At 70.2% G+C, this 56512-nt stretch carries 53 protein-coding genes, 1 pseudogene and 2 riboswitches (2 of these 56 cut by a window edge); of the genes and pseudogenes, 28 read left to right on the forward strand and 26 right to left on the reverse strand.

The genetic code is table 11. From position 1 onward, the window contains the following. Positions 1-859, reverse strand: a pseudogene (locus ABD235_RS20620) (aminoglycoside phosphotransferase family protein); it reaches 26 nt to the left of the window's first position. A 3-nt stretch (positions 860-862) separates the two neighbouring features. Further along, positions 863-2293 carry an MFS transporter gene (locus ABD235_RS20625; RefSeq protein ID WP_344176384.1) on the reverse strand — a complete coding sequence of 477 codons (1431 nt, stop codon included), beginning with the start codon at positions 2291-2293 and terminating at the stop codon, positions 863-865. An 83-nt stretch (positions 2294-2376) separates the two neighbouring features. Between ABD235_RS20625 and ABD235_RS20630 the strand changes: the two genes are divergently transcribed. Together ABD235_RS20630 and ABD235_RS20635 are read left to right on the forward strand one after the other, a co-directional pair. Further along, entirely contained in the window at positions 2377-3036 is a 660-nt protein-coding gene (locus ABD235_RS20630) for a TetR/AcrR family transcriptional regulator (protein WP_344176387.1), read from the forward strand. Continuing rightward, on the forward strand, positions 3033-3605 hold the full coding sequence (locus ABD235_RS20635) for a GNAT family N-acetyltransferase (protein WP_344176389.1): 573 nt from the start codon (positions 3033-3035) through the stop codon (positions 3603-3605). Before ABD235_RS20630 ends, ABD235_RS20635 begins: the two co-directional genes overlap by 4 nt. Here the strand turns inward: ABD235_RS20635 and ABD235_RS20640 are convergent. Beyond that, positions 3583-4242 (reverse strand): VOC family protein, encoded by a 660-nt coding sequence (locus tag ABD235_RS20640; RefSeq protein WP_344176391.1) that lies wholly within the window; start codon positions 4240-4242, stop codon positions 3583-3585. The genes ABD235_RS20635 and ABD235_RS20640 overlap by 23 nt on opposite strands. A gap of 118 nt (positions 4243-4360) precedes the next feature. On the opposite strand from ABD235_RS20640, the gene ABD235_RS20645 reads away from it, so the two are divergent. After that, on the forward strand, positions 4361-4543 hold the full coding sequence (locus tag ABD235_RS20645; RefSeq protein WP_344176393.1) for a YegP family protein: 183 nt from the start codon (positions 4361-4363) through the stop codon (positions 4541-4543). A 69-nt stretch (positions 4544-4612) separates the two neighbouring features. Here ABD235_RS20645 and ABD235_RS20650 read toward each other — a convergent pair whose 3' ends face one another. After that, a complete protein-coding gene (locus ABD235_RS20650) occupies positions 4613-4975 on the reverse strand; it encodes a YciI family protein (RefSeq protein WP_344176395.1) in 363 nt (120 codons plus the stop codon). 200 nt (positions 4976-5175) lie between these two features. On the opposite strand from ABD235_RS20650, the gene ABD235_RS20655 reads away from it, so the two are divergent. Next, entirely contained in the window at positions 5176-6144 is a 969-nt protein-coding gene (locus ABD235_RS20655; protein WP_344176397.1) for a pyridoxal-phosphate dependent enzyme, read from the forward strand. Between the two features lie 241 nt (positions 6145-6385). Next, positions 6386-6574: riboswitch (cyclic di-AMP (ydaO/yuaA leader) on the forward strand. Continuing rightward, on the forward strand, positions 6574-7419 hold the full coding sequence (locus ABD235_RS20660) for a C40 family peptidase (protein ID WP_344176399.1): 846 nt from the start codon (positions 6574-6576) through the stop codon (positions 7417-7419). (Overlaps the previous riboswitch by 1 nt.) A gap of 141 nt (positions 7420-7560) precedes the next feature. Here the strand turns inward: ABD235_RS20660 and ABD235_RS20665 are convergent, their stop codons facing one another. Together ABD235_RS20665 and ABD235_RS20670 are read right to left on the reverse strand one after the other, a co-directional pair. Continuing rightward, positions 7561-8217: a response regulator gene (locus tag ABD235_RS20665; protein WP_344176402.1), complete on the reverse strand. Its 657-nt coding sequence runs from the start codon at positions 8215-8217 to the stop codon at positions 7561-7563. Beyond that, positions 8214-9404, reverse strand: a complete 1191-nt coding sequence (locus tag ABD235_RS20670) for a sensor histidine kinase (RefSeq protein WP_344176403.1) — start codon at positions 9402-9404, stop codon at positions 8214-8216. Before ABD235_RS20670 ends, ABD235_RS20665 begins: the two co-directional genes overlap by 4 nt. Before the next feature lie 143 nt (positions 9405-9547). Between ABD235_RS20670 and ABD235_RS20675 the strand changes: the two genes are divergently transcribed. The 3 genes from ABD235_RS20675 to ABD235_RS20685 all read left to right on the forward strand — a co-directional run bounded on the left by ABD235_RS20675 (position 9548) and on the right by ABD235_RS20685 (position 11690). After that, positions 9548-10435, forward strand: a complete 888-nt coding sequence (locus tag ABD235_RS20675) for an ABC transporter ATP-binding protein (protein WP_344176405.1) — start codon at positions 9548-9550, stop codon at positions 10433-10435. A 27-nt stretch (positions 10436-10462) separates the two neighbouring features. Then, the gene (locus ABD235_RS20680) at positions 10463-11278 is read left to right on the forward strand and encodes an ABC transporter permease (protein ID WP_344176407.1); all 816 of its coding nucleotides are present in this window, start codon (positions 10463-10465) and stop codon (positions 11276-11278) included. A 217-nt stretch (positions 11279-11495) separates the two neighbouring features. Beyond that, positions 11496-11690 (forward strand): DUF3073 domain-containing protein, encoded by a 195-nt coding sequence (locus tag ABD235_RS20685; protein ID WP_344176409.1) that lies wholly within the window; start codon positions 11496-11498, stop codon positions 11688-11690. Between the two features lie 243 nt (positions 11691-11933). Here ABD235_RS20685 and purM read toward each other — a convergent pair whose 3' ends face one another. Beyond that, positions 11934-13004 (reverse strand): phosphoribosylformylglycinamidine cyclo-ligase, encoded by a 1071-nt coding sequence (gene purM / locus ABD235_RS20690; RefSeq protein ID WP_344176411.1) that lies wholly within the window; start codon positions 13002-13004, stop codon positions 11934-11936. A 114-nt stretch (positions 13005-13118) separates the two neighbouring features. Beyond that, positions 13119-14678: an amidophosphoribosyltransferase gene (gene purF / locus ABD235_RS20695; RefSeq protein ID WP_344176413.1), complete on the reverse strand. Its 1560-nt coding sequence runs from the start codon at positions 14676-14678 to the stop codon at positions 13119-13121. Positions 14679-14969: 291 nt separating this feature from the next. Here purF and ABD235_RS20700 point away from each other — a divergent pair, with 291 nt between their 5' ends. Then, positions 14970-15953 (forward strand): helix-turn-helix transcriptional regulator, encoded by a 984-nt coding sequence (locus ABD235_RS20700; RefSeq protein WP_344176415.1) that lies wholly within the window; start codon positions 14970-14972, stop codon positions 15951-15953. A gap of 430 nt (positions 15954-16383) precedes the next feature. Here ABD235_RS20700 and ABD235_RS20705 read toward each other — a convergent pair whose 3' ends face one another. Then, the gene (locus tag ABD235_RS20705) at positions 16384-18501 is read right to left on the reverse strand and encodes a beta-galactosidase (protein WP_344176418.1); all 2118 of its coding nucleotides are present in this window, start codon (positions 18499-18501) and stop codon (positions 16384-16386) included. 124 nt (positions 18502-18625) lie between these two features. On the opposite strand from ABD235_RS20705, the gene ABD235_RS20710 reads away from it, so the two are divergent. From ABD235_RS20710 to ABD235_RS20735, 6 genes are read left to right on the forward strand one after another with little or no spacing between them, the layout of a single operon-like run. Continuing rightward, a complete protein-coding gene (locus ABD235_RS20710) occupies positions 18626-19618 on the forward strand; it encodes a LacI family DNA-binding transcriptional regulator (RefSeq protein WP_344176421.1) in 993 nt (330 codons plus the stop codon). Positions 19619-19661: 43 nt separating this feature from the next. After that, positions 19662-21341, forward strand: coding sequence for an ABC transporter substrate-binding protein (locus ABD235_RS20715; RefSeq protein ID WP_344176423.1), 1680 nt, complete (start codon positions 19662-19664; stop codon positions 21339-21341). 1 nt (position 21342) lies between these two features. Continuing rightward, positions 21343-22338: an ABC transporter permease gene (locus ABD235_RS20720; protein WP_344176424.1), complete on the forward strand. Its 996-nt coding sequence runs from the start codon at positions 21343-21345 to the stop codon at positions 22336-22338. After that, on the forward strand, positions 22335-23219 hold the full coding sequence (locus tag ABD235_RS20725) for an ABC transporter permease (RefSeq protein ID WP_344176426.1): 885 nt from the start codon (positions 22335-22337) through the stop codon (positions 23217-23219). Before ABD235_RS20720 ends, ABD235_RS20725 begins: the two co-directional genes overlap by 4 nt. A 1-nt stretch (position 23220) precedes the next feature. Beyond that, entirely contained in the window at positions 23221-25011 is a 1791-nt protein-coding gene (locus ABD235_RS20730; RefSeq protein ID WP_344176428.1) for an ABC transporter ATP-binding protein, read from the forward strand. Beyond that, the gene (locus ABD235_RS20735; protein WP_344176431.1) at positions 24993-25433 is read left to right on the forward strand and encodes an SRPBCC family protein; all 441 of its coding nucleotides are present in this window, start codon (positions 24993-24995) and stop codon (positions 25431-25433) included. The genes ABD235_RS20730 and ABD235_RS20735 overlap by 19 nt, the downstream gene beginning before the upstream one ends. Here ABD235_RS20735 and ABD235_RS20740 read toward each other — a convergent pair. Genes ABD235_RS20740 through ABD235_RS20755 form a run of 4 tightly spaced genes read right to left on the reverse strand, consistent with a single transcriptional unit; the run spans position 25430 to position 29601 of the window. Next, positions 25430-26800: an NAD(P)(+) transhydrogenase (Re/Si-specific) subunit beta gene (locus ABD235_RS20740; protein ID WP_344176433.1), complete on the reverse strand. Its 1371-nt coding sequence runs from the start codon at positions 26798-26800 to the stop codon at positions 25430-25432. The genes ABD235_RS20735 and ABD235_RS20740 overlap by 4 nt on opposite strands. Next, positions 26797-27102, reverse strand: a complete 306-nt coding sequence (locus ABD235_RS20745; RefSeq protein ID WP_344176435.1) for an NAD(P) transhydrogenase subunit alpha part 2 — start codon at positions 27100-27102, stop codon at positions 26797-26799. Before ABD235_RS20745 ends, ABD235_RS20740 begins: the two co-directional genes overlap by 4 nt. Further along, the gene (locus ABD235_RS20750; RefSeq protein WP_344176437.1) at positions 27102-28223 is read right to left on the reverse strand and encodes an NAD(P) transhydrogenase subunit alpha; all 1122 of its coding nucleotides are present in this window, start codon (positions 28221-28223) and stop codon (positions 27102-27104) included. Before ABD235_RS20750 ends, ABD235_RS20745 begins: the two co-directional genes overlap by 1 nt. 49 nt (positions 28224-28272) lie before the next feature. Next, positions 28273-29601 carry a dipeptidase gene (locus ABD235_RS20755; RefSeq protein WP_344176438.1) on the reverse strand — a complete coding sequence of 443 codons (1329 nt, stop codon included), beginning with the start codon at positions 29599-29601 and terminating at the stop codon, positions 28273-28275. Positions 29602-29685: 84 nt separating this feature from the next. Here ABD235_RS20755 and ABD235_RS20760 point away from each other — a divergent pair, with 84 nt between their 5' ends. Then, positions 29686-30633 (forward strand): hypothetical protein, encoded by a 948-nt coding sequence (locus ABD235_RS20760; protein ID WP_344176440.1) that lies wholly within the window; start codon positions 29686-29688, stop codon positions 30631-30633. Here the strand turns inward: ABD235_RS20760 and ABD235_RS20765 are convergent. Next, positions 30630-32096: a serine/threonine-protein kinase gene (locus ABD235_RS20765; protein ID WP_344176443.1), complete on the reverse strand. Its 1467-nt coding sequence runs from the start codon at positions 32094-32096 to the stop codon at positions 30630-30632. The genes ABD235_RS20760 and ABD235_RS20765 overlap by 4 nt on opposite strands. 170 nt (positions 32097-32266) lie before the next feature. On the opposite strand from ABD235_RS20765, the gene ABD235_RS20770 reads away from it, so the two are divergent. From ABD235_RS20770 to ABD235_RS20810, 9 genes are all read left to right on the forward strand, one after another. Beyond that, a complete protein-coding gene (locus ABD235_RS20770; protein ID WP_344176444.1) occupies positions 32267-33442 on the forward strand; it encodes a hypothetical protein in 1176 nt (391 codons plus the stop codon). Then, entirely contained in the window at positions 33442-34566 is a 1125-nt protein-coding gene (locus ABD235_RS20775; protein ID WP_344176446.1) for a hypothetical protein, read from the forward strand. The genes ABD235_RS20770 and ABD235_RS20775 overlap by 1 nt, the downstream gene beginning before the upstream one ends. Before the next feature lie 57 nt (positions 34567-34623). After that, on the forward strand, positions 34624-35358 hold the full coding sequence (locus tag ABD235_RS20780; RefSeq protein ID WP_344176448.1) for a metallophosphoesterase family protein: 735 nt from the start codon (positions 34624-34626) through the stop codon (positions 35356-35358). A 17-nt stretch (positions 35359-35375) separates the two neighbouring features. Next, the gene (locus ABD235_RS20785; RefSeq protein ID WP_344176450.1) at positions 35376-36506 is read left to right on the forward strand and encodes a histidine kinase; all 1131 of its coding nucleotides are present in this window, start codon (positions 35376-35378) and stop codon (positions 36504-36506) included. 9 nt (positions 36507-36515) lie between these two features. Then, positions 36516-37262: a LytR/AlgR family response regulator transcription factor gene (locus ABD235_RS20790; RefSeq protein WP_344176452.1), complete on the forward strand. Its 747-nt coding sequence runs from the start codon at positions 36516-36518 to the stop codon at positions 37260-37262. Position 37263: 1 nt separating this feature from the next. Continuing rightward, complete coding sequence (locus ABD235_RS20795) at positions 37264-37644, forward strand: hypothetical protein (RefSeq protein WP_344176454.1); 381 nt, start codon at positions 37264-37266, stop codon at positions 37642-37644. A 12-nt stretch (positions 37645-37656) separates the two neighbouring features. After that, on the forward strand, positions 37657-39192 hold the full coding sequence (locus tag ABD235_RS20800) for a sodium/solute symporter (protein WP_344176455.1): 1536 nt from the start codon (positions 37657-37659) through the stop codon (positions 39190-39192). 184 nt (positions 39193-39376) lie between these two features. Then, positions 39377-39718: a DUF485 domain-containing protein gene (locus ABD235_RS20805; protein ID WP_344176457.1), complete on the forward strand. Its 342-nt coding sequence runs from the start codon at positions 39377-39379 to the stop codon at positions 39716-39718. Next, positions 39715-41358 (forward strand): solute symporter family protein, encoded by a 1644-nt coding sequence (locus ABD235_RS20810; protein WP_344176458.1) that lies wholly within the window; start codon positions 39715-39717, stop codon positions 41356-41358. The genes ABD235_RS20805 and ABD235_RS20810 overlap by 4 nt, the downstream gene beginning before the upstream one ends. A gap of 181 nt (positions 41359-41539) precedes the next feature. On the opposite strand, the gene ABD235_RS20815 is transcribed toward ABD235_RS20810, so the two are convergent. Further along, positions 41540-42004 (reverse strand): MarR family winged helix-turn-helix transcriptional regulator, encoded by a 465-nt coding sequence (locus ABD235_RS20815; protein WP_344176460.1) that lies wholly within the window; start codon positions 42002-42004, stop codon positions 41540-41542. 75 nt (positions 42005-42079) lie between these two features. Between ABD235_RS20815 and ABD235_RS20820 the strand changes: the two genes are divergently transcribed. Continuing rightward, positions 42080-42430, forward strand: a complete 351-nt coding sequence (locus ABD235_RS20820) for a cupin domain-containing protein (protein ID WP_344176462.1) — start codon at positions 42080-42082, stop codon at positions 42428-42430. On the opposite strand, the gene ABD235_RS20825 is transcribed toward ABD235_RS20820, so the two are convergent. From ABD235_RS20825 to ABD235_RS20835, 3 genes are read right to left on the reverse strand one after another with little or no spacing between them, the layout of a single operon-like run. Next, complete coding sequence (locus ABD235_RS20825; RefSeq protein ID WP_344176464.1) at positions 42423-43910, reverse strand: CYTH and CHAD domain-containing protein; 1488 nt, start codon at positions 43908-43910, stop codon at positions 42423-42425. The two genes, ABD235_RS20820 and ABD235_RS20825, sit on opposite strands and share 8 nt — an antisense overlap. A gap of 9 nt (positions 43911-43919) precedes the next feature. After that, on the reverse strand, positions 43920-44093 hold the full coding sequence (locus ABD235_RS20830; RefSeq protein ID WP_344176465.1) for a hypothetical protein: 174 nt from the start codon (positions 44091-44093) through the stop codon (positions 43920-43922). Then, the gene (locus ABD235_RS20835; protein ID WP_344176468.1) at positions 44090-44890 is read right to left on the reverse strand and encodes an L-histidine N(alpha)-methyltransferase; all 801 of its coding nucleotides are present in this window, start codon (positions 44888-44890) and stop codon (positions 44090-44092) included. The genes ABD235_RS20830 and ABD235_RS20835 overlap by 4 nt, the downstream gene beginning before the upstream one ends. Before the next feature lie 29 nt (positions 44891-44919). On the opposite strand from ABD235_RS20835, the gene pdxR reads away from it, so the two are divergent. Beyond that, positions 44920-46488: a MocR-like pyridoxine biosynthesis transcription factor PdxR gene (gene pdxR, locus ABD235_RS20840; RefSeq protein ID WP_344176469.1), complete on the forward strand. Its 1569-nt coding sequence runs from the start codon at positions 44920-44922 to the stop codon at positions 46486-46488. On the opposite strand, the gene ABD235_RS20845 is transcribed toward pdxR, so the two are convergent. Then, positions 46406-48589 carry an MMPL family transporter gene (locus tag ABD235_RS20845; protein WP_344176471.1) on the reverse strand — a complete coding sequence of 728 codons (2184 nt, stop codon included), beginning with the start codon at positions 48587-48589 and terminating at the stop codon, positions 46406-46408. The two genes, pdxR and ABD235_RS20845, sit on opposite strands and share 83 nt — an antisense overlap. A 120-nt stretch (positions 48590-48709) precedes the next feature. Between ABD235_RS20845 and ABD235_RS20850 the strand changes: the two genes are divergently transcribed. Then, positions 48710-49312: a TetR/AcrR family transcriptional regulator gene (locus ABD235_RS20850; RefSeq protein ID WP_344176473.1), complete on the forward strand. Its 603-nt coding sequence runs from the start codon at positions 48710-48712 to the stop codon at positions 49310-49312. Position 49313: 1 nt separating this feature from the next. Here the strand turns inward: ABD235_RS20850 and ABD235_RS20855 are convergent, their stop codons facing one another. The 7 genes from ABD235_RS20855 to ABD235_RS20885 form a co-directional block, all read right to left on the reverse strand. Further along, entirely contained in the window at positions 49314-50108 is a 795-nt protein-coding gene (locus ABD235_RS20855) for an ABC transporter ATP-binding protein (protein ID WP_344176475.1), read from the reverse strand. A 2-nt stretch (positions 50109-50110) separates the two neighbouring features. After that, positions 50111-51130: a FecCD family ABC transporter permease gene (locus ABD235_RS20860; protein ID WP_344176477.1), complete on the reverse strand. Its 1020-nt coding sequence runs from the start codon at positions 51128-51130 to the stop codon at positions 50111-50113. 8 nt (positions 51131-51138) lie between these two features. Continuing rightward, the gene (locus ABD235_RS20865; RefSeq protein ID WP_344176479.1) at positions 51139-52242 is read right to left on the reverse strand and encodes a FecCD family ABC transporter permease; all 1104 of its coding nucleotides are present in this window, start codon (positions 52240-52242) and stop codon (positions 51139-51141) included. Beyond that, a complete protein-coding gene (locus ABD235_RS20870; RefSeq protein ID WP_344176481.1) occupies positions 52239-53267 on the reverse strand; it encodes an ABC transporter substrate-binding protein in 1029 nt (342 codons plus the stop codon). Before ABD235_RS20870 ends, ABD235_RS20865 begins: the two co-directional genes overlap by 4 nt. 24 nt (positions 53268-53291) lie before the next feature. Further along, positions 53292-53480: riboswitch (cobalamin riboswitch) on the reverse strand. 61 nt (positions 53481-53541) lie between these two features. After that, positions 53542-54522 (reverse strand): hypothetical protein, encoded by a 981-nt coding sequence (locus ABD235_RS20875; RefSeq protein ID WP_344176482.1) that lies wholly within the window; start codon positions 54520-54522, stop codon positions 53542-53544. A gap of 68 nt (positions 54523-54590) precedes the next feature. Then, positions 54591-55955, reverse strand: coding sequence for an aldehyde dehydrogenase family protein (locus ABD235_RS20880; RefSeq protein ID WP_344176484.1), 1365 nt, complete (start codon positions 55953-55955; stop codon positions 54591-54593). 60 nt (positions 55956-56015) lie between these two features. Further along, positions 56016-56512, reverse strand: the final stretch of a protein-coding gene (locus ABD235_RS20885; protein ID WP_344176486.1) for an MFS transporter. It continues 799 nt past the right edge of the window; 497 of the gene's 1296 nt are visible here — the last part of the coding sequence; the start codon falls outside the window, past its right edge; its stop codon occupies positions 56016-56018.

Here is a 56512-nt window from a genome sequence, read left to right on the forward strand (position 1 = left end):
CGGCCAGGTCGATGCCCAAACGCGGCTGGCGGTGGAGGCGTTCCCACAAAGCCGAGCTGACGGCTCGGGCCTGGGTCGCGCGGCGGGACAGGTCGAGGTCGACCTCGGCGGCTTCGCTGTACGTCGCGAGGCGGCGGAGCACGCCGCCGGACAGATCGTCGGCGATCTCGTCGATCCGGTCGCGAACGATCGTCGCCGCGTCGAAGGCGGCGCTGCCGGCCAGGCCCTTGGGGTCGATGACGAGCCAGGGTTCACGCTCGGCGCGCAGAATGTTGGCGAAGTGCAGGTCGCCGTGCAGCATCGTGTCGGTCGTGTCATCCCCAAAGGCCACAATCGTCTCCAGCGCGGCGTCGATCAGGCGAGCCGGCAGCGGATGGCCCAGGTGCTTGCTCTAGGCAAGCAGTTGCCGCGACCAACCAGGCAGCGTGGAGGTCAGGCGCGGGATCCCGGCAGGAGCCGGTACGGCGAGCCGCCGCGCCAACCCACCCGCGACCGTCCACGGATCTTCGGTTGCCGAGGACAACGTCTGGCCGGAGACCCGTTCCAGCAGCAGGGCGAAGTCCGCATCGTCCCGCTCGAGCAAACGAACCGCCCCAACACCTGACCAGACGCACAGGGCTGTCGATTCGAAGCGGTTGCCCGGATGCGGGAACGAGAGCTTCAGGACGACAGCCTCACCGTCCCGTACGGCGGGCACGATCAGCGCCACCTGACCGTGCACCGCCGGGCCGGTCGGCGTACAGCGCCATCGCCCGAGGTGGTGCTCGGTGAGGCCGGGGAGCTGTTCGATCCAGGTCCGGCCGGGAGCACCCTCTCGGGCGATGGTCTGCTCGGCGAAAGCGGCGGGAATCACCCGCACAACCTATGCGGCGGCCGCGGCCTCCGTCAGTTGCTCGGCGGTGGGCTGGATCTGCGGGGTGACCATCGTGACGAGCACGTTCGCGACCGCGAAGAAGGCGGCGATCAGCATCCCGCGCTGGAAACCCTCGACGAGCGCCTGCTGCTGGGCGACACCGGTGGCCAGAGCGTCCGTCGTACGGGTGATGGACAGCGTGGTGACGATGGCCAGCCCGAGCGCGCCACCCACCTGGTACATCGTGGTGACCGCACCGGAGGCCGCGCCGGCTTCGTGGTGCTCGACCTCGGAGACCGCCGCGATCTGCGCCGGTACTCCGACGCCGATGATGCCGAGCCCGAAGAGGATGAAGCCGGGCAGCAGCTCAGCGGCGTACGAGCCGCCGGCGTCCGCACGGGACAGCAGGACCAGCGCGGCCAGGCTAAGTACCGAACCACCGAGCTGGACGGTCCGGGTGCCGACCTTCTGGACCAGCTGCGACGCGGCGACCGCTCCGAGTACGGCGGCGAAGCCCATCGGGAGGAAGTGCACGCCCGCCTGCAAAGCAGAGTCGCCGAGGACCTGCTGCAGGTAGATCGCCGTCAGGAAGAACATCGACAGGAAGCCCGCGCCGTTCAGCGCCAGCGAAACGCTGGAGACGCTCAGCGCCCGCGACCGGAACAACCGCAGCGGCACCAGCGGCGCCTTCGAGCGGGACTCGACCAGGACGAAGGCGCCCAGGAGCAGCACCCCGCCGATGAGGAATCCGAGGACCTCGAAGGATCCCCAACCGCGGGGCTCGGCCCGGACCACGGCGTACACGATCGCCAGCAGACCACCCGTGCCCAGTACGGCGCCCGCGGTGTCGAAGCCGCGCGGCCGGTCCTCGTTGTGACGCATGTCCGGCACGAAGATCGGGATCAGCGCGACCAGCGCCAGCACGATCGGCACGTTGACGAAGAACACCCACTGCCAGCTGAGCGAGTCGACCAGTACGCCGCCGGCCACGACGCCGAGCGTCCCGCCGAGTCCGGCCAGGCCGCCCCAGACGCCCATCGCGATGTTGCGTTCGCGACCGTGCGCGAAGGTCATGGTGAGGATCGCCAGCGCGGCCGGCGAGAGCAGCGCGCCGCCGAGTCCTTGGATCGCGCGGGCCCCGATCAGGAACTCCGGCGTCGTGGCCAGCCCACCGATCAGCGAGGTGACGCCGAACAGCAGCAGCCCGGCGATGAAAACCCGTCGGGGACCGAGCAGGTCGGCCATCCGGCCGCCGAGCAGCAGGAAGCCACCGAAGAGCAGGGTGTACGCGCTGATCACCCACTGCAGCGTCTCGGCCGAGAAGCCGAGGTCGGCCTGGATGTCGGGCAGCGCGACATTCACGATCGTCACGTCCAGCACCACGATGAACTGCGCCAGGGCCAGCACCGCCAGGGTGGCCCAGGGACTGCGTTGCTTCACAACTACCTCGCAAGGTCTACGTCGTAGGTATACGCTGTAAGCTGACGTCGTACACGCTAGGTCTACGGTGTAAACTTGTCAACATGCCCACCCTCACGAAGCGCCTCGACCCCACTCAGGTCGTCGACAGCGCGCTGGAGCTCGCCGACACCGAGGGCCTGGACGCGGTCACCCTGCGGCGGCTCGCGCAGCTGCACGAGGTGACGCCGATGGCGCTCTACCGGCACTTCGCCGACAAGAACGACCTGCTCAACGCGCTCGGCGACCGGCTGCTGGCCGACATCGAACTGCCGGCGCCGTCGGACCAGCCGTGGGACCGACGGTTGCACCAGATGCTGACCGCGTTCGTCGACGCACTGCGGCCGCACCCGCGGGTGGCCGGGCTGACGCTGACGCGGATCCTGGTCGCCGAGCCCGGTCTGGAGATGGCCGAGCGGACGATGGAGCTGCTGGTCGAGGGTGGCTTCGACACCGACTACGCCGCCGAGGTCGGCCGGCAGTCGATCTGCTCGCTGATCACCCTGGTCACCACCGAGCCCGGCGCCGGCGAGAACCCCGAGCCGGCCGCCCGCGAGCAGGGCCTGCGGCTCAAGCGCGCCGCCCTCGGCGCTCTCGACCCGAAGCGCTACCCGCTGATCACCAGCGCCGCGGACACGCTGATCTGCCCGACCTCCACCGACCAGTACTACGCCCTCGGCGTCGACCTGGTCGTCGCCGGCATCCGAGGCGTCCGCGACGCATGACCACCAGCATCCTGACGTACCTCGAGCAGACCAGCCCGTACGACGTCCGCCCGGCCAAGGACAGCACGGCCGAGATCCGTCGTGTGGAAGAGGTCTCCCCCGAGTTCGCCCGCTACTTCTACAGCTCGGTCGGCGGCGACTGGCACTGGACCGAGAAGCTCAAGTGGGACTGGGCCCGCTGGATCGGGCACCTGACCAGACCGGCCTTCGAGACCTGGGTCGCGTACGCCGGCGGCGTACCGGCCGGCTACATCGCCCTGAAGGGCGAGGGCACCGAGGTCGAGGTGGAGAACTTCGGGCTCCTCCCCAGCTTCATCGGCCGGGGCATCGGCGGGCACCTGCTCACCGTGGGGCTGCAGCAGGCGTGGACCTTTCCGGAGCGGCACCCGGAGCTCAGCGAGGTCACCCGCGTCTGGCTGCACACCAACACGCTCGACGGCCCCCACGCACTCGCCAACTACAAAGCCCGCGGCCTGCGCCCCTATAAGACAGAGCAGGAAGAGCGCCCGGACGCCGATGGGCCGCCGCCCGGGCCTTGGCCCGGGGCTAATCGCTCAGCTGCTCTTTGAGCTCCGCCGTCTGGTCGGCGAACCCGGCTGCCTCAAGCTGTTCGAGTACGGCGGCCGCCGGGCCGCCGGTGCGGATCAGCAGCTCGGCCAGGTAGAGCAGCACCGGCAGGCGCTCCTCGTCCGTGGCGTCGGCATGCCGGTGAAGCGCCGTCTCGAGGATGCGGATCCCCGCCGCCTCCTCGCCGCGCGTGTCGGCCTGGCGTGCGGCGTTCAGCAGCGCGCGCTCGAACCGGTCGCCGGTCTCGGCCTCCTCGGTGACCGCGCTGATCCGCAACCAGTTCCCGGCCGGGTCGATGACGGAGAAGCCCGCACCCGCGCCCTGCTTGCGGCGTGGCCGGGTGATCCGCGGCAGCCCGGCGATCGGCAGCTTCCCGTACGCCGTACGCAGGCCGGCCGCGAACTCGTCGTACAGGGCCTGGGTGTCGGGGACGGCGACGATCACGCTGAACAGAGAGTTCTCCACGTCGTACCCGGGCAGGCCGAAGAACTGCAGGTCGAAGCCGTCGTCGCGGGTCACGCCCAGGCACGGGTACGGGCGGTCCTGGCGGTAGGTCAGCCGGAAGTCGAGTGCCTCGTAGAACGGCAGCACGTCGTCGAGGTCGCGGCAGGGCAGGAGCGGAATCGTCCGGACACTCATGTCGCACACCGTACCGTACAGTGTACGGCTTGACGAGTCCCCGGCCGGTCGGGCGACACCGAGTGGGCCGGGGGCCTACGCTCCGAAGAGTCGTCAGACCACTACACGGAGGTTCCTTATGGCGGGCAAGTTCGAGCTGTACGAGGACAAGTCGGGTGGCTTCCGGTTCCGGCTGAAGGCCGGCAACGGCGAGGTGATCGCCAGCAGCGAGAGCTACAAGACCAAGGCCGGCGCCCTGAACGGGATCGAGTCGATCAAGAGCAACGCCCCGGGCGCGGACGTCGACGACCAGACGTCCTGACCGCAGCCGGTCGCAGCCGACGGCAGGGCACCCGCGAGGGGCCCTGCCGTCGGCGCGTTCTGCCCCGGGTCAGAGACCAACCTCGTGGACGACCTCGCGGACCTCGACCCCCAGGCCTTCGATCCCGGCGTCCGGGATCATCGCGGCCAGCTCCTCGGCCCGCTCGCGCGACGCGCAGTCCAGCAGGTAGTAGCCGGCCAGGAACTCCTTCGCCTCCACGAACGGCCCGTCCGTCACCGCCGGGACGCCGTCGCGCACCTTGACCACCGACGACTTGGCCGGCTCGGCCAGCGCGACCGTGCTGTGGAACTCCCCCGACTCCTGCACCGTGGTCAGGAACTTCTCGTGCCCACTGAAGACCGCCTGCTGCTCGGCCTCGGTCAGCGCGCTCAGGACGTCGGGGTTGATGTTCAGGACTACCAGGTACTTCACGAGTGTCTCCTCCGGTTCCGGCTCCCGGAGTGGGAACCGCTCGACATCAGTACGGAGCCGTCCTGCCCGTCTTGACATCGCGATGCTACGAACTCCGGCGGCCACCCGGTGAGCTTGCCGGACGGCGGGCCGGGCAAGGACTTCTCTCCGGCCATCGAGGACACGCTGATTTCCCTGCTGAACAAGGTAGTTTCAGCCTCATGCTGACCTTCGAGGACGTCCAGGCCGCCGCCGATCGGATCGCGGGAGCGGCACACCGTACGCCGGTCCTGACGTCGCGCACGCTGAACGAGCGGGTCGGTGCGGAGGTGTTCCTCAAGGCCGAGAACTTCCAGCGGATCGGGGCGTTCAAGTTCCGGGGCGCCTTCAACGCGGTCAGCCGGCTGACCGCGGAGGAACGCGCCCGCGGCGTCGCGGCGTACTCGTCGGGCAACCACGCCCAGGCGGTCGCGCTGGCGGCGCGGCTGGCCGGGACCCGCGCGGTGATCCTGATGCCGGCCGACGCGCCGCCGACGAAGGTCGCGGCCACTCGCGGGTACGGCGCGGAGGTCGTCACCTACGACCGCTACACCGAGGACCGGGCGGCCCTGGCGACGAAGCTGTCGGAGGATCGCGGGCTGACGCTGATTCCGCCGTACGACCACTACGACGTGATGGCCGGGCAGGGCACGGTCGCGCTCGAGCTGATCGAGGAGACCGGGCCGCTCGGCGCCCTGCTCGTCCCGGTCGGAGGCGGCGGGCTGATCGCCGGCTGCGCGACCGCGGCGACGGTCATGTCCCCCGGAATCCGGGTGATCGGTGTCGAGCCGGCCGCCGGCGACGACCACGCCCGGTCGCTGGCGGCCGGGCACCGGATCGAAATCGAGGTGCCGCGGACGATCGCCGACGGCCAGGCGGTCTCGATGCCGGGCGAGCTGACCTTCGTGGTGAACCAGCGGCTGGTCGAGGCGTTCGCGCTGGTCACCGACGACGAGATCCGGGCCGCGATGGCGTTCGCGTTCGAGCGGCTGAAGGTCGTCCTCGAGCCGAGCGGCGCGAGTGCGTTGGCCGCGCTGCTGGCGGGCCGGGTGCAGGACCTCCCGGAGCGGGTCGGAGTGGTGCTTTCAGGCGGGAACGTGGGCCTGGAGAGGTTCCGCGAGCTGCTCGGCGAAGGGCAGCCTGAGCACTGACTGTGCCCGTTGTCACACAGCGCGACTTTCGACTGTGACCCAGGTCACGAAAACTGGCTGTGCGGCCGCCTGAACGCCGCTCAGACACGCTCAGGACACCAGATGTTCAGCCACAGTCGTTGACCCGTCAGAGAGGCGCTCAGGGCCTTTTGGGAGGGTCCCTGTGGATCTGAGGGTTTGCGTCGTGACCGTTCTGTTATACAGTCGTCGGCGGTTCGACAAATTAGACGAACTGCATGTGTGTCAACGCCGAGCTCTGCCAGGCACACATGTTCCCCTCGAACAACCATGGCAGAGGTGGGGGACCCAGGATGTTGGGTCCCGGCCGTGAGTGGCCGGGTCCCTGGGGTGAAGTCCGCGGGAGCGGACCGGGCGATCGACTTCCAGCCCGAACCCGACAGCTAACTCCGCAGGCGTCGGGAGACAACCATGCCCGTCACTGCCCGACGGACAGCGCTTCTGCGCGCCGTCACCACGAGCGAATCCAGTACCCGGCCGACCGGACGGACGCTGGCCAAGCACCGCAAGACCAGCAAGTCCTCGGCTCCCCGGGCCGCGGCCGCCGTCCTCTCGGTCGGCCTGGCCGTCTCCGGTGGAGCGGCGCTCAGCGTCGTCGCCCCGGCCGACACCGCCCACGCGGGAACCTCGAAGACCTCCTCGGCCGCCTGGGCCCGGGGCAACAAGGCGATCAGCACCAAGCCGCTGCTGCGCTACGGCGACGCCGGTTCGGCCGTTCGCTACGTCCAGCGCTCCCTCGACGTCCCGGCCGGCGGCTGGTACGGCTCGGCCACCCGCACCGCGGTGGCGAACTTCCAGCGTCGCGTGGGCCTGCCCCGCAGCGGCTCGATGACCGTGAACACCTGGCGCTCGCTGTTCTACGCGGCCAGCCACGGTCTGCTGCACGGCGGCTCCGGCAAGGCGACGACCTTCCAGGCCAAGGTGCTGAAGGAAGCCGCGAAGCTCAAGGGCACGCCGTACCGCTACGGCGGCACGACGACCAAGGGCTTCGACTGCTCGGGCTACACCGGCTACGTCTACAAGAAGGCCGGCAAGAAGCTGCCCCGCACCTCGCGTCAGCAGTACAGCGCGACCAAGCACATCAGCCGCAAGGCGGCCAAGCCGGGCGACCTGGTGTTCTTCAAGAGCGGCGGTGGCAGCGTGTACCACGTCGGCATCTACGCCGGTGGCAACACGTTGTGGCACGCCTCGAAGCCGGGCAAGCCGGTCGCGAAGGCGAAGATCTGGAGCTCGAACGTGGCCTTCGGCCGCAAGTGAGGCTCCGGGCCGGGGTGACCCGGTCCATGCCGTCAGCGAGACCGGATCCCCCCTCCGGTCGCTGACCTGAAACCGGCCGTGCGTCGCCGCCCCACCCCTCCGGCGGCGCACGGTCGGTTTCCTTTGTCCGACACCGCCTCTTTACTCGTCCAGGAGCCCCGCGTCGTGGGCCAGGATCGCGACCTGCACCCGGTTGGTGGCGTTCAGCTTCACCAGCACCCGGGAGACGTGCGCCTTCACCGTCGCCTCGCTCATGAACAGCGTCCTGCCGATGTCGGCGTTCGACAGCCCCTTCGCGACCGCCGCGAGCACCTCACGCTCCCGGTCGGTGAGCGCGGTCAGCCGCGCCCGCGCGTCCCGCTGCCGGTCCGTCCGCGGATCCGCCGCGAAGTGCCCGATCAGTCGCCGGGTCACCGCCGGCGACAGCATCGCCTCGCCGGCCGCGACCACCCGGACCGCCTGCACCAGCTCGCGCGGCGGAGTGTCCTTCAGCAGGAACCCGCTCGCCCCGGCCTGCAGCGCGCGAAACACGTAGTCGTCCAGGTCGAACGTCGTCAGCACGACGACCTTCGGCGGGTCCGGCAGCGCCTGGATCTCCCGCGTCGCGGCCAGCCCGTCCAGCCGGGGCATCCGGATGTCCATCAGGACGACGTCCGGCCGGTGCTCGCGGACCATCGCGGCCGCGTCGGCGCCGTCCTCGGCCTCGGCGACCACCTCGAGGTCCTCGTCGGACTCCAGGATCATCTTCAGCCCGGCCCGGACCAGCGCCTCGTCGTCGACGATCAGCAGCCTTGTCATGCTTCTCCTTCTCGGCCGTCCGACCAGGGCAGCCAGGCCTCGACCTGCCAGCCGCCGTCGGGCGTGGGTCCGGTGGTCAGCTGACCACCGGACAGGGTGACTCGTTCGCGCAGCCCGACCAGTCCGGCGCCCGAGCCCGGAAGTAGTGACCCGGCAGCGACCGGCCGCACGTTCGTCACCCGCACGGTGACGCCGTCCCCCTCCGCACCCCGTACGACGACCTCGGTGGTCGCGCCGCGCGCGTGCTTGTGGACGTTGGTCAGCGACTCCTGGACGAGCCGGTAGACGGTCCTGCCGACCAGCGCCGGTACGCCGTCCGGCAGGTCCAGCTCGCTCCGGACGTTCACACCGGCCGCCCGCGAGTCGTCGACCAGGCGGGCGAGGTCGGACGCCTTCGGGACCGGCGCCAGGTCGGCGCCGTCCTCGCTCACGTCGGCCCGGAGCACTCCGAGGACCTCCCGCAGGTCCTCCATCGCCTGGCGGGCGGTCTGCCGGATCAGCCCGGCGGAGCTCTCCACCTTCTCCGGGCCGACCGCGGGGTTCACCTCCAGGCCACCGGCGTGCAGCGCGATCAGCGACACCTTGTGGGCGAGTACGTCGTGCATCTCCTGGGCGATTCGGGCCCGCTCGCCCAGCTTGGCCTGCTCGGCCCGCAGCTCGCGCTCCGCCTCGGCCCGCTCGGCCCGGTCCCGCAGCGACACCATCAGGTCGCGCCGCGCACCGACGTACGCGCCGACCGCGACCCAGCTGCCGACCAGGAACGGGCCGGTGAACAGGAGCACGTACGGATCGGTGTTCTGCTGCCAGGAGGACCCGACGTACGCCGCGTAGCCGGCCAGGCTGAGGACGGCGAGCCAGACGTCCCGGCGACGGATCGACAGCGTCAGCAGGGCCAGGCCCATCGGGACGAAGATCTGCGCCGACGCCATCGCCAGGATGCCGATCACGGTCACGGCGATCGGGTACCGCCGGCGCCACCACAGCACCAGCGAGGCCAGCACCCCGATGCCGAGCACGATCCAGCTCTTGGTGATCCAGCCTTCCCGGCCGCCGGCGCCGGCGGCCTGGGCGACGATCGTGAGCAGGCTGAAGCCGATGTAGATCAGGTCGCGGAAACGCGGCGCGTGCCGGAGGAACCAGGCGTACCACCGGCCGAACCTGGTGAACCACCGGCGCAACCATCGCATTCGGTCAGCGTAGTCGCGCTGCGTCATACCTTTCGTCCCCCTCACGGGGGTCCTGGAGTCGCGCCGCGGGCGACTTTCGTAGGGGGCCGGTCGAGACGGTCGGTCGATGTGGCGAGGGGGTCCGGCGGGCCAGAGTGGTGGACATGATCACCGTCGAGAACCTGAGCAAGCGGTACGGCAGCACCACGGCTGTCAGCGATGTCTCCTTCACCGTCCAGCCCGGCAGCATCACCGGCTTCCTCGGGCCCAACGGTGCGGGCAAGTCGACCACGCTGCGGATGCTGACCGGGCTGACCCCGCCCACCTCCGGCACCGCCACCATCAGCGGCAAGCGGTACGCCGACCTGCCGAACCCGGGGCGGGTCGTGGGCGTCATGCTCGACGCCGCGGCGCAGCACCCGGGCCGCACCGGCCGGGAGACGCTGGCGCTGAACGCGAGCGTGCTCGGCGTACCGAAGTCCCGCGCGGACGAGATGCTCGAGGCCGTCGGTCTCTCCGGCGCCGCGAAGCGCCGGGTCGGGCAGTACTCGCTCGGCATGCGGCAGCGGCTCGGCATCGCCAGCGCGCTGCTCGGTGACCCGGCCGCGCTGATCCTGGACGAGCCGGCCAACGGCATGGACCCCGAAGGCATCCGCTGGATGCGCGGCCTGCTGCAGGACTTCGCCGCCCGCGGCGGCACCGTGATCCTGTCCAGCCACCTGCTGGGCGAGGTGCAGGCGACCGTCGACCGGCTGGTCGTGATCGGAGGCGGCCGGATCGTCGCCAACGGCTCGCTGGACGAGCTCCTGGCCGGCAGCGGCACGCTGGTCCGCGGCCTGGACCCGATCGCGCTGAACCAGGCGCTGACCGCGGCCGGGCTGAGCCTGGAGCCGCTGCAGGACGGCGCCCTGCGCGTCGACGCCACCGCCGAGCAGGTCGGCCGGGCGGCCGCCGCGGCGGGCCAGATCCTGCTCGAGCTGCGCGAGAGCGACAGCGCCGGCCTGGAGGAGCTGTTCTTCCAGCTGACCACCCCGACCGCCGTCGCGGCCTGACCACTTCTTCCACCAGGAGCTTCTGACATGACTGTCACCGAAATGACCACCCCGGCACCGGCCGCGGCCGGCAAGCACCGGGCCGCCGCGGTCTCCACCAGCCTGCCGCCCGCGCGCGGCCAGTCCTTCGCCAAGCTCGTCGGCATCGAGCTGCGCAAGTCCGTGAACACCCGCAGCGGCCGGGTCCTGATCCTGGCCATCCTGGCCCTCGCCGTCGCGGCGCTGGTCTGGGAGCTCACCCACCTGGGCGACGGGCCGGCCCGCTTCGACGGGTTCCTCGGGGCCGCGTCGACCGGGGTGCTGCTGATCCTGCCGGTCATCGGCGTGATGGCGATGACGAGTGAGTGGACCCAGCGGACCGCGCTGACCACGTTCACGCTGTCGCCGCGGCGGGTCCGGGTGCAGCTGGCCAAGTTCGTCTCGGCGGTGCTGCTGAGCGTCGTCGTACTGACTGTCACGGCGCTGATGGCCCTGGCCGCTACCGCGATCGGTGGCGCCGTCGGCGGCGACGGTACGACGTACGCCGGGATCGGCGGAGCGCTGGCCGGGGCCTACCTGAGCACCGCGCTGAACGTCGTGATGGGCGCCGCCTTCGGTGCCGTCATCGCCCAGACCGCGGCCGCCGTGCTGGTCTTCTTCGTCGCCCCGACCGCCTGGGCGCTGGCCGGCCCGGCACTGTTCAAGGACAACGCGAACTGGCTGGACGTGTTCGGCGCCTTCGGCCGGATCGCGGAGCGTGACCTGCACGGGATGCTGCCCGAGACGCTCACCGCGGTCGCGGTCTGGGTCGTCCTGCCGACCGTGGTCGGACTGTGGTCAAGCTCACGTCGTGAGGTGAAGTAGACAGCGCTCCCGAGCGCAAAAGACGCGGTGGGCCTGACCGGTTTGAGGGGACCGGGCAGGCCCACCGGACTGTCATCGGAGGTCCGGGGGCGTCCGACCAGGGGGCGGTGCGTGTGTCGATCCCCGGCTCCGGGTAACCTAGAACCACGATTACTGACGACTGATCCGTGGGCGCCACGCTGCGTACCCGGTTGACTTGTGCGAGGGGGTCGACGCTATGGGGCGCGGCCGTGCAAAGGCCAAGCAGACGAAGGTCGCTCGCGACCTGAAGTACCGCACCTGGGACACCGATCTGGACCAGCTCAAACGAGAGCTGGCCGGCGGGGACGACGGTGGCGGTACCCGTTCTGCAAACGGTGACGCCGACACAGACGCCGGCGATGACGCCGACGACTACCACCCCCGTCGGTAAAGCAACAGCAGCTTCAGTGACTGGTCCAAGCGCCTAGGCGCCTGGGCCAGTCGGCTGTGCTCGACGACGGATTTCGCCACACCGGTACCGCAGGTCATGTCAGCCTGCCGTTTTTCGGTTCCCCGGTGCGGCCGTTGCGACGGTGGCGCTCACCCGCGGTGAACGCCACCTGAGCAGTCACACGCCTGGACCACGAGGCACTTCGTCGTCCCCAGGCGCTGTCGTCCTCGCCGCCTTCCGGCGTCAGCTCGCGTAGTCGCCCTGCAGCTCGACGCCGGTGGTGCCGGTGCTGACCTCACCGCAGACCCACGCGGGGATGTCCCGCTCGGCCAGGACGGCGATCGCGCGGTCCGCGGCCCTCGGGTCCAGGACAGCGACCATGCCGACGCCCATGTTCAGCGTCTTCTCCAGCTCCAGCTGCGGTACGCCGCCGAGCTGACCCACCAGGCCGAAGACCGGCGCCGGCGTCCAGGTCGACCGGTCGATCCGGACCGCCAGCTCGTCCGGGATCACCCGGGCCAGGTTCGCCGCGAAACCGCCGCCGGTGATGTGCGACATCGCGTGCAGCGGGCGGTCGCCGTCGGTGTTCAGCGCCCGGATCAGCTCCAGGCAGTGCTTGGCGTAGACCCGGGTCGGGGTGATCAGCGTCTCGCCGAGGGTGCCGCCGAGCTCCGGGACCTCGCGGTCGAGCTGCCAGCCGGCCCGGTCGAAGAAGACGTGCCGGACCAGGGAGTACCCGTTCGAGTGCAGGCCGGACGAGGCCATCGCGACGATCACGTCGCCGGCCTTGACCCGCTCCGCGCCGAGCAGCTCGTCGGCCTCGACCACCCCGGTGGACGCGCCCGCGACGTCGTACTCGTCGGCCTCGAGCAGGCCCGGGTGCTCGGCGGTCTCGCCGCCGACCAGCGCCGTACCGGCCTCGACGCACGCCTCGGCGATGCCCTTGACGATCTGCGCGATCGTCTCCGGGACCACCTTGCCGGTGCAGATGTAGTCGGTCATGAACAGCGGCTCGGCGCCGCAGACCACCAGGTCGTCGACGACCATGCCGACCAGGTCGAACCCGATCGTGTCGTGCCGGTCCAGCTTCTGCGCGATCGCGACCTTGGTCCCGACGCCGTCGGTCGACGTCGCCAGCAGCGGCCGCCGGTACGCCGTCAGCGCGGACGCGTCGAACAGCCCGGCGAACCCGCCGAGCCCTCCGACCACCTCGGGACGGGTCGCCTTGGACACCCACTCCTTCATCAGCTCGACGGCCCGGTCCCCGGCCTCGATGTCGACTCCGGCGGCGGCGTAGCTCGCGCCCTGGCTCACGGTGTTCTCCTTCGTCGGCGGGACGGCGTCCCGGAAGTACGTCGTACGGCAACGCCCAGCGCCCGGCCGGTCCCGTGGGGAGCGTCGGTCGGGGGCTGGGTCATCGGGCTGCCGTTACGGGCGGGACAGGGCGTCCGCGGCGCCGGCGCCACCGGCGACCGAGGCCAGGCCGTCCACGTCGGTGACCGGAAGCTCGAGCAGGTGCTTGCCGATCCGCTCCGGGTCCGGCAGCTCGACCGGGTAGACCCCGTCGAAGCAGGCCCGGCAGAGCTTGTCCTTCGGCAGCGTGGTCGCCTCGACCAGCGTGTCCAGGTCGATGTACCCGAGCGAGTCGGCACCGAGCGAGCGGCAGATCTCCTCGGTGTTCAGGCCGTTGGCGATCAGCTCGGCCCGGCTGGCGAAGTCGATGCCGTAGAAGCACGGCCACTTCACCGGCGGCGCGGTGATCCGGACGTGGATCTCCTTCGCGCCGGCCTCGCGCAGCATCTTGATCACCGCGCGCTGGGTGTTGCCGCGGACGATGGTGTCGTCGACGACGACCAGCCGCTTGCCCTCGATCACCTCGCGCAGCGGGTTCAGCTTGAGCCGGATGCCGAGCTGGCGGATGGTCTGGCTGGGCTGGATGAAGGTCCGGCCGACGTAGGCGTTCTTGACCAGGCCGGCGCCGTACGGGATGCCGGACTCCTCGGCGTACCCGATCGCGCCCGGTACGCCGGACTCCGGCGTGGCGATCACCAGGTCGGCGTCGGCCGGGTGCTCGCGGGCCAGCCGGCGGCCGATCTCGACGCGGGTCGAGTGGATCCGCTGGCCGGAGATCTGGGTGTCCGGGCGGGCCAGGTAGACGAACTCGAACAGGCAGCCCTTGGGGTCCTGCTCGGCGAACGTCGTGGTGCGTAGGCCGTTCTCGTCGATCGCGACGATCTCGCCCGGCTCGATCTCGCGGACGAAGCTGGCGCCGACGATGTCCAGGGCGGCGGTCTCGCTCGCGACGACCCAGCCCCGCTCGAGCCGGCCGAGGACCAGCGGGCGGATGCCCTGCGGGTCGCGGGCGGCGTACAGGGTGGACTCGTCCATGAAGACCAGGCTGAACGCGCCCTTGACCTTCGGCAGGACACGCGCGGCGGCCTGCTCGATGGTCAGGTCCGGGTACGCCGCGAGCATCGACGTCAGGATGTCGGTGTCGGAGGACGCGCCGTGCTTGGCGTTCGCCTTCGCGTGCTCGACCTCCAGGTCCAGCCCGAGATCCAGGTCGTCGCTGCCGTCCAGGGTGGCCGCGAGGTCACCGGTGTTGGTCAGGTTGCCGTTGTGCGCGAGCGCCACCGACCCAGTCGCGGTGGACCGGAAGGTCGGCTGCGCGTTCGCCCAGACGCTGGAACCGGTCGTCGAGTACCGGCAGTGCCCGACGGCGATGTGCCCCCGCAGGGACGCCAGGGTCGCTTCGTCGAAGACCTGGCTGACCAGGCCCATGTCCTTGTAGACCAGGATCTGGCTCCCGTTGCCGACCGCGATCCCGGCCGACTCCTGCCCTCGGTGCTGCAGGGCGTAGAGCCCGAAATAGGTGAGTTTGGCGACCTCTTCCCCAGGAGCCCAGACTCCGAAGACGCCACAGGCGTCCTGCGGACCCAGATCCTGCGGGTCGAGATCATGAGTGAGCCGACCATCGCCACGAGCCACGGCAGCAGTCTACGGGACGGCCGGGGATGACCCGATCAGGTGCTCTACCAGCAGTTGCCGGCCGCACAACTGCTCGTCGGGTCGTCCGATACGCCCGGATCCTCACCCGCTGTCACCGTCGCGCCGCCTGCCCCCAGAACGACCACCAGCATGCTCGCCGCGAGCACGGCAAGAAACCTCTTGATCACTGCCAGTCCCCTCCGAAATAATCCGAAACCATCTACTGAACGCGCTTAATCGACGCACCCTGTATATGGTCGGTTCCAAACGAGCGTTGGAAGGGTGTGGAAAGTGCTGGAACCGCTGGGTCTGGACGAGGCGACCTCCGCGGTCTACCACGCCCTCCTCCGCGCCCCAGAGAGTACGCCGGAGCAGATTGCCGCGCTAGTGAATAGGTCATTGACCGAGGTTCACCAGCTAATGGACGAGCTGCGCAAACTCGACCTCCTGGTCCCGACCTGGACCAACCCCGACGTCGAGCACGCCGTGCACCCCCGGGTCGGCCTGGCCGGCCTGGTCGAGCGCCGCCGCAGCGAGCTGAACCGGATGCTCGGCGACCTGGCCGAGGCGTCGGCGGCCGCCGAGGTGATGGCCGAGCAGTACAACGAGCTGCTCACCTCCCGGACCAGCGGCGACGTCGAGGTCTTGAAGGGCCGCGCCAACGCCTCCCGCCGGATCGAGGAGCTGGGCGCGAAAGCTCGGGAGTCCTTCTGGGGCCTGATCCCCGCGCACGTCGACGACATCGTCGCCCCGCCGGAGGAGTCGCCGGACCTGCCGCTGCTCGAGCGCGGGATCAGGATGCGCAGCGTCTACCTGCAGAGCATGACGGTGTCCAAGCCCGGTCTCGAGTACGCCGCGTACATGCACAAGCGCGGGAACGAGGTCCGCGCGACGCCCACGCTGCCGCTGCGGCTGCTGATCATCGACCAGGAGATCGCGATCATGCCGCTGGACCCCGCCACGGAGAGCGCCGGCGCGGTCATCCACCGCAGCCCCGCCGTACTGGCGGTCGCGCTGGCGCTGTTCGACGCGTACTGGTCCCGGGCCACCGACCTCTTCGCTCCCGAGGACCGCGACAACGAGTCCCCGCTCACCCCGCACGAGGCCGAGGTCCTCCGCCTGCTCGCGGGCGGCGCCAAGGACGAGCAGGTCGCGCGCCTTCTGGGCATTTCACTGCGTACGGCGCGACGCATCACCGCAAACCTTTCGGATCGTTTGGATGCCACTTCTCGCTTCGAGCTGGGAGTGGCCGCCGCGAAGCGCGGCTGGGTTTAGCCGGAGGAATTCCGCAGAAGCGCCTGCAGGAAATCGCCCGGCCCGGCGGCGGAGGATTCACCGGCGAAAATTCACCCCGTCACGAAAACAGCGGCTTGGCAATTCAGGGGATTTTCCGAGCCGCGGTGGGTTTCGCCGAGGACCCTGCGGATGACAGAGGCAGCCGTGCCCGTGGATGCAGGTCAGGGCGGAGGTCGGCGGTCCGGCAGGCGTGATAAGAATTGGGCCGGTAGGTATTTGTGGACTGGACCGGTTCGGATATAGCACTGGTGGCGAGAAGTCGCCAATCGAACCGGAGAGTCATGGTCGATGGCTGCTTTTGGCCATGACTAAGCGGCAATAGGCTCAACGCTCGTTTTGCGCGGCAAATCGAGGCGGCGGAGTGGGCGCTCCGGGTGCCTCCCCAGAGCGAATTACCAGCGCTCGACGGCTACAGCGGCAGGATGCGACCCGAGCGTGCCGGGAGGTCCACCGCGGCGCCCTCGAAGAGCGGCGTGCCGTGCTGGGAGATGACCACCGACTGGTCGATCGGGCTGACGTTGAGGGCGTGGAGCAGTCGGGTGCCGGCCGGAGTCGTGGTCGAAGTGAGGACGATGCCGGGACTGGTCGCGGTGTGGGTGTGGCGAGGAGCGGCGCCCAGGCGGGCGAGGAGGGTGGTCCAGAACGGCAGGTGGGCGGGATAGTCGCAGGTGAGGACCAGAGCGCGGCCGTCGCCGGCGTGAACTTCGACACCCACCGGGGACTTGGTGGAGACGTCACTGGCGAAAACCTCCACCGCTCCCCTGGGGTTCAGCGGTTGGAGGACGCCTACGCGGACCTCGGCGGTCGCGGTGGTCCACGGCTCGGCCCGGACCGAGGGGAAGTAGTGGGGACTGCCGTTGGCCAAGGCACCCGGTGAGAGCGACAAGGCGTCGGCGAGCACAGTGCAGGGCGTGCCGTCGGGGGCTTGGGTCGGGAGGGCGCCGGTCAGGAGCAGGCGGCCGCCGTCATGCACGAAGTCGGCCAGGCGGCGCTGGACGTCGGCGGCAAGCGTGGGGGCGGAGGCCAGGCAGAGGACTCGCGAGGTGGAGAAGTCCGACTGGAGGTTCATCGCGGGGAAGGAGAAGCCGGCCAGCAGGAGCGACCGGGCGAGGACGTCTCGCAGGCCCATCCCGCGGAAGCGTTCCAGGTCTGCAACCTGCTCACGGCGTACGTCGTCGCCGGGATGGCAGTACTCCGTGAGGTAGTGGTCGGGCACGAAGCCGAGCACGACGTCGTCGTACTCCTCGTCGCTGTCGGCCAGCACGTCGCCGAAGGAGCGCAGCTCCGCGAGGGTCGAGGCCAGGACCGGGTACGACGGGTTGAGCTGCCCCTCGGGACCGACGGGCGCGGTGAAGCCGTGGCGCTCGCCGGTGAAGGCGATCCGGTCGTTGCCGTCACCGACCGGAACGTCGAGCGGAGGATTGTGGCCGCCGGCGAACAGGTAGTAGTTCAGCAGACGGTTGCCCTGGGCAACACACAGGCGGGTCTTCAGCTCGAGGGCCGACGGCGGCACCTGACGACTCAGGTCCTCGCCGTAGTCACCGAGCCCGGCCTCGAACTCCAGCGAGGTCAGCGGCTGGTCGTCGGAGTGGACCGCGGCCATGAACGCGTTCATCACGTAGAGATCCGCGACGTTCTCGACGGTGAGGTCGCCGAGGTAGTGATCGGATCCGGAGGTCATTCCCGGCTGACCGGAGTAGCTCTGGAAGAGCTGGCTGATTCCGATCGGGTACGTCCGGCCCCGGCCCTCCCCCGTCCCGTGCAGGTTGATCAGGAACGGCACCCCGGTCACCCCGTGCGACTCGGCCTCGGCCCGCAGGAACGCGAAGTACCGCGCGTACCGCTCCCGCTGGAACACCGACAGTTCGTGGTGCAGTTCCAAGGCCCCCGGCGAGGGAGACCGTACGGCGTCCACTGACCATCGACGCCCGGACCACGCAGCGAAATCCTCGACCGCGGCGTCGCTCAGGTCCGGCGTGTTGGTCACCCACGACAACATCCCCACCTCGTTGTCGAGCTGCACGGCAACCACCGGACCACCGGCAGGCGCCAATCGTGAAGCCAGCAAGGGCATCACCGCGCCGTACCACCGCTTCACCGACTCCAGGTAGTCAGCCGACAAGTAGTCCACGTCCCGAGTCGGCGCCGGCACGCCGTCCCACCCCACCGAAGCGACCCCAGGCGTGTAGACGCTGAACGGCAGCCCCTCGTTCTTCAACTCCGCCATCACGAAGGGCCCCGGCCGGGCGATCACCGACAACCCTCGCGATGCAGCCACCTCCAGGAACCCGACCAGATCCCGGTACGGCGAAGTCCGCCCCTCCAGGTCGATGGACCCGTCCGGCAGTTCGTGCACCAGCCAAGGGATGTACGTCGCCACGGCGTCACAACCGGCGGCCACCAGAGCATCCAGTCGCGACGCCCAATCGGCACGAGAGAGCCGGAAGTAGTGCACCTCCCCGGACAGCATCAGGGACGGCTTCCCGTCGATCACCAACCGACGCCTGCTCAGCTGGACAGTCCTCATCGTGACCTCTCCACCGGACCGCGGCGAAGGAAACTGCGCGACGCGCCACCTCTTGCCGCCGGTCCGATTCCTCACCTATGGTCGCTGAAACCGGTTACTGCAACGTTACGGCGGGAGGTCGCGGATGGGCAACCAGCGGCTGACGGTGCGCGAGATCGCCGAGATCGCCGGCGTCTCGATCGCCACCGTGTCCCGCGTCTCGCGCGGAATCGGCCAGGTCAGCCCGGAGACCCGCGAGCGTGTCCTGCAGGTGATCGAGGAGCACGGCTACCGACCGAGCCAGCTCGGCAAAGCCCTTGCCGAGCGCAAGCACGGTGCGGTCGCGATGGTCTTTCCCGGCCTGTCCGGACCGTACTTCTCGGAGCTGATCCAGGGCTTCGAGTACGAGGCGATGGAGGCCGGCGCGAGCGTCCACATCGTCGGTACGCATCACCGTGCGGCCGCCGACGACGACGTGCTCGCGATCTCCGGCCGGGTCGACGGCATCGCCGTGCACGGCGGCACGATCCAGGAGCAGACCCTCCGCCGGCTCGCCGCCGAAGTACCGGTCGTCGTCCTGGCCGGGCGACCGCTCGACGGCATCCCCGCCGTACGGGCCGACAACAGCAGGGTGGCGGAGCTGACCAGGCATCTGCTGCTCGACCACGGGTACCGGCGGCTCGCGTTCGTCGGTACTCCCGACGGCTCCCCCGACGTCACCGAACGCTGGGAAGCCTTCAAGCTAGGGCATCGTGAGGCCCGCGTCCCGGCCCCGAAAGGCCCCCTCAAGGTCGGGATGCAGCAGTCCGACGGCGTGATCGCGGCCGGGGAGCTGCTGTCCGGCCGTCGCCACCCCGGCGCGATCGTCTGCGCCAACGACGAGACCGCGCTCGGCGTCCTGATCGGCGCCCTCGGCCGTGGCCTCAAGGTCCCGGAGGACGTCGCCATCACCGGGTTCGACGACGTCGCGATGTCCTCGCTGGTCCGGCCCGGGCTGACCACCATCCGGCAGCCCGTCCGTGAGCTCGGCGCCGTCACCGCACGCCTGCTGATCGCCGGCGTCGGCGGTCCGGGCGCGGTGATGGACACCGTCCTCACCACCGAACTCGTCCTGCGCGGCAGCTGCGGCTGCCCGTAACCCCTCCGCCCAAGAGGCCGCCCCGATCGACAGGAGCAGGCAGATGAACCGCCCGACATTCCTCCGTACGGCGGCAGTCGCCGTCGCGACCACGCTCGCACTGGTCGGCTGCACCGGAACCAGTGGCACCAACGGCAGCGGAGGAGGTGGAACGGCCGCGAACGGCCTGGTCGACTTCCTCGACTACGGCGACTTCGGCGGCGGCACCGCCCCGCAGGCCAACTACAACCCGTACCTCGAGGCGACCAGACTCGGTGCGGTCGACTACGTCTTCGAGAAGCTGATGGTCTACGACAGCTTCTCCTGCACGCCGAAGCCCTGGCTGGCCACAGGTTTCCAGTGGAACGATCCGAAGACGCTGACCTTCACGCTGCGCGACGGCGTGAAGTGGAACGACGGAAAGCCCTTCAGCAGCAAGGATGTGGCGTTCACCTTCGACCTGCTGAAGAAGCACCAGGCGCTCGACGTCAAGGGCATCTGGCGCTACCTGGCCGCGGTCGAGACGCCCGACGCCAAGACCGTGACGATCAAGTTCAAGGACCCCGGCGCGTCCACCTTCACGCTGCTGACCGAGATCTACATCGTGCCCGAGCACGTCTGGTCGCAGCAGTCCGACCCGGTGAAGTTCGTCAACGCGCAGAACCCGGTCGGCACCGGACCGATGAAGGTCAAGTCGTTCAACCCCCAGCAGCTCACGATCGAGCGGAACCCCGACTACTGGCAGGCCGACAAGGTCAAGGTGCAGGAGATCCGCTTCCACAAGGCCGACGCCGGCGGCGCGGTCGAGCAGCTGAAGCTGAGCCGCGGCGAGTACGACACCAACGCGATGTTCGTACCGGACATCAAGAAGGCGTTCGTCGACCGTGACCCGGACACCAACCACTACTGGTACCCGCCGGGCGGCTCGATCTCGGCGTACATGAATCTGACCGAGGCTCCGTTCAACGACCTGGCGTTCCGCAAGGCGCTGACGACGGCGTTCGACCGGGACCAGATCATCACCAAGGCCCAGCTGGGCTACGTGAAGGCGGCCAGCCAGACCGGGCTGGTCGTGCCCGGGCAGGAGAAGTGGCTGCCACAGGGTCTCGCCGATGAAGGCCGGATCGCCTTCGATCCCGCCAAGACCGACAGCGCGCTGACCGCGGCCGGCTACCCGAAGGATGCCCAGGGCAAGCGTCTGGGCAAGGACGGCAAGCCGGTCAAGTTCACCTTCAAGGTGCCCGGCAGCTACACCGACTGGGTCTCGGCCGCGCAGATCATCGTGCAGAACCTGAAGGCGCTCGGCTTCGACGTCGCGCTGGAGACGCCCAACCCGCCGACGTACGAGAGCGACCGCGCGGTCGGCCGGTACGACATGCTGTTCGGCGTCCACGGCGGGTCCTGCAACATGTTCCGCAACTTCTCCGAGCCGCTGGGCAGCGACCAGTCCGCGCCGATCGGGCAGAAGGCCGCGAGCAACTTCGTCCGCTGGAACGACCCGGCGACCGACAAGCTGCTCGAAGAGCTCCGGCTGGCCACGGACGAGGCCAAGCAGAAGGAGGCCGTCGCCGGACTCGCGAAGGTGATGACCGATCAGGTCCCGATGATCCCGCTCTGGTACGGCGCCAAGTGGTTCCAGTACCAGACCGACAAGGCCGTCGGCTGGCCGGACGAGAAGAACCCGTACGCCGCACCGGGTGACAACGTCCTGGTGCTGACCAATCTCAAGCCCGCCGGAAGCTGACATGCGCTACTTCCTGCGCAGGGCCGGCTTCTTCCTGGCTACCCTCTGGGCCGCGATCACGCTCAACTTCCTGATCCCCCGGCTGCAACCTGGTGACCCCGCCGAGGCGATCGTGTCCCGGCTGGGCGGGCAGAGCCAGGCGATCGATCCGGCCCAGGTGGAGGCCGTCCGCAAGATGCTGGGCACGCCCGGCGGCAACCTGCTCACGCAGTACGGCGACTACCTGTCCGCCGTCCTGCGCGGCGATTTCGGCATCTCGTACACGTACTTCCCCTACACGGTGACGCACATGATCGGCCAGGGCCTGCCGTGGACGCTGATCCTGGTCGGCGTCACCCAGGTGGTGTCGTTCGTCGTCGGCACGCTGCTCGGCGCGTGGGCGGCGTACCGGCGCAACAGCCGGGTCGACTCCGTCATCACGCTCGGCTCGACGTTCGTCGGCACGCTGCCGTTCTTCTGGCTCGCGCTGGTGCTGATCTACGTCTTCGCGATCACGCTCAACTGGTTCCCCAGCGGCGGCGGGTACGGCGGGGGCAGCAACCCGGGCTGGACCTGGCTGTTCTTCTCCGACGCCTTCCAGCACAGTGTGCTGCCGGCCGTGTCGCTGCTGATCGTCGGCCCGATCGGCTGGATCATCGGCATGCGCAACAACATGGTCCAGACCCTCGGCGAGGACTACGCCCGGCTGGCCCGCGCCAAAGGCCTGCCGCGGCGACGGATCGCGCTCACGTACGGCGCCCGGATCGCGGTGCTGCCGAACGTGACCGGCTTCGCGATCGCGCTCGGCGGCATTCTCGGCGGGACCGTGCTGGTCGAGTCGATCTTCAACTATCCCGGCCTCGGCCGGATGATGCTGGAGGCCGTCTCCAACCGCGACTACCCGCTGATGCAGGCGCTGTTCCTGTTCATCACCGTCGGGGTGCTGATCGCGAACTTCCTGGCCGACCTGCTGTACGGCGTACTGGATCCGCGGGTACGACGGGAGGAGGCGGTATGACGCTGGAAGCCCAAGCGGTCGAGGTCTCGCGCGGATCGCGCCTGCCCGGCTGGTTCGTCATCCTGTGGCGCAACCGCAAGTGCCGGATCGGGTTGCTGATGCTCGCCGCCTTCGTCCTGATCGCGGTCTTCGCACCCCTGATCGCGCCGTACGGACCGCGGGCGAACACGTTCACCCCGTCGATCGGGCCCTCGGGCAGCAACTGGCTCGGCACGACGGCGCAGGGCGAGGACGTGTTCAGCCAGCTCGTGTACGGCGCGCGCACGTCGCTCGTCGTCGGGCTGGCGGCCGGAACGTTGTCGACGGCAATCGGTCTGGCCGTCGGCCTCACCGCCGGCTACCTGCGGGGGACGGTCGACGAGGTGCTGTCGTTCTTCATCAACCTGGCGCTCGTCGTACCGGTGCTGCCGCTGATGATCACGCTGGCCGCCTACGCACCCGTCAAGGGGTTGTGGCTGATCATCTTCGTCATCAGCATCACCGGCTGGGCGTACGGCGCGCGGCTGAAGCGGTCGCAGATCATCACGCTGCGGACCCGCGACTACATCACCGCGGCCAAGTTCGCCGGCGACTCGACCGCGCGGATCATCGTCCGGGAGATCCTGCCGAACATGACCTCGCTGGTCGTCGTCGGCTTCATGGGCGCCTGTCTCGGTGCGATCGGTGGCGAGGCCGGCCTGGCGTTCCTCGGGCTCGGCGACCCGACCACCACCAGCTGGGGCACGATGCTCAACCAGGCCAACACCGGCGGCGCGATGCTGACCGGGCAGTGGGCGTGGCTGATCGCGCCCGGCCTGGCGTTCGCCGGGCTGATGACCGCGCTGACGCTGATCAACTTCGGGGTCGATGCCCTGAGCAACCCGCATCTGAGGGAGGACTGAGATGGCCCTGCTCGAGGTCCGCGACCTGTCGGTCACCTACAGCCCGCGCGACAGCGCGCCGGTCCGTGCCGTCGACGGCGTCTCGTTCGACGTCGCCGACGGCGAGTTCGTCGGGTTGCTCGGCGAGTCCGGCAGCGGCAAGTCGACACTCGGCAACGCGATCCTGGCGCTGCTCGACCGACCCGCCGCGGTCAGCGGCGGGTCGGTCGTCTTCGACGGTACGACGGTGACGTCGGCGTCGGAGGACGAGCTGAGGCCGTTGCGCTGGGCCAAGATATCGACGGTCTTCCAGAGCAGCATGAACTCGCTGAACCCGGTGATCACGGTCGGCGCGCAGTTCGCGGACACGTTCGCGGCGCACGGGCGGGAAGGTGATGCGAAGCACCTGCTGGAGCTGGTGTCGCTGGATGCATCTGTGCTCCAGCGCTACCCGCACGAGCTGTCCGGCGGCATGAAGCAGCGCGTCGCCCTGGCGTTGGCTTTGGCGCTGGAGCCGCGCTTCGTCCTGCTCGACGAGCCGACCACCGGCCTCGATGTCGTTGTCCAGCGCAACATCCTCGACCGGCTTCGCCAGCTGCAGACCGAGCTGGGCTTCGCCGTACTGTTCATCAGCCACGACCTCGGCACGGTGATGGAGATGGCCGACCGCGTGATGGTCATGTACGCCGGGGAGCTGGTCGAGGACCAGCCGGCCGCGGCGATGATGCGGCACCAGCTCCACCCGTACACGCAAGGCCTGCTCGGCTCGTACGCCGATCCGCGGGCCTCGCAGATCTCCGTCGACTTCATCCCCGGCCGCCCGCCGAACCTCGCGCTGCGCCAGGAAGGCTGCCGCTTCACCCCACGCTGCCCGGTCGCCGTCGACGCCTGCTCGACCACGCATCCGGACCTGCTCCCGGCCGGCGCGGGCACCGCCCGCTGCCTCCTGGTCGAAGAAGGCCAACCGGTCGACGCCCGGCGAGCCCGCACGTTCGTCGCCGACCGCACCAACGACACGGAGATCGAGCCGGTCCTCACGGTCCGGAACGCGGTGAAGACCTACAAGACGAACCGAGCGGTCGACGACGTCTCCTTCGACCTGAAGCCCGGCCGAGTCACCGCGTTGGTCGGCCAGAGCGGCTCCGGCAAGACCACCATCGCCCGCCTGGTCACCGGCGTAGAGCGCCCGACCGACGGAACCATCACCTTCGAGAACTCAGTGGATGTCGGCAAGCTGCGCGGCCGCAAGCTACGTTCGTACCGACGGCACACCCAACTCGTCTTCCAGGACCCCTTCGCCGCCCTCAACCCCACCCGCACGGTCGCCTACGCCCTCTCCCGCCCCCTCCGCAACCACCTCAAGCTCTCCGCCGCAGACGCCCGCGAGAGAGCCGCCGAGCTCCTCGAAACCGTCGGCCTCTCCCCAGCCGCCCAGTTCCTCGACAAGCTCCCCCACCAACTCTCCGGCGGCCAACGCCAACGCGTCGTCATCGCCCGCGCCCTGGCCCCCGAGCCGAAGATCCTGGTCGCCGACGAGCCGATCTCCATGCTCGACGTCTCCATCCGCGCCGAGATCCTGGCCCTGCTCGACCAGCTCGTGAAGGACCGCGGCATCGCCATGCTCTACATCACCCACGACCTGCTCAGCGCCCGCCTGCTCGCCGACAACGTCCTCGTCCTCAACCAGGGCAAGGTCGTCGAGTCAGGCCCGACCCTCAACGTCATCCAGCACGCCCAGGACCCCTACACCCAACTCCTCCTCGACTCGATCCCGAACCCGGTGGACACTGAACCGTGGGTGTCGACGTCCTGACCGAGGTGGTGATCGACCGGCCGCTGCCGGTGGTGGCCGGCTACGTGGCGGACCCGACTAACGCGCCCGAGTGGTACGTGAACATCGACTCGGTGGAATGGCGGACCGACCCGCCGGTTGCGGTCGGGTCGCGGCTGGACTTCGTCGCGCGGTTTCTCGGGCGGCGGCTGGCCTACACGTACGAGGTGGTTGAGCTGGTGCCGGACGAGCGGCTGGTGATGCGTACGGCGCAGGGGCCGTTTCCGATGGAGACCAGTTACCGGTGGTCGGCGGAGTCCGCGGGCCGTACGCGGATGACGCTGCGGAACCGTGGTGAACCGTCGGGGTTCGCCGCGGTCGCGGCGCCGATGATGGCGGGGGCGATGCGCCGGGCCAACCAGAAGGACCTGGCCCGGCTCAAAGCCCTGCTGGAGAGTCGCTAGACCGTCTTGACCGACGCGAGCAGCTTGCCGAGGGATTCCCTGGCGTCGCCGAAGAGCAGCGTCGTGCGGGGGTCGTAGAGGAGCTCGTTCTCGATGCCGGCGAAGCCGGGGCGCATGGAGCGCTTCAGGAAGATGACGCGCTGGGCCTCGTCGGCGTTGAGGATCGGCATGCCGTAGATCGGCGCGCTGGGCGTCGTCCGGGCGGCCGGGTTGACGACGTCGTTGGCGCCGACGACCAGGACCACGTCGGCCTGCTTGAAGTCGCCGTTGATGTCGTCCATCTCGCGGAGCTGCTCGTACGGGACCTGGGCCTCGGCGAGCAGTACGTTCATGTGGCCGGGCATGCGGCCCGCGACCGGGTGGATCGCGTAGTCGACCTTCACGCCCCGGCCCTGCAGTTCCTCGACCAGGTCGCGCAGGGTGTGCTGGGCCTGCGCGACGGCCAGGCCGTAGCCGGGGACGATGATGACGCGCTGGGCGTAGCCGAGCAGGATCGCGACGTCCTCGGCGCTGCCGGAGATCACCGGGCGTTCGGACACCGTGCCGGCGCCGAGCGTGGATCCGCCGCGGACGGCGCCGAAGAGGATGTTGAAGACCGACCGGCCCATCGCGTCGGCCATCAGCTTGGTCAGCAACGTACCGGCGGCACCGACCAGCGTTCCGGCGACGAGCAGCAGCGTGTTGCCGAGCACGTACCCACCGGCCGCGACCGTCAGGCCGGTGAACGCGTTCAGCAGCGAGATGACGATCGGTACGTCGGCGCCGCCGACCGGCAGCACCAGCATCACGCCGACGGCCAAACCCAGCAGGCACAGCAGTACGCCGACCAGCACGCGCGGCTCGGACACCAGCCACGCCGACACCGCGACCCCTCCGAGCAGCCCGGCGATGAACAGCACCGGCAGCCCCGGGAAGGTGACCGGGCGCGTGGTCATCAGTTCCTGCAGCTTGGCGAACGTGACGATCGAGCCGGAGAACGAGATCGCGCCGACCAGGATCGTGAACGCCGTGGCGATCGCGGCGACGGTCTCGCCGTCGTGCACCTCGCCGAGCTCCATCAGCGCGACCAGCGACGCCGCACCACCGCCGACGCCGTTGAACAGCGCGACCAGCTGCGGCATGTGCGTCATCTGCACCCGCCGCGACCCGATCACCCCGCCGACGGTGCCGATCGCCAGCGCGATCAGGATCGGGACCAGGTGGTCCGGCTTGTACGCCGCGAACGTGATGATCACGGCCAGGACGGCGCCGGCCGCGCCGAGCGCGTTGCCGGTCCGCGCGGTCTTCGGCGACGACAGCGCCTTGAGCGCGACGATGAAGCAGACCGCGGCGATCAGGTAACCGATCTGGGCCCAGGTGCCGATCACTTGTGCAGCTCCTTCTTGCGACCGCCCGGACCGCGGAACATCTCCAGCATCCGGTCGGTGACCACGAACCCGCCGACCATGTTCACCGTCGCCAGGACGACCGCCAGCAGCCCGACGATCACCACCGGCACCGAGTCGGCCTGCCCGGTGACGATGATCGCCCCGACCAGGATGACGCCGTGGATCGCGTTGGCGCCGGACATCAGCGGGGTGTGCAGGGTCGCCGACACCTTGCTGATCACCTCGACCCCGACGAACGCCGCGAGCACGAAAATCGTCAGAAGCGCAATGGATTCGGTCATCAGACCTGTCCTTCCAGCAGCTCGCGGGTCGGCTCGTGCAGCACCGTGCCGTCGTGGGTGACGCAGCACCCGGCGACGATCTCGTCGCTGAAGTCCGGGTCGAAGGAGGCGTTGCGGGTCATCAGCGTGATCAGGTTGGCCACGTTCTGCCCGTACAGGCGGCTGGCCGGTCCGGCCATCTGGCTGGGCACGTTCGATCCGCCCCAGACCAGCGCGTTGCCGATCGTCAGCTCGGTCCCGGCGACCGAGCCCTCGACGTTGCCGCCCTGCTCGGAGGCCAGGTCGACGACGACCGACCCAGGCTTCATCTGCTCGACCATCTCCCGGGTGACCAGCATCGGCGCGGTCCGGCCCGGTACGGCGGCGGTCGTGATCAGCGCGTCCGCGCCCGCGACGTACGGCGCGAGCAGCTCGCGCTGCAGCTGGGCGCGTTCGGGCGTCATCTCGCGGGCGTAGCCGCCCGGGCCGTCCAGCGTGCCGAGCTCGAGCTCGATCGGCTGCGCGCCCATCGACGCGATCTCCTCGGCCGCGGCCGTCCGTACGTCGTACGCCTTCACGACCGCACCGAGGCGCTTCGCGGTGGCGATCGCCTGCAGGCCGGCGACGCCGGCGCCCAGGACGAGCACCTGGGCCGGCGGCACCGTGCCGGCGGCGGTCATGTTCAGCGGGAAGAACCGGGGCAACCGTTCGGCCGCGACGATCGCGGCCCGGTACCCGGCGACCAGCGCCTGCGAGGACAACGCGTCCATCGCCTGCGCCCGGGAGATCCGCGGGATCAGCTCCATCGCGAACGCCGTCAGCTTGGCCCGGGTCGCGGCCCGGACCACGTCCGGCGGGTTGGTCGGCAGGAACGACATCAGCGCGGTTCCGGCGTGCAGCCGCTGCAGGCGTTCGCGCTCCAGCGGCTGGACCGAGGCCACCACGGTCGCGGCGTGATCCGCTCCCCAGGCGACTTCCGCGCCGGCCTCCCGGTAGGCGTCGTCGGAGAACAGCGCCCGCTCACCGGCCGCGGGTTCGACCGCGACCTCGTACCCGAGCTGCACCAGCTTGACGACGTGTTCCGGCACCAAAGCCACCCGGCGCTCGGCCGGACGGGTCTCTCGCACGACTGCGATCTTCACTCGCCGAAACCTATGCCAAACTCTGGGTCGCCGGAAAGCCCGGTCCGGGCTAAGAGCCCAAGTTCTGCAGAAGAGTTGCCTCAGCGAGACACACCTTGGCGAACTCCTCCAGGTGCAGGCCCTCGTCGATGCCGTGGGCCCGGGTGTCCGGATCCTCCACACCGGTGACCAGAACGGCCGCGTTCGGGAAGGTCTGCTGGAACTCGGCGATGAACGGGATCGACCCACCCATGCCGGTGTCGACCGGCTCGACACCCCACGCGGAGGCGAACGCCGAGCGGGCCGCGTCGTACGCCGCACCGCGCGCGTTGATCGAGCAGGGCTGGCCGATGTCGCCCTCGGTCACCGTCACCTGCGCGCCCCACGGCGCGTTCTGCTCCAGATGGTTGCGCAGGGCCTGCATCGCCTTGTTCGCGTCGTCACCGGGAGCGACCCGCAGGCTGACCTTCGCGCGGGCGACCGGGACGAGGGTGTTGCTGGCGTCGGCGACGCGCGGCGCGTCGATGGCCAGGACGGCGATCGCCGGCCGGGTCCACAGCCGGTCGACCAGCGAGCCCGAACCGATCAGCTTCACCTGGTCGAGCACGCTCGACTCGGCGCGGAAGCGGTCTTCGGGGTAGTCCAGCTCGGCCGCGCGGCTCGCGTGCAGGCCGTCCACGGCGACGTCGCCCTTGTCGTCGTGCAGCGTCGACAGCAGTCGGCACAGCGCGGTCAGCGCGTCCGGCACGGCGCCGCCGAACAGGCCCGAGTGGACCGCGTGGTTCAACGTGCGGACCTCGACGTAGCAGTCGACCAGCCCGCGCAGCGAAACCGTCAACGCCGGCTGGCCGATCGCCCAGTTGCCGGAGTCCGCGATGACGATCGCGTCGGCGGTGAGCTCGTCGGCGTACTCGTCGAGCAGCTGCAGCAGGGTCGGCGAACCGATCTCCTCCTCGCCCTCCACGAAGACCGTCACGCCGACCGGAAGATCGTTGCCAAAGGCCCGTACGGCGGCCAGGTGCGCCGCGATGCCGGCCTTGTCGTCGGCCGCGCCGCGGGCGTACAGCCGGTCCCCGCGCTCGGTCGGCACGAACGGCTCCGAGGTCCACTCCTCGACGTTGCCGGTCGGCTGGACGTCGTGGTGGGCGTACAGCAGCACGGTCGGCTTGCCGTCCGGCGCCGGCTTCTTGGCGATCACCGCCGGCGCGCCCGCTCCGGCGCGGACGATCCTCACCTCGAAACCCTCGGCCTCGAAGAGCGCGGCGGTCGCCTCGGCGGACCGCTGGACGTCGGCCACACGGGCCGGGTCCGCACTGACCGAGGGAATCCGGATGAGGTCCTCGAGGTCGGCACGGACGGAGGGCAGAACGCGGTCGATCGCCGCAGGTAGATCGGTCATGCGCCCTACCGTACTGCCCGTCAATTACTTACTATCAGCCCTGCAGCTCCCGAAGGTTATCGCCCAAACCTGAGAGGAACGATCATGGCCCGCCCCTTCGCCCTTCTGACCAGTCTGCTCACCACCGCGGCCGCGCTGACGGCGGTGTCCGCACCGACGATCGCGACCGCCGCGATCAGTTGCGACACCGCCACCACCGGCGGCAGCACCTTCTACGACGGCCCGTCGGCGTCGAAGAAGTACGACGCCCGGTTCAGCAACAGCCACAGCATTCCCAACCTCAGCACGCACACCCCGCAGGGCGCCGGCACTTGGTACAACTGGGACGGCAGCGGCAGGAACCTGCTGCTGGTCGCGTCGTACCGCGGTGGCGCCGACTCCCAGATCTACGGCATCGACCCGTCCACCGGATCGACCGTCGGCGTGGTCGCGATCGCCGAGTCGCACGTCGGCGGCATCACCACCAGCAAGGGGTGGGCCTTCGTCTCCGGTGCCGGCAGCTCGATCCGCAAGTACCGGCTGACCGAGTTGCGCGACGCGCTGAAGGCCGCCGGTACGCCGTACCTGACGCAGGTCGGGACCGCCCGGGACGTGGCCGGCTCCTCGTTCCTCAACAGCTACGGCGACTCGCTGTTCTCCGGGACGTTCAACGAGACCGGGCGCGGAACGATGTACGAGTACAAGATCGCCGACGACGGCACGCTGACCACGGTCGCCGGCGCCTGGGAGATCCCGACCAAGACCCAGGGCATCATGATCACCGCGAACCACTTCGTCTACAGCACGTCGTACGGGCGCGGGAACCGCAGCAACCTGTACGTCGTGAAGCGCGGCCAGAAGGACCTGGACGCGGCGGCACTGAGCTGCTTCCGGGCGCCGAGCATGACCGAGGGCATCACCGAGTACAACGGCACGGCGTACCTGGTCTACGAGTCCGGCAGCCACCTCTACTCCGGTGACTCGGCCACCCTCAACGTGATCCCGAGGATGCACAAGGCAGCGGTCTCGTCGCTGACCTCGCTGGTTCCCTAGGACCCGTTGTACGTCACGGAGTTCAGGACGTCGGTCAGCTGCTGCGGGTCGTCCCCGCGGACCTGGATCCGCAGCAGCTTGTCGCCGGGGACCTTGCGGTACTGCTCCATCACCTCGACCCCGGACTCGCAGTCGTAGCGGAAGACCACCCGCGGGTTCTCGGCCGTCGGGGTGTCGGTGCCGGACTGCTTGCACCCGCTGGGCGCCGTGCCGGTGGTCGGCAGGGCGGACTGGTCAAGCACGCCGATGAACACACCCGACGTGGTCGCAACACTTTGCCAGTCCCTGGTGTTCTCGCTGATCAGCAAGGCGAACGACGGACTCTTCTGCGCGGACTTCTCGTCCCAGCTGCGCGGCACCTCGACCGACACCGGGCTCTCCGCCACGTCGACCGGCCGGCTCATCACCAGCTGGTACCCGGCGTACCCACCACCACCGGCCAGGATCACAGCCAGTACGGCGGCGATCCAGCCGGCCCGCCGGTTCCGGCGCGGTGCCGGCGTGGCCGCGACCGTCGCCTCAGCATCAGGGCCGCCCTCGGTCTTGGCATCCGCCGGAACCGCCGCCAGCTGCGTCTCCTGGTCGACTCCACCCGGCCCCGCGGGCACCGGCAGCTCGTCGGCCGGGATCAGGCCCGCCGGGACCTTGCCCGTCCGGTGCGCCTCGTCCAACGCGTTCAGGAAGCTGTCCAGGTCGGGCCAGCGCTTCTCACGGTCCGGCTCGAGCGCGCGTCGTACGACGACGTCGATCGCGTCCGGGACGTCCTCGCGCAGCGTGCTCATCGACGGCGGCGGCGCGTCGATCCGCATCACCGCGCCGAGACTGGCCACGCCGTGCGGCGCCTGGCCGGTGAAGGCGGCGTACGCGACCGCGCCCAGCGAGTACAGGTCGGCGCGGTGGTCGAGCCGGTCGCCCATCACCTGCTCGGGCGCCACGTACGCCGGCGTACCGCCCGGCATCGTCAGCTGGGACACGGTTTCCAGCGACTTGCCCAGGCCGAGGTCGCCGAGCATCGCGCGGTCGCCGGACGGGTCGCTGCGGAACAGCACGTTCGCGGGCTTCACGTCGCGGTGCAGCACACCGCGCGCGTGCAGCTGCTTGAGGCCGCTGCCGACCTGGGTGACCACGTCGACGACGTCGGCGACCTTCATCGGCCCGGCCTTGATCCGGTCGGCCAGCGAACCGCCGTCGGCGTAGGTCAGGACCAGGTACGGCCGGCCGTCGTCGGTCTCGCCGACGTCGTGCACGCCGACCACGTGCGGCGAGTCGACCCGGCGCAGGAAGCGTCCCTCGGCCAGGAACCGGCGCCGGACGTCGTCCTCGTCGATCCAGTTGTCGGACAGGATCTTGACCGCGACCTCGGCGTCCAGCTGCTCGTCACGCGCCAGCCAGACGGTCGCGAAACCCCCGGCACCCACCCGGCGGACCAGGGAGTACCGGCCGATCCGGGGCGGCTGGTCCATGCCCGCATTATGCTCGATCCCTCCTGCGACCGCGTCGCCGGAGCGAACAAAACACCCAGTTGTGACGTCACACCGGGGATCGATCACCCCGGTCCCGGGCCTGCTTCGCCGCAGGGCCTGTGGTGCAGCACACTGCTCTTGGACCACGACTGTTGTGTAAGGAGCCTGCAATGAGGCAGCTGAACGCCCGGCTGACCGTCGTGGTCGCCGCCGTCGCGGTGGCCGCGGTCGCGGGTGGCGGCGTGTTCGCCTACCGGCAGGGCCCGGAGACCAGCACCGCCGGCGCGAGTCCACTGGGTGGACAACCGACCCCGTCGCAGACGCCGAGCGCGACCCCGAAGCCGCCGACGAGGACACCGTCCGCGACGCCGACGACACCGCCGGTGAGCAAGCCGGGAGTCTCCGGTCCGAAGACCGTCGCGGTGACGCTGGCCAAGCTGACCGCGGGCCGCTCCCCGCAGTTGGTCCACACGCTCGGCCGCCGGGTCAGCGGCGGCCCGGACCAGGCCTTCACGGTGCCCGGCAAGGACCGGATCATCGCGGCCACCCAGGCCGGCAGCTCGACGTACGTGCTGGAGAGCCGGGAGCCCGACCTCGTCCTGGTCCGGACGAACAACGGTGGCGAGAGCAGCGAGGTCCGCGACGTGACCACGCTGGTCGGTGCGATCGACGGCAGCTTCGCGGCGTTCGCCACCCAGAAGCAGAAGTCGACCGGCGAGCAACTGGCCGGCAGCACGCTGTACGCCGAGGACGGCGGCGAGGGCAAGTACAAGCTCAGCCTCCCCGACTCCTGGAACATGCAGGTGATCGCCGTCGCCGCCGGCAAGGTCTTCTACGCGGCCACCCCGCGGGAAGACGGCGTACCCAAGCTCTACACCTGGGTGCCCGGCCGTTCCTCGGCCACCGCAGTGAAGGGCATCAGCTCGCCCACCGCGGTGTCCGCCGACGGCACGTTGGTCGCGGCAGCGGAGACCATCGGTGGCGCGGGCAGCTGCTCGAACGTGATCGAGCTCGCCACGGGCAAGAAGCTCTGGCGCACGTGCGAGTACATGGTGAAGGGATTCACGCCGGACAAGTCCATGGCCATCGCCGGACCTGCCTACGAGGACGGTTACGCATCGCTGAGCTCCTGGCTCCTCGACAACAACAACAGCGGCGCCCTGCTGCGCGAGTGGACCGGTGTCGCCTTCCGGCAGGTGCGCGCCGAGGACGACCAGCACCTGCTGATGGAGGTCGACGACGGCCCGGACACCAAGGGCGCGATCATCCGGTGCACGATCAGCAGCGGCGACTGCGAGCGCGCGACCCCGATCACGCCGGGCGACCAGTTCGGGCTCGGTAGCTGATGGCCGGCCGCAACACGCGACTGGTCGTGCTCGTCACGGCCGTTGCTGTTGCTGCCGTAGCGATCGGTGGGGTGGTTGCGACCAGCCAGGGCCCGGACTCTGACGACGATCCCGGCAGCGCCTCACCGCTGGCGGTCAAGACCGGCTCGGCCGGGACGCCTTCCAGCGAGCCGGTGTCCACGGGTCCGGTCAAGGTCAAGGTGCCGCTGGCGACGCTGAAGACCGGCCGCGAGCCGCAGGTGCCGTACAGCGTCGGCCGGGAGATCCGCGGCGGCGCGGGCGGACCGGTCGTCGTACCGGGCAGTGCGTCGGTCATGGAGTTCACCCGGATGGGTGAAGAAGCGTTCGCCGTACTGTCCACCAACCAGGGCACCAGCGAACTGCTGAAGCTGAAGATCACCGGCGACCGGGAGCACGTGCCGGACGTGGTCAGTGTGCGCGGCACGGACGACCAGTCGGCGGTGGCCTACTCGACGCAGCCGCGCGGCAAGAACGAGCTGAACGTCGCCGGCTCGACGGTCTACTCGCAGGACTCCAGCGGCACGGTGGACAAGCTCGTGGTCCGTGGCCTGTGGAGCGTGCGGGTGCTCGCCTACATCGACGGCGTCGTGTACTACCGGGCCAGCCCGACCGACGAAGCGGTCAGCTGGAAGCTGTACGCCTGGAAGCCCGGAGAGGCCACCGCGAAGGTGATCCCGACGCCCGGCTCGCCGACGGCGATCAGCCCCGACGGGAAACTGGTCGCCCTGCTGACCGCGCCCGGCGAGTACCGGGCCTGCTCGACGGTGAACGAGCTGGCCACCGGCCGGAGCCTGTGGCGCACGTGCGAGTTCCAGATCCAGAGCTTCACCCCCGACGGCCGCACCGCGATCGCCACCCCGCCGTACGACGACGGCTGGGCCGGGGCGTCCGTGGCCGCGCTCGACACCGGCGACGGGACGCTGCTGCGCCAGTGGTCCGGCGCGAACTTCGTCAGCAGCCTGGCCGAGGACGACCAGCACGTGCTGATGCTGATCGACGACCGGGAGTCGATGCCGCGCGGTGTCCTGCGCTGCACGATCACCAGCGGCGCCTGCGAGTCCGCCATCCCGCTCGGGCCGATCCGGATCGGACTCGGCAACTAGTCTGCTCCTAGCAGAGCCACGGTGTGTACGGCGTACCGGCGGGCCAGACTGGTCGGCATGGAACGCATCGCGGTGCTGGCAGATATCCATGGCGTGCTCCCGGCGCTGGAGGCCGTGCTGGCTGAGCCGGACGTGCGGAGCGCGGACGTCGTCGTACTGGCCGGTGATCTGGCGGCAGGGCCTCAGCCGGTCGAGACACTGGATCTCCTGGTGGGCTTGGGCTCTCGGGCCGTCTGGGTGCGCGGCAACGCCGACCGGGAGCTGGTGTCGATGGCTCGGGGCGAGCAGCTCGATCCGCCCGACCAGGTGAGCCCGTGGGCCGCTGCACAGCTCCGGCCCGACCAGGTGGAGCTGCTGTCGACTCTCCCGACCAGCGTGACCATCGGCGGTGCGCTGTTCTGCCACGCCACTCCCCGCGACGACGAGGAGGTCGTGCTGGTCGACAGTCCGGTCAACCGCTGGGCCTCCGTGCTCGACGGCGTGCCGGACGAGGTCCGCACTGTCGTCTGCGGGCACACCCACATGCCCTTCGCCCGGCAGGTCGACCGGCGGCTCGTCGTGAACGCCGGCAGCGTCGGCATGCCGTACGGCGCACCGCTCCCGAGCTGGGCTCTCCTGACCGGCTCCGACGTCCAGCTGCGCCGCACCGCCATCGACCTCACCGCCGCGGCCGACCGCGTCGCCGCCGAGTCCAGCTACCCCGACGCGGCCGCCTGGGCCGACGAGTACGTGCGCACCAACTACTCCGACACCGAGGCCCTGGCCGCGTTCACCCCCCGCGCGAAGGGCTGACCGGCTACCGTCAACCCATGTTCGCGCGGCGGCGGAAGCATTTCGGGACTCCGGCTGACAAGGCGACGTATGCGACCCTGCATACCGCCTCGCTGGCTTCGCCGTACCTGCGCGAGGGCCTGACACCGGTCGCGGCCGGGCGGGCGAGCAAGCACCTGCGCGACCTGCTCGGTACGGCGGCGATCGCGATCTGCGACTCCTCCGGCGTACTGGCGTGGGACGGGGTGGGCGGGCCGTACGAGAGCAACCACCGGGTCGACGCCAAGGCCATCGCCGCGATGACGCTGCGGAGTGGGCGGACCGCCGTACTGGGGGCTCACGACGTCGCGTGCGGGGATCCGCAGTGCCCGATCCGGACGGCGGTGGTCGCGCCGATCGTCACCGAGGACCGGGTGGTCGCCGTACTGGTCGCGTACAGCCCGCGGTCGTCGGCCGCGCTGGTGCGAGCGACCGAGGAGGTGGCGCGCTGGGTGTCGGGCCAGGTCGAGCTGGCCGAGCTCAACAAGGAGCGGACGCGCGCGATGGAGGCGGAGCTGCGCGCGCTCCGGGCGCAGATCAGCCCGCACTTCATCTACAACGCGCTGGCGGCGATCGCGTCGTTCGTACGGACCGATCCGGAGCGGGCGCGGGAGCTGTTGCTGGAGTTCGCGGACTTCTCCCGGTACGCGCTGCGGCGGGGCGGTGAGTTCACGACGCTGTCCGACGAGCTGCGCAACGTCGAGCGGTACCTGGTGCTCGAGCAGGCGCGGTTCGGGGAGCGGCTGACCGTGTCGCTGCTGATCGCGCCGGAGGTGCTGTCGGTGGCGATCCCGTTCCTGGTCGTGCAGCCGCTGGTCGAGAACGCCGTACGGCACGGCCTGGAGGGCACGACCGGCGTCGGACAGATCACCATCCGGGCGATGGACCGCGGCTCGGAGGCGGAGATCAGCGTCGAGGACGACGGTTCCGGCAGCGACCCGGAGGTGATCCGGGCAGCCCTCTCCGGCCAGTCCGGCAGCGACTCGATCGGCCTCGGCAACGTCGACGCCCGGCTGCGCCAGGTGTACGGCGACGCGTACGGGCTGGTGGTGGAGACCGCGGTCGACGCCGGGACAAAGGTGAGCTTCCGGGTCCCCAAATACTCCTCAGGAGTCCATGCGTCGGCTTAGTGTGTGGCCATGGCGGACACTCCTTTGCGCGCGCTGGTCGCCGACGACGAGGAGCCGGCACTCGCCGAGCTGGTGTACCTGCTCCAGCGCGACGAGCGGATCGGTCCGATCCAGACCGCGTCGAACGGGCCGGACGCGCTGAAGCTCCTGCAGGGCACCGACTTCGACGTCGTGTTCTGCGACATCAAGATGCCGGGGCTGGACGGGATCGACCTGGCCCGGGTGCTGTCGAAGTTCGTGAAGCCGCCGCAGATCGTCTTCGTCACGGCGTACGACGAGCACGCGGTGCAGGCCTTCGAGCTGCGCGCGACCGACTACGTGATGAAGCCGGTCCGCGCCGAGCGCCTGGCCGAGGCGGTCCGGCGGGTGGTCAACGCGGGTGGGCCGCTGGTCGTGCAGTCGCCGGACGAGACCGAGGACGAGACGATCCCGGTCGAGCTGGCGGGCGTGACGCGGTTCGTCCAGCGATCCACCGTCCGGTACGTCGAGGCGCAGGGCGACTACGCGCGGCTGCACACCGGGCAGAACTCGCACCTGGTCCGGGTCCCGCTGAGCACCCTCGAGGAACGCTGGCGCGACGCGGGCTTCACCCGGATCCACCGCAGCACGCTCGTCGCGCTGGCCCACGTCGACGAGATGCGCGTGGACGGCGGGCGGTGCGCCGTACGGGTTGGTGACGACTGGTTGCCGGTCAGCCGACGGCACACCCGCGAGCTCCGCGACCTGCTCGTCCGCTCGACGTCGTTGAGAGGTTGAGATGAGTACGCCGGACGGGCCCCGGCGGGTGCGGGTCACCAGTCCACGAACGAGTGCCGCCCGGCGTACGAGCGGACATACCGGTACGCGGGAGATCGACGAGCAGACCCGCGTCGGCGAGGTCTACATGAGCTCGCTGATCCAGTCCCAGCTCCGGCTCGCTCTGCTCGTCATCGCCGGGACGGCCGTCATCCTCGGCAGCCTGCCGCTGCTGTTCTTCCTCGTCCCGGCCACCCGCACGCTCGGCGTCTTCGGGATCCCGCTGCCCTGGGTGCTGCTCGGCATCGTCGTCTACCCGGTCGTGTACGTCGCCGCCCGGCTCTACGTCCGCAACGCCGAACGGATCGAGGCGGAGTTCACCGAGTTCGTCGGGCGGCAGTAGATGTCGCCGGCCATGAGTCTGACCGCGATCGGTTTGGTGATCGCGGCAACGATCGGGATCGGCCTGTTCGGCCTGCGGATCTCCCGGACCACCAGTGACTTCTACGTCGCCAGCCGGGCCGTCACGCCGCGCTGGAACGCGTCCGCGATCAGCGGCGAGTACTTGTCGGCGGCATCTTTCCTCGGTGTTGCCGGTCTGGTCCTGGTGAACGGCGCGGACATGCTCTGGTTCTCGGTCGGCTACACCGTCGGCTACCTGATGCTGCTCGTCCTGATCGCCGCGCCGCTGCGCCGCTCCGGCGCGTACACGCTGCCCGACTTCGCCGAGACCCGCTTCGAGTCGGCCGTCGTACGGCGGATCTGCTCGTTCCTCGTCGCCGGGATCGGCACCCTCTACCTGCTCCCGCAGCTGCGCGGCGCGGGGCTCACCGTCCAGACCGTCACCGGCGCACCGCCCGCGGTCGGCGCCGCGCTGGTCGCGATCATCGTGGTGATCAACGTCGCGGCCGGCGGGATGCGCTCGATCACGTTCGTGCAGGCGTTCCAGTACTGGCTGAAGCTCACCGCGCTGGCCGCACCGGTCTTCGTGATCCTGATCGCCTGGCGCTCGATGGACCACCCGGTCGGCGTGCTCGACTCGCTGCAGGGCGCCGGCTCCGAGTGGGCCCAGCCGTTGTCCCGGGCCGACGGCCGCGACCACCCGCTGTACGCGACGTACTCGTTGCTCCTGGCCCTTTGTTTCGGGACGATGGGCCTGCCGCACGTGCTGGTCCGCTTCTACACCAACCCCGACGGCCGCGCGGCCCGCCGGACGACGGTCGTCGTGCTCGCGCTGCTCGGCGTGTTCTACCTCTTCCCGCCCGTGTACGCCGTACTCGGCCGCACCTTCGCGCCCGACCTGGTCGCGACGGCCGCCGACACCGTCGTGCTCGAGCTGCCCGGCCGAATTTTCCCTGGCACCGTTGGCGATCTGCTCGGCGCGCTCGTCGCGGCCGGCGCCTTCGCCGCGTTCCTGTCCACATCGTCCGGGTTGACCGTCGCGATCGCCGGCGTGATCGACCAGGACCTGCTGCGCAACCGCCTGCACCGGTTGACCGGAGGCGACTACCTGGCCGTGAACAGCTTCCGGATCGCGGCCGTCCTGGCCATCGCCATCCCGTACCTCGCCTGGAACTTCACCGGCTCGCTGAGCCTCGCCGACACGGTCGGACTCGCCTTCGCCGTCGCCGCCTCGACGTTCTGCCCGCTGCTCGTGCTGGGGATCTGGTGGCGCCGCATGTCGACCGTCGGCGCGGCCGCCGGGCTGCTCGTCGGCGGGGTCGCCGCGATCTCCGCCGTGCTGGTCAACGTGATCGGACCACCCCAGGGCGGCTGGTCCGGCGCCCTGATCGCCCAGCCGGCCGCGTGGACGATGCCGCTCGCCTTCCTGACCGTCGTCGTGGTCTCGCGGATGACGCCGGCCCGCATCCCGGCCGGCACCGCCCGCAGCATGGTTCGCCTGCACACGCCGGAAGCCGTCGACGTCGACCGCGGCTTCACCGGCGCCTGACCGCCGTTCGTCGTACGGATGCGACCGCTCGTCGCAGTGCCGTTTCCCGCCGGTCGAGAGGTGTGCGCCGCTGAGCGCTCGACGCCGGTCGGTGCTGTCAGGGCCGGGTGAGCTGGACCACAGTACGGAGCAGCAACCCGCGCGCCGGACTCCGCCCGGCCTGATCACGTCTGGAGGTCCCGCGATGAGTGAAACGCGTCGTGCGGGCGATCCGGAGCTCACGACGTACCGAGACGTCCAGCTGTCACCGGACTTCTCCGAGCTGCGTCGCCGCTTCCGGCGCTTCGTGTTCCCGATGACCGGCCTGTTCCTGGCCTGGTACTTCCTCTACGTCCTGCTCGCCGACTACGCGCCCGGATTCATGTCGCACAAGGTCGGCGGGAACATCACCGTCGCGCTGCTGTTCGGGCTCGGCCAGTTCGTCTCCACCTTCGCGATCACGCTGATCTACGTCCGCTGGGCCGACAAGAAGTTCGACCCGGACGCCAAGCACCTGCGTGACCAGATCGAGGGGGACCACTCATGAGCGCACCACTGCTGTTGCCGCTGGCAACCGTTGGCGACCCGAAGGTGAACATCGCGATCTTCGCGCTGTTCGTGGTGGCCACCCTGGCGATCGTGATCCGGGCCTCGCGCAACAACAAGAGCGCGGCCGACTTCTACGCCGGCGGCCGCTCGTTCACCGGCCCGCAGAACGGCATCGCGATCGCCGGCGACTACCTGTCGGCCGCGTCGTTCCTCGGCATCGCCGGCGCGATCGCGCTGAACGGGTACGACGGCTTCCTGTACTCGATCGGCTTCCTGGTCGCCTGGCTGGTGGCGCTGCTGCTGGTCGCCGAGCTGCTGCGGAACACCGGCCGGTTCACGATGGCCGACGTGCTGTCGTTCCGGCTCAAGCAGCGTCCGGTCCGGATGGCCGCGGCCATCTCGACGCTGGGCGTCTGCTTCTTCTACCTGCTGGCCCAGATGGCCGGCGCGGGCGGCCTGGTCGCCCTGCTGCTGGGCATCGACGGCAAGGCCGGGCAGAGCGTGGTGATCGCCGTCGTCGGCATCATCATGATCACCTACGTGCTGGTCGGCGGCATGAAGGGCACCACCTGGGTCCAGATCGTCAAGGCCGTGCTGCTGGTGATCGGCGCCGGGATCATGACGCTGTGGGTGCTGGCGAAGTACACCTTCAACCTGTCCGCCCTGCTGGGCGCGGCGGTCGACAAGAGCCCGGCGGCCGGCGAGAAGCTGCTCAACCCGGGCCTTCAGTACGGCGCGACGGGGATCAGCAAGCTCGACTTCATCTCGCTCGGCCTCGCGCTCGTCCTCGGTACGGCGGGCCTGCCGCACGTGCTGATGCGCTTCTACACCGTTCCGAACTCCCGCGAGGCCCGCCGCAGCGTCAGCTGGGCGATCTGGATCATCGGCATCTTCTACCTGTTCACGCTGGTGCTCGGGTACGGCGCCGCCGCGCTCGTCGGTCCGGACGTGATCCGGGCCGCTCCCGGCAAGGCGAACTCGGCCGCTCCCCTGCTGGCCTACGAACTGGGCGGGGAGATCCTGCTGGGCGTGATCTCCGCGGTCGCCTTCGCGACGATCCTCGCGGTGGTCGCGGGTCTGACCATCACCGCCAGCGCGTCGTTCGCGCACGACATCTACGGCCAGGTGATCAAGAAGGGCCAGGTCAGCGGCGACGGCGAGGTCCGGGTGGCCCGGATCACCGTGCTGGTGATCGGCGCGGTCGCGATCATCGGCGGCATCTTCGCCAACGGCCAGAACATCGCGTTCCTGGTGGCACTGGCCTTCGCGGTGGCGGCCTCGGCGAACCTGCCGACGATCCTGTACTCGCTGTTCTGGCGGCGCTTCAACACCCGCGGCGCACTCTGGAGCATCTACGGCGGTCTGGGCTCGGCGATCTTCCTGATCATCTTCAGCCCGGTCGTGTCCGGCAAGGTCGACAAGAAGACCGGCGCCAGCCTGTCGATGATCACCGACACCGGCATCGACTTCCACTGGTTCCCGCTGGACAACCCCGGCATCGTGTCGATCCCGCTGGCGTTCCTGCTCGGCATCATCGGCACCCTGACCAGCAAGGAAGCCACCGACGTCGACCGCTTCGCCGAGATGGAGGTCCGCTCCCTGACCGGCGCGGGCGCCGAGAAGGCGACGCAGCACTGACCGGCGGGGGTGCCGGTCCCATCACGGGTGACAGCCCGGCGCCCTCGCCCCCTATCCCTGTCAGGCAGGTCCTGCCGAACCGAAGCGAACCTGCCTGACAGCCCCAACCGCCCACGAGGGCCCCAGCACCCAGCTGGGGCCCTCGTTGCGTTCCCGGGCTGTTCGTTGCCTTGGGTAACTACTAGTGGAACCAGCCTGGGAGGTCTGCGAGGGGGGTGGGGGTGGAGCTCGGGGTGAGTTTGGTGAGGTCGTCTTCGAGGGCGCTCAGGCGGGTGGCGCCCAGGGACTGTTTCCACTCGGTGTGGAGGTCGTCGAAGATGCGGGCGGAGAGGGTGAGGGCGGCCCGGCCGTGGGGGGTGAGGGTGAGGAGGACCGCGCGGGCGTCGGCGGGGTCGGGGGTGCGGGTGACGTAGCGGAGGTCGGTGAGTTTGGCGGCGGTCTTCGTCGCGGCTTGTTTGCTGACGCCGAGGCGGCGGCCGAGCTCGGAGACGGTGGTGCCGTCGCGGCCGACGGCCTGCAGGGCGAAGCCGTGCGCCGGGCGTAGGTCGGGGTGACCTTGCTCGGCGAGGCGGCGGTGCAGCTCGTCGATGATGCGGCGGAAGGCGCCGGCGAGCAGCAGGGGGAGCTCGTAACCGTGACGGTCCATGGAGGACATCTTGACAGATCGACAACCCGGTGTACTATTTTCGACAACCGGGTTGACGAAGATGAGGGAGTACAGATGCGAGTGACCGAGACCCCGAACGCCGTGATGACGACGTACGCGTCGCCGACGCTGGGCAGCGAGGCCCTGAGCGTGTGGCGGGTGGAGATGAAGGCGACCGCGCAGGGACCGGTGCACGTGGTGGACAGCGAGCAGGTGTGGACCGGACTCTCCGGGCACGCGACGATCACGGTCGACGGAGCGGAGGTGGAGTTGAAGGAAGGCGTGGCAGTGGTTCTGCCGAAGGGCGTTGAGCGGCAGGTGAAGGCAACAGGAGAATTCACTGCCATCGTCGCCGGCTACGGGCATGCCAAGGTCAGCGTTCCAGGCGAGGACACCGACCGCGGCACCCCGCCGTGGATCAGCTGAAGTCGATCGTCGGCCACAGCTCCAGGAACGCCTCGCGCGAACGCTCCCCGCGGTACTGCTCCGCGGCATGCAGCCGCCCCAGCGTGAACGGATTCCCGCCGTCGAGATGCTGCTGGACGGCGAGCTGACGCAGGAGGTCCCGCGCGACCACGCTGTCCTGGTGGTCGCCGAGGACCTCTTGGACCTGCTCGGCACGATTCGCCAGATCGGTCGCGGCCTGTCCCAGCACCGGCACGGCCGACTCAGCGGCGTACCGCAGTCGCTTCGACGCCTTTCGCGTCTCGTGCAGCTCGTGGTCCTGCTCGGCGAGAGTCTCGGCCTTCTCGGCGCGCTTCACGCACTTGCTCATCCGCTTCAGGTCATGCTTCAGCAGGCTCGGCACCTGCTTCTTCGCCTTCGTCTCCGCGTCGAGCAGCGGCGGCGAGGCGACCAGCTCGTCCAGCGTGTCGAGCAGCCGGAAGTACCGCTCGCTCTCCAGCGCCTCGAGCGCCTGCACCCGCGCCTGCTTGTAGACCCCGCGCAGGTGGTCGTCGATGTACCCCGCGACGCGTCCCATCACCAGCTCCTGCGGCTGCTCCGAGACCGCGACCAGGAAGTGCTCACGCAGCACCTCCGCGTCCCGCGCCCCACCGAGCTCACCAGCGAACCACTTCAGCTCGTCCCGAATCGGGTCGCCGACCTCGCGATCCACCACCGGCCGGTACGTCGCCAGTGCCGACCGCAGCCGCCGGGTCGCGACCCGCATCTTGTGGATCGAGTCCGGCAGGTCGCGCCGGACCTCCGGGTCGCGCAGGTGGATCGCCTCGACCTGGGCGGTCGCGTACGCGCGGAACAGATCGGCGGTCGTCGGCTTCGACGGCAGCTCCCACGTCTCCCGCTGCGGCACGCGGTCGCCGAGCGCGCGCGCCAGCTTGCTCGGACCCGACGCTGGTCGCGCGCCGGCGTCCCGCAGTACCGGCTCGGCCGCTTCGAGTAGCTCGGCCGCTCCGCCGACCAGCTCGACCTCCCACTCGCGCCACGTCTGCGGCTCCTCGCCCTCGACCGTCGCGGTCACGTGGTCGTCGGCGACCTCGGCCAGCACCTCGCCCTCGGCGTCGAGCAGCCGGTGCACGATCCGCCGCGTCGCCAGCGTCACCACCGGCACGAGCTCGTGGTCGCGGATGTGCACCCGAACGGCGCGCACGACCTGGATCGGCACCTTGCGCACCGCCCGCCCGAGCGGGTGCTGGATCTCCATCCGCCCGCGCGCGGCCGGCAGCTTGATGTGCCAGCCGTCGTCCTCACCGCCGGTACGACGGCGCAAGGTCACCTTGTTCTGCGCGAGGCGGAGGTCGGCGGTGTCGAAGTAGACCGCCTCCAGCGCCAGCTCGACCGGTTGCTCGACCCGGTCGACCCCGGGCAGCTCGTGCAACGCCGGCAGCATGGCGTGCTCGTCGACGTCGTACTTGGTCTCGATCTCGAGCTGCTCGGTCGGCGTCATCCCCAAGTTCTACCAGTCGGCGCAAGCCCGGGCCGCGGCCGCGCGGAGATCGTCCAGCAGGCGGTCGCGATCACGATCCGGGCCGCCGGAAAGCCTGCCACCGTACGGCGGACCGAGCGATCGGCGACGGTTCCACTCGAGCACGGCGATCACCGCGGCGACCAGGACGAGCAGGGCGATCATCGCACTCCGACCCCCTTGAAGAACGTGTAGTGGAAGGTCCCGCCGGGCTCGGCGGTGCGCTCGAGATCGCGGATCCCGCGGGCCCACGCGTCCGGCGTACTGAGTCCGGTGGCGATCGACCGGTCGCGGACCGAGCCGACCATCGCGATGAACGTCCTGCGGGTGAAACCGTCGACCAGGTGCGGCACGGTCTGGTCGGCGTACACGGTGCGCGGTTCGGTGACGACCTCGGTGAAGCCGGCCTCGGTGAGCAGCGGCTGGACGCGGCGGCCGATCAGCGCGTCGCCGCCGGCGTCGGCCTGGCTGCGGTTGAGGCACTCGATGACGGCCTGGGCCGCGTCGCTGCGCGGGTGGTAGATCGCGGAGCCGTGGTCGCCCTCGATCACGGTGATCGTGCCGCCCGGGCGGAGGTGGTTGCGCAGGGTGCGGAGAGCGTCGACCGGGTCGGGCAGGTGTTCGAGCACGAAGCAGACGAACAGGTGGTCGAACTCGCCGTACGGAAGGCCGTGCAGGTCGCCGTGATGCCACTCCACCTGCCCGTACGGCGCTCTGGCGGCGACGCGGCGCTTGGCCTCGGCGAGAGAGTCCTCGGAGATGTCGACGGCGGTCAGCGCGATGCCCGGGCTGCGGGTGAGGAGCTGGACGGTCTGCGCGCCGACGCCGCAGCCGACCTCCAGGACGCGGCTGCCGGGTGGGTACTGCGTGCCGCCGTGCAGGAGCTCGGCCAGCGTGTCCGCCTGGTCGCTGAGGCGGCGGGTCTCGGAGTCGGTGTAGCCGTGGACGTAGTCGGTTTCCATGAGTCCACCGTGCGGGTCACAGTGGTCCGGTGAGTAGATCCAATCCGGGCGAGATTGGCAGGTCCATAACCGCGGGCTCCGACTTCCTGCAGCTCAGCACGGCCGGCGTGCCGGTCGGCGGGCTGTCCACGTGGCTGGCCGACCAGCTCCGCGCCGCGATCGCCGACGGGCGGTTGCCTCTCGGCACTCGCCTCCCGGCCAGCCGCGTGCTGGCCGCCGATCTGCAGGTCTCCCGGGGCGTCGTCACCGAGGCCTACCAACGCCTCACCGAGGACGGCCACACCACAGCCAACGGACGAGCCGGTACGACGGTCGTCGCCGTGCCGATCAGCACCACTCCGCCTTCCCGAGCCCGCTCCCTCGCCGCCGCTCATCTCTTCTCGGGCGACGCTGCCCCCTCCCGCCCCGCCGCCGGCGGCACCCGGGCGAGGCTGCCCCAGCCAGACGTGGACGTCTTCGACGCCCTCCGATCGGCTCCTTCGCGGATGGACCTCACCCCCGGCGTCCCCGACCTCACCGCGTTCCCCCGGGCCGCCTGGCTCAAGGCCGAGCGTGCGGTCCTCGACCGGCTGTCCGCTTCATCCTTCGGCTACGGCGATCCCGCCGGTACGCCGGAACTGCGGCTCGCCGTCGCGCGCTGGCTCGCCCGCTACCGCGGCGTCCAGGTCGACCCGGCCGAGGTGATCATCGTCGCCGGTGTCGCGCAGGCACTCAGCCTGATCACCCAACTCCTCATCGCCGACGGCATCCACGAACTCGCCGTCGAGGACCCCGGCTCGCTCGGCTCCCGCCAGCACCTGCAGAATCTCGGCCTGCGCACCCCGCCCGTCCCCGTCGACGCCGACGGCGTACGCGTCGACGAGCTGCACCGCAGCGGTGCGCGCGCCGTCCTGCTGACGCCGGCGCACCAGTTCCCCACCGGCGTCGTCCTGGACGGCGAACGCCGCCGCGAACTGATCCAGTGGGCGACCGAGACCGGCGGCCTGATCGTCGAGGACGACTACGACGCCGAGCACCGCTACGACCGCCCGCCGGTCCCCGCCCTGCGCGCGATGCTCGCCGACCACGTGATCTACGCCGGCAGCGTCTCCAAGCTGCTCGCCCCCGCGCTGCGCATCGGCTGGATGGTCCCGCCTCCGGCGTACCGCGACCGCCTGATCGCCGCCAAACGCCTCGCCGACCTCGGCAACGCCGCGCTGCCCCAGCTCGTCCTCGCCCACCTGATGGAGTCCGGCGACCTCGAACGCCAGCTCCGCTACGCGCGCCGCCGCCACCGCCGTCGCCGTGACGCCATGATCGATGCCATCAGCAACCACCTCCCCACCGCCACCACCCACGGCGCCGCCGCGGGCCTGCACCTCACCATCACGTTCCCGACCGACTCCGTCGACGACGTCGACCTGGCCACCCGGGCCCTCGCCGAAGGCATCAAAACCCACCCCCTCAGCTGGCACACCCAGACTCCCCACCCACCAGGCCTGGTCCTCGGCTACGCCGCCCGCACCCCCACGGCGATCACCGAGGCTGTCGCGACAATCGCAGCCGTGCTGCACCGAACGTCGGCATCCACCAGTTCGCCCGCCCGGCCAGGCGCATGAAGGCCGGCAGCAGGATCCCACGGATCACCGTCGCGTCGACCAGGACAGCGACCGCCATCCCGACCCCGATCATCTTCAGGTACACCACCCCGCCCGTCGCGTAGACCGCGAACGACAGCGCGAGCACCAGGGCCGCCGTACTGACCAGTGGAGCGCTCCGCTGCAGACCGGTCGCGACCGCCAGCGCGTTGTCGCCGGTGCGCAGGTACTCCTCCCGGATCCGCGACACGATGAACACCTCGTAGTCCATCGACAGCCCGTAGACGATGCAGAACATCAGCAACGGCATGCTCGCCTCCAGCGTCCCGGTCGGCGTGAACCCGAGCAGCCCGGACACGTTGCCCTGCTGGAACACCCACACGATCACGCCGAACATCACGCCGAGGCTCAGCAGGTTGAGCAGCGTCGCCTTCAACGGAAGCAGCACGCTCCCGGTCGCCAGGTGGAGCACAGCGAAGCTGAGCAGCAGGATCACGCCGAGCACCAGCGGAATCCGCTCGGTCAGCGCCGACCGCCAGTCGAGCATCTCGGCCGGGCTGCCGCCGATGATCACGTCGTACGGCGCGGGCACCGCGCGGACGTGGTCGACCAGTGCGCCGACGTCGCCTTCCAGGACGGCCTGCGTCGGCGTGACGGTCAAGTAGGTCCCACCCGAGGCGATGAAGCGGTCCGGGCCCGGCGGGATCACGCGACGGCCTTCGACGTGGACGCCGGCGGCCGAGTCGACCTGCGCGACGCCGTCGACCAGCGACAACTGCTCTGCGTACCGGGTGAGGCGGGCGCCGGCCGCGCCCTCGGCCTGCCGGGCGACCAGGTAGAGGGCGTCGGACTCCTCCTGGCCGAAGTTGTTCCGGATCTCGTCAGCGGTGATCCGGCTCGAGGCTTCGGTCGGAAGGATGCGCGCGTCGGGCAGCCCGAAGCGCAGGCCGAGCGCGGGCGAGGCGAGCAGCAGGACGAGCGCCAGGACGGCTCCGCCGATCAGCAGCGGACGGCGCATGACCGCCTGGGCGATCCGGAACCATCCGCCCTGCTCGACCGGCCGGGTCCGGACCGGTCCGGCGGCGCGACGGCCGAGCAGCGCCAGGGCTGCGGGAAGAACGATCAGGGAGCCGACCAGCGCCGAGCCGACGACCAGGATGCCCGCGTAGCCGAACGACCGGAGGAAGGTCAGCGGGAACAGGAGCAGAGCGAGCAGGGAGGTCGCGACGGTGAGTCCGCTGAAGAAGACCGTCCGGCCGGCCGTTTGCACGGCGGTGACCACCGCGCCGCCAACATCGTTGCCTGCGGCAAGTTCTTCGCGGTACCTGGCGATCACGAACAGGCAGTAGTCGACCCCGAGCGCGAGCCCCATCACCAGCGCCAGGTTCGCGGCGAACGTGGAGACCTCCGTGACCGTGGCGATCGCTCGCAGCCCGGCCAGCGCCCCCGCGGTGGCGAAGACGCCGACGCCGAGCGTGATCAGGGCGAGCGCGACCCGGCGGTAGACCAGCATCAGCAGGACGAGCACCATCGGCAGAACGATCACCTCGGCGCGCACGAAGTCGGCCCGCGCCTGGGTGCCGATCTCGCGGAACACCTCGTCCTGGCCACCCGCGCGAACGGTCAGCGGGCCGGTCCGGCCGGCGTACTGGTCGGCGAGCTCACCGACCCGGGCGCGGGCCTCGTTCACCTCGCCGGGAACGCGGAGAAGGACCAGCGCCTGGCTTCCGTCCTTGCTGCGCAGGGCTGGACTGTCGCCGCGCGACCAGTACGAGCCGGTCTCGGCGACGCCCGGCTCGGCGCTGAGCCGGCGATCGAGCTCGGCAGCTGCCCGCCGTACGGCGGGATCGTCGACGCCGGCCTCACCGGCGTCAACCAGCAGGACGAGATTCGGCGGTCCGGTCCGGAACTGGTCGGCGAGGACGTGGCGCGCCTGGTCGGACTCGGACCCGGGTGCTGCGATCCGGGACAGCGACAGTGCGCCGAGCGCGCCGGCGGCGACCGCCAGGAGCGCAACGGCCAACGCACCGGCCAGGGCGACGACGAGGATCCGGTTCCGAACCACCCAGCCGGCGAACCCACCTCCGGCTCGGCGGCCGGCGGCGATGTCTGACTTCGGCATGGCGGAGCCCCCAGGGGTAGCATGGCGAAACACGAGCGATTGCTCGCATGAAGCGCGCAGAACGAAAATACGAGCAAATGCTCGTGTTTGTCAACGGAGCTGTCCGGACGGAGGACCCGAGTGGCCGAGGAGCCGCGCCGGCAGGCGCGTGGGCAACGACGGATGGACCAGCTGACCGACGCCGCCGCGCTGGTGTTCGCCGAGGTGGGGTACGCGAAGGCGACGACCAACGCGATCGCCAAGCGGGCCGGAGTCTCGCCGGGCACGCTGTACCAGTTCTTCGCGAACAAGGAGGCGCTGGCCGCGGCCCTGGCCGATCGCTACCGGACGGCGCTCCAGGAGGCGCACGCCCAGGCATTCGACCCGACGGCCACCCGGTTGCCGTTGCCGGAACTGGTCGACCGGATGGTCCGGCCGATGGTCGAGGTCAACCTCGCCAATCCCGGCTTCAAGACCCTCTTCGCCGGGCCGGACCTGCCCGAACATCTGACCGCGCCCGCTCGCGCCCTGCAGGCCGCGGTCCACGGGAAGATCGCCGAGATCATCGCCGCTCGCGCGCCGGGGCTCCCCGCCGACCGTCTGGCCCAGACCGCGACGGTCGCCACGCAGATCTTCGCCGCCCTGCTCGGCACGGTGCTCGCGGCGCCGGCCGACGACCGGGAGTCGTGGATCCAGGAGCTCGAGCAGGCGCTGATCGGCTATCTCACGCCGGTCCTGACCTGAATCAGCTGTTCTGCACGACCGCTTGGCGCGGCCGCGGCAGGACCAGCGGCGTGCCGGTGAGCGGGTCCGGGATGACTTCACAGGCGAGGCCGAAGACCTGTTGAACGGTTTCGGGGGTGATGACCTCGGATGGGGAGCCGGTGGCTACAACGGTGCCGGACTTCAGGGCGATCAGGTGGTCGGCGTAGCGGGCGGCGAGGTTGAGGTCGTGGAGGACCAGGACGATCGTCTTGTGGTGCTGGTGGTTGAGGTCCTGGACCAGGTCGAGGATCTCGAGCTGGTGGGCCAGGTCGAGGAACGTGGTGGGCTCGTCGAGGAGCATCGTGTCGGCGTTCTGGGCCAGGGCGAGTGCGATCCAGACGCGTTGGCGTTGGCCGCCGGAGAGTTGGTCGAGGGAGCGGTCGGCCAGGTCGGCGGTGCCGGTGGCGGTGAGGGCTTCGGTGACGACCTTCTCGTCCTCGGGGGTCCACTGGCGGAACCACCGCTGGTGCGGATGGCGCCCGCGGCTGACGAGATCGGCGACGGTGATGCCTTCGGGGGCGACCGGCTGCTGCGGGAGGAGGCCGAGCTGCGTGGCCAACTGCCCGCCGGGGACACGGCGTACGTCGACGTCGTCCAGGTAGACGGTTCCACCGCGCGGCACCAGCAGGCGGGCGAGGCCGCGGAGCAGCGTGGACTTGCCGCAGGCGTTGGCGCCGACGATCACGGTGAGCTTGCCCTGCGGGATGTCGACCGACAGGTCGTGCACGACCGGCGTTCCGTCGTACGCGAGGGTGAGGTTCTCGGAGCGCAGCATGGTCATCCTCCTCGGCCGACGCGGTTGGCTCGGGCCATCAGCAGCAACAGGTAGGGCGCGCCCAGGAACGCCGTGACGACGCCGACGGGCAACGGGATCGGCGCGAACAGCTCGCGCGCCACGAGGTCGGCGGCGACGACCAGCAGCGCGCCGATCGCGCCGGCGGCGAGCAGACCGGCAGCGCGTTCGGCCAGCAGCCGGCGGGCGATCTGCGGAGCGACCAGCGCCACGAAGCCGATCGGGCCGGCCGCAGCGGTCGCCAGGGCGGCGAGGCCGACGCCGATCGCGATCAGCAGTCCGCGCGACAGCTCGACCCGTCCGGCCAACGTGCGGGCGAGATCGTCGCCGAGCTCGAGCAGGCGCAGTTGCCGCGACGCGACCACGGCGGCGGGAAGGAGGACAAGCAGCGTGAGCCCGATCATCCACACCTCCGGCCAGGACCGCCCGGCCAGACTTCCGGACAGCCACATCAGCGCGCTCTTCGCGGTGTAGATGTCGGCCAGGGTCAGCAGGTACGCCGTGAGCGAGCCGATGATCGCGGTGACGCCGATCCCGACCAGCACCAGCCGATAGCCCGCGATCCCCCGCTTGAAGGCGAACAGGTAGATGGTGATTGCTGTGAGCAACGAACCGCCGAGCGCGCCGACCGGCAGCCAGAACGGGCTCGCGCCGAGGAGCGTGATCACCACGACCGCGGCCAGCGCGGCGCCGGCGTTGATGCCGATCAGGTCGGGGCTTACCAGCGGGTTGCGCGCGAGCCGCTGGAAGATCGCACCCGACACGGCGAACGCGAACCCGACGCCTAGGCCGACGAGGACCCGGGGCAGCCGGTTGTTCACCACCACGTCGGTCATGATCAGCGACCCGTCGCCCGCGAGCGTGCCGAGCACCTGCGCGAGCGGGATCTCGTAGTCTCCGACGGTCAGCGAATAGGCGCCCACGGCAACGGCCACCAACAGCGCGACAACCAGGACCACCACGCCGCCGAGATCCACCCGGCCCGACAGTGGACCGATCCGCACGGCCCGGCTCACAGCTCAGCCAGCCGTTGCCGTCGGACCAGCGCGATGAACAGTGGAGCACCCACCAGTGCGGTGATGATCCCCACCTGCAACTCGTCCGGCCGAACCACCAAGCGGCCGATGACGTCCGCGACCAGCAGCAGCGTCGGTGCCAGGACGAGTGAGTACGGGAGGATCCAGCGGTAGTCCGCGCCGACGATCGCCCGGGCGACATGCGGTACGGCGAGGCCGACGAAGCCGATCGGCCCGGCCATCGCTGTCGCCGTACCGGCCAGGAGCATGATCGCGACCCCGGCGAGCACTCGCACCCACCCGACGCGCGTGCCCAGCGTCGTCGCCAGTTCCTCACCCAAGGCCAACTGGTTGAGGGATCGCCCCAGCACGAGCGACAACACGATGCCTATAGCAACGAACGGCAGCGCCTGACCGACGATCGGCCCGGTCGCCAGGGTCAGCGACCCGACCACCCAGAAGCGGAACTCGTTCAGCGTCGACAGATCGAGCAACGTCGCCGCCGACGTGACGGAGCCGAGCATCGCCGACATCGCCGCGCCGGCCAACGCCAGCTTGACGGGCGTCGCGCCGCCGCGCCCGAGAGCGCCGACGAGGTAGACCACGACGGTCGCCACCAGCGCGCCGCCCATCGCGAACCACACGTACCCGGTCAGGCTCGTCACCCCGAAGACCCCGATCGCCGCGACCACCGCGACCGCGGCTCCGGCGTTGACGCCGAGAATCCCCGGATCGGCCAGTGCGTTGCGTGTCACGCCCTGCATCAACGCACCGGCCAGTCCGAGCGCCGCGCCCGCCATCAGGCCGGTCGCGGTCCGCGGCAGGCGCAGGTACCGGATGACTCGATCCGTGTCCGACCCGGTGAAGTCGGCCGCCGCGAGATAGACGTCCCGCGGCGCGAACCACTCCGTCCCGGCGAGCAACGACAGCAGCACGGCCGCCAGCAGTACGCCGAACGCGACCACGAGGCCGCCACCCTTCGTCAGCCCGTGCCGCAGGAGACCCCGCGAACCACCGGCTCCCCGCGGATCGTCAGCACCTGACCTGCCACCCGCCCGGCCCTCGGCTCCCGAGCGGCCGTCCACGACCTCGGCGGTCACTTGACCAGGTCGGGATGGATGATCTTCGCGATCAGCTCGGTCGAGTGCGCACCACGGACACCCGCCGAGTGATGCGCGAACAACCACGGCACAACCTGCTTGTTCCTGACGGCTTTCAGGTTCGCGAACGCCGGGTTCTTCAGCAGCTTGTCGACATCCGGCTGCCCTTGGGTCTCGGTCAGCGTCGCGTCGCAGCACGCACTGATCAGGACGTAGTCCGGATCAGCCTTGATGAACTCCTCGACGCTGATCTTCACGTTCCGCTTCGAGGTCAGCCCCGCGAACGCGTTCACCCCGCCGGCCTGCTTGATCAGTACGGTGCCGAAGTCCGGACCACCGGACACGGTCATCCCGCCGCCCTCGAGCCCGGGCCGCACGATGGCGACCGTCGGCCGGTCCGCACCCTTGACCTTCGCCTCGACCGCGGCGATCCGCGCCTTCTGGTCCGCGATCACCTGCTCGGCCTGGTCGCTTGCGCCGAACAACTTCCCGAGGTCGCGCAGATCGGCGTACACGTTGTCCATCGAGACCGTCGACGGGTCGATCGCCTCGTCGCCCTTGCCGTCCGCGGTTGGGCAGAGCGGACTGAAGATCCAGGTCTGCACGCCGAGGTCCGACAACGACTTGCGGCTGCCGAAGCTGCCGTCGCTGCCGGCCGCGCTGAAGATGTCGTTGAAGCCGGACAGCACGAAGTCCGGGTTCAGGCTGAGCAGCTCCTCGCGGCTCGGCATGTTCTTGTAGTACTTGCGGCCCTGCTGCGCACCGGCGTACTCGGGCAGCGGCTCGGAGTCGAGGAACGCGGTGCCGACCAGGCGGTCGGAGATGCCGAGCGCGTGCGCCAGCTCGATGGCCGGCTGGTACGCCGCGAACACCCGCTTCGGCGGGCCGTCGACGGTGACGTCGAGCCCGCAGTTCTTCACGGTCGTCGCGCTCGCGCTCGGGCCTTCGGCGGCGCCGGCGGTGCCGCAGGCGGCGACCAGGGACAGGAAAACGGCAGCAAGCACTGCCTGGGGTACGACGGCCATGGCGACCGTTCCTCCAACACCTCGTGGACGGGACGCGTCGTGGCCGGTCTCCTGGCTGACGGGACGACCGCATCCGCCGAGCTGACCTTCCCAGCCCTTCCGGGCCAGTGGTCTCACACCTGGTGAACGCTCCGCGGACAATCCCGATCACAGTGGCGAGGGCCGCGCCGGTACTCCACCGGCTTCCCGAACACCACGACCGCCACACGGTAACCCACGGTGCGACCGAGTCGCAGCACGCGGTCCACCAGCGGCGGCCTTCGCCCGACCGGTGTCAGCGCGTGTAGAGCGGCGAGATCGCCAGCGCGAACGTGACCATGTCGTCGGTTTTCACCGCGTTGCCGGGCACCGGAACGAGGTCGGCGATCTTGTCGGTCCCGACGCGGATCGTGCCGCGCCCGGTGGCGGTGTCGACGTACCCCTCGTCGCCGAGCGGGACCGACTGCGACGTGGGGGCCTTGCGGACCGCGGCCATCGCCGCTGCGGCGTCGGGAACCCGCCGGGCGGTCGTGTAGAGCACGGAGGTCGCGGTGATCCAGCCGCAGACGATGTCACCCGCGGCCGTCTGGCTGTCGCGGCGGGCCGTGGCCACGGTACCCATCACCTTGGCGGCCGCGTTCGTCCCGCGGTCGCACTCCGTCCGGGTGATCAGCGGCGCCGCTTCCGGGAGCCCGGCGGCCTGACGCGCCGCCTCCTGCGCCAGTACGACGTACTTGGTCGGCGTCGCAGCCGGACCCTCGACCTTGTAGAGCCGCGTCCCCAGCAGGAACACCGCGAACTTGCTCGTCCCGTAGCCGCCCTGCCCGACGGCGATCGCCCGCGCCGGCTCGCTCTTCGTCGCGGCGTACGCCTTCTGCGCGGCCGTCAGGTCGGCCTTGGTCACCGGCAGCACCGACACCCCGAGCCGAAGCGCGGGCCCGTCCGGATTCGTGCTCAGGCCCAGCTGGCAGATGTCGTAGCTGGGCAGGCCGATCTCGGCCGGCACGGGCTCCTTCTGGATCGTCACCGACGGCACCGCCAGCGTGGTCTGCACCAGCGACTGGTCCATCCGTACGCACAACGTGTCCGCGACCTGCGCCGTCGGCGGCAGGCTCGGCGTCTCCGACGGAGTGGCCGAAGGCGTCTCGGTCGGCGGCGTACTGACCGAGACCAACGGCGGCACGTTCGGTGCCGTCTCGTTGTTCCCGCCCCCACAGCCCGCCAGAGCCAGTACGGCGGAGACAGCCGTGACCGCGACGGCAGCTCGGTTCCGCATTCCGACTCCTCGTGACTGCTCGGTGACAAGGTCTCCGACTGTAGACGCTGCCACCGACGTCCGCGGGCTCAGGAGGTGGGTGCGGGCTCCCAGTGGACGACCTTGACCTGCGTCATCTCGTCCAGCAGCTCAGGCCCGTAGCCGAAGCCGGAGCCACTCGCGCGGCGCGGCTGGGCGGCCCCACCGGGCGCACCGCCGAAGACGGCGTTGATCTTGACCGTTCCGACCGGCAGCTCGCGCCACGCGCGCTGAGCGTTCGCCTGGGAGCCGGTGAGTACGGTCGCGGCCAGCCCGTACTCGTCGTCCGCAGCCAGCCGCAGGGCTTCGTCGAAGTTGTCGACGACGGTCACCGGAGCCACCGGGCCGAACGTCTCGGTCCGCATCACGTCCATCCCCGGCGTACAGGAGGTGAGCACCGTCGCCGGGTAGTGCGCGCCCGGACCGTCCGGGAGCTCGCCGCCGGTCAGCAGCTCGGCGCCACTCTCGACGGCCTGCAGGACCTGCCCGTGCACGCCTTCGCGGTGCCGACGGTCGACCAGCGGAGCCAGTGCGCGCGACTGCGCCTCGGCGGTCAGCGCAGTCAGGAACGGGCCGGCCACCGCGCGGTGCACGTAGATCCGCTCGACGGCGACACAGATCTGACCCGAGTTGGCGAACGCGCCGAGCGCCGCCTGACCAGCGGCCCAGATCGGGTCGACGCCCTCGTCCACGATCAGCGGGTCGTTCCCGCCGTTCTCCAGCAGCGCCTTGCCACCGGTCGCGGCGACGGCCGCGGCGATCGACCGGCCGGCCGCCGTACTGCCGACGTGGGCCACGACGTCGACGTCGGGTCGCGCGGCCAAGGCGGCACCGACCGAACCGTCGCCCTGCACGGTCTGCAGTACGCCGGCCGGCAGCACGTCCGCCAGCACCCTTCCGAGCTGCGCCCCGAGATGCGGGCAGCGTTCGCTCGGCTTGTGCACAACGGTGTTGCCCGTCACGAGGGCGGCGCCGATCAGGCCGCAGGCGACGGCGACCGGGTCGTTCCACGGGGTCAGGGCGACCACCACGCCGCGCGGCTCGGGGACCATCAGGTCGGTGGCGTTCGGGTCGCCCAGGAGTGTGCGGCCACCGCGCAGCGGGCCCAGTTCGGCGTACTGCTCGAGCGTGCCGGCCCCGGCGAGGATGCCGCCCAGGCTCTCGTCGATCGGCTTGCCGGTCTCCGAGCAGTTGATCCTGGAGAGCTCATCGGCCGCGGCGCGGAGTGCCGCCGCAGCCTCCCGCACGGCCGATCCCCGCTCGGCGGCCGGCGTACGGGCCCAGTCGGAGCTCGATCGGCGGGCGGTCACGACGGCGTCGTCGAGCTCGTCGGCAGTTGCGATCGGGACCGTTCCGACCAGCGATCCGTCCGCCGGGTCGTGAATCTCCAACGCGCGCTCGGTACCGGTGATCACCTGGGCACTCCTGTTCGAAGGTGGGCCGCGACCAGCGCCCGGTTCCCCCTCGGGTGCTTCTCACACCTCGCCGGCGGTCGCGCGGAGGGTCCGTTCCCGGACGGCGTGCTCGTCGGTGCGGGCGTCGTAGCGCCAGAAGTCCTTGAGCCAGACCGCGGTGCCGATGACGCCGGCCACGCAGAGGATGCCGCCGCTCACGATCGAGGTGCGGACGCTGGTGAGGTCGGCGACGAGGCCGGAGCGGGACTGGCCGCCCAGCGGGCCGAGCGAGTACGACAGCATCTCGATGCCGGCCAGGCGGCCGCGCATCTCGTCGGGGATGGTTTGGTTCCAGATGACCGCGCGGAACAGGCCGGAGATCATGTCGGCGCCGCCGGCGACGGCGAAGAAGGCGATCGCGAACCAGATGTTCGGCGCGAGCCCGGCGACGCCGACCGACGCGCCCCAGGTGATGGTCGCGATGACGACGGCCCGGCCGTGGTGGTGCACCCGGCGGGCCCAGCCGCTGGTCAGCGTCGCGAGCATCGCGCCGACCGCCTCGGCGCTGTAGAGGAGCC

The organism is Kribbella lupini (assembly GCF_039529595.1).
Classification (GTDB): domain Bacteria; phylum Actinomycetota; class Actinomycetes; order Propionibacteriales; family Kribbellaceae; genus Kribbella; species Kribbella lupini.

Bases quoted from the DNA above. Each gene is read 5' to 3' on its own strand.
- ABD235_RS20630 (WP_344176387.1), top strand. From the start codon at position 2,377: ATGCCCACCCTCACGAAGCGCCTCGACCCCACTCAGGTCGTCGACAGC.
- ABD235_RS20635 (WP_344176389.1), top strand. From the start codon at position 3,033: ATGACCACCAGCATCCTGACGTACCTCGAGCAGACCAGCCCGTACGAC.
- ABD235_RS20640 (WP_344176391.1), bottom strand. From the start codon at position 4,242: ATGAGTGTCCGGACGATTCCGCTCCTGCCCTGCCGCGACCTCGACGAC.
- ABD235_RS20645 (WP_344176393.1), top strand. From the start codon at position 4,361: ATGGCGGGCAAGTTCGAGCTGTACGAGGACAAGTCGGGTGGCTTCCGG.
- ABD235_RS20655 (WP_344176397.1), top strand. From the start codon at position 5,176: ATGCTGACCTTCGAGGACGTCCAGGCCGCCGCCGATCGGATCGCGGGA.
- ABD235_RS20660 (WP_344176399.1), top strand. From the start codon at position 6,574: ATGCCCGTCACTGCCCGACGGACAGCGCTTCTGCGCGCCGTCACCACG.
- ABD235_RS20665 (WP_344176402.1), bottom strand. From the start codon at position 8,217: ATGACAAGGCTGCTGATCGTCGACGACGAGGCGCTGGTCCGGGCCGGG.
- ABD235_RS20670 (WP_344176403.1), bottom strand. From the start codon at position 9,404: ATGCGATGGTTGCGCCGGTGGTTCACCAGGTTCGGCCGGTGGTACGCC.
- ABD235_RS20675 (WP_344176405.1), top strand. From the start codon at position 9,548: ATGATCACCGTCGAGAACCTGAGCAAGCGGTACGGCAGCACCACGGCT.
- ABD235_RS20680 (WP_344176407.1), top strand. From the start codon at position 10,463: ATGACTGTCACCGAAATGACCACCCCGGCACCGGCCGCGGCCGGCAAG.
- ABD235_RS20685 (WP_344176409.1), top strand. From the start codon at position 11,496: ATGGGGCGCGGCCGTGCAAAGGCCAAGCAGACGAAGGTCGCTCGCGAC.
- ABD235_RS20705 (WP_344176418.1), bottom strand. From the start codon at position 18,501: ATGAGGACTGTCCAGCTGAGCAGGCGTCGGTTGGTGATCGACGGGAAG.
- ABD235_RS20710 (WP_344176421.1), top strand. From the start codon at position 18,626: ATGGGCAACCAGCGGCTGACGGTGCGCGAGATCGCCGAGATCGCCGGC.
- ABD235_RS20715 (WP_344176423.1), top strand. From the start codon at position 19,662: ATGAACCGCCCGACATTCCTCCGTACGGCGGCAGTCGCCGTCGCGACC.
- ABD235_RS20720 (WP_344176424.1), top strand. From the start codon at position 21,343: ATGCGCTACTTCCTGCGCAGGGCCGGCTTCTTCCTGGCTACCCTCTGG.
- ABD235_RS20725 (WP_344176426.1), top strand. From the start codon at position 22,335: ATGACGCTGGAAGCCCAAGCGGTCGAGGTCTCGCGCGGATCGCGCCTG.
- ABD235_RS20730 (WP_344176428.1), top strand. From the start codon at position 23,221: ATGGCCCTGCTCGAGGTCCGCGACCTGTCGGTCACCTACAGCCCGCGC.
- ABD235_RS20745 (WP_344176435.1), bottom strand. From the start codon at position 27,102: ATGACCGAATCCATTGCGCTTCTGACGATTTTCGTGCTCGCGGCGTTC.
- ABD235_RS20755 (WP_344176438.1), bottom strand. From the start codon at position 29,601: ATGACCGATCTACCTGCGGCGATCGACCGCGTTCTGCCCTCCGTCCGT.
- ABD235_RS20760 (WP_344176440.1), top strand. From the start codon at position 29,686: ATGGCCCGCCCCTTCGCCCTTCTGACCAGTCTGCTCACCACCGCGGCC.
- ABD235_RS20765 (WP_344176443.1), bottom strand. From the start codon at position 32,096: ATGGACCAGCCGCCCCGGATCGGCCGGTACTCCCTGGTCCGCCGGGTG.
- ABD235_RS20770 (WP_344176444.1), top strand. From the start codon at position 32,267: ATGAGGCAGCTGAACGCCCGGCTGACCGTCGTGGTCGCCGCCGTCGCG.
- ABD235_RS20775 (WP_344176446.1), top strand. From the start codon at position 33,442: ATGGCCGGCCGCAACACGCGACTGGTCGTGCTCGTCACGGCCGTTGCT.
- ABD235_RS20780 (WP_344176448.1), top strand. From the start codon at position 34,624: ATGGAACGCATCGCGGTGCTGGCAGATATCCATGGCGTGCTCCCGGCG.
- ABD235_RS20785 (WP_344176450.1), top strand. From the start codon at position 35,376: ATGTTCGCGCGGCGGCGGAAGCATTTCGGGACTCCGGCTGACAAGGCG.
- ABD235_RS20790 (WP_344176452.1), top strand. From the start codon at position 36,516: ATGGCGGACACTCCTTTGCGCGCGCTGGTCGCCGACGACGAGGAGCCG.
- ABD235_RS20795 (WP_344176454.1), top strand. From the start codon at position 37,264: ATGAGTACGCCGGACGGGCCCCGGCGGGTGCGGGTCACCAGTCCACGA.
- ABD235_RS20800 (WP_344176455.1), top strand. From the start codon at position 37,657: ATGAGTCTGACCGCGATCGGTTTGGTGATCGCGGCAACGATCGGGATC.
- ABD235_RS20805 (WP_344176457.1), top strand. From the start codon at position 39,377: ATGAGTGAAACGCGTCGTGCGGGCGATCCGGAGCTCACGACGTACCGA.
- ABD235_RS20810 (WP_344176458.1), top strand. From the start codon at position 39,715: ATGAGCGCACCACTGCTGTTGCCGCTGGCAACCGTTGGCGACCCGAAG.
- ABD235_RS20815 (WP_344176460.1), bottom strand. From the start codon at position 42,004: ATGGACCGTCACGGTTACGAGCTCCCCCTGCTGCTCGCCGGCGCCTTC.
- ABD235_RS20820 (WP_344176462.1), top strand. From the start codon at position 42,080: ATGCGAGTGACCGAGACCCCGAACGCCGTGATGACGACGTACGCGTCG.
- ABD235_RS20825 (WP_344176464.1), bottom strand. From the start codon at position 43,910: ATGACGCCGACCGAGCAGCTCGAGATCGAGACCAAGTACGACGTCGAC.
- ABD235_RS20830 (WP_344176465.1), bottom strand. From the start codon at position 44,093: ATGATCGCCCTGCTCGTCCTGGTCGCCGCGGTGATCGCCGTGCTCGAG.
- ABD235_RS20835 (WP_344176468.1), bottom strand. From the start codon at position 44,890: ATGGAAACCGACTACGTCCACGGCTACACCGACTCCGAGACCCGCCGC.
- ABD235_RS20845 (WP_344176471.1), bottom strand. From the start codon at position 48,589: ATGCCGAAGTCAGACATCGCCGCCGGCCGCCGAGCCGGAGGTGGGTTC.
- ABD235_RS20855 (WP_344176475.1), bottom strand. From the start codon at position 50,108: ATGCTGCGCTCCGAGAACCTCACCCTCGCGTACGACGGAACGCCGGTC.
- ABD235_RS20870 (WP_344176481.1), bottom strand. From the start codon at position 53,267: ATGGCCGTCGTACCCCAGGCAGTGCTTGCTGCCGTTTTCCTGTCCCTG.
- ABD235_RS20875 (WP_344176482.1), bottom strand. From the start codon at position 54,522: ATGCGGAACCGAGCTGCCGTCGCGGTCACGGCTGTCTCCGCCGTACTG.